Source organism: Bradyrhizobium sp. UNPF46, from assembly GCF_006658625.1.
Lineage (GTDB): Bacteria > Pseudomonadota > Alphaproteobacteria > Rhizobiales > Xanthobacteraceae > Bradyrhizobium > Bradyrhizobium nitroreducens.
Window position 1 is genome coordinate 56,553 of record NZ_LFJB01000021.1, and the last position, 56,817, is coordinate 113,369.

The 56,817-nt window shown below is 64.3% G+C and carries 52 protein-coding genes and 1 tRNA gene (2 of these 53 running past the window's edge); 18 read left to right on the forward strand and 35 right to left on the reverse strand.

The annotated features are described in order from the left end of the window. From UNPF46_RS09875 to UNPF46_RS09895, 5 genes are all read right to left on the reverse strand, one after another. Positions 1–38: the beginning of a hypothetical protein gene (locus tag UNPF46_RS09875; protein ID WP_246668624.1), read on the reverse strand. Its footprint begins 328 nt before the window's first position; the window shows 38 of its 366 coding nt (coding positions 1–38); its start codon is at positions 36–38; its stop codon lies beyond the left edge, outside the window. Between the two features lie 78 nt (positions 39–116). Continuing rightward, the gene (locus UNPF46_RS09880) at positions 117–1,526 is read right to left on the reverse strand and encodes a type II and III secretion system protein family protein (protein ID WP_246668625.1); all 1,410 of its coding nucleotides are present in this window, start codon (positions 1,524–1,526) and stop codon (positions 117–119) included. A 373-nt stretch (positions 1,527–1,899) separates the two neighbouring features. Continuing rightward, complete coding sequence (locus UNPF46_RS09885) at positions 1,900–3,597, reverse strand: GMC family oxidoreductase (protein WP_100180558.1); 1,698 nt, start codon at positions 3,595–3,597, stop codon at positions 1,900–1,902. Between the two features lie 260 nt (positions 3,598–3,857). After that, on the reverse strand, positions 3,858–5,417 hold the full coding sequence (locus UNPF46_RS09890; protein ID WP_142249890.1) for an acyl-CoA carboxylase subunit beta: 1,560 nt from the start codon (positions 5,415–5,417) through the stop codon (positions 3,858–3,860). Beyond that, on the reverse strand, positions 5,347–6,321 hold the full coding sequence (locus UNPF46_RS09895; RefSeq protein WP_100180556.1) for an IclR family transcriptional regulator: 975 nt from the start codon (positions 6,319–6,321) through the stop codon (positions 5,347–5,349). Before UNPF46_RS09895 ends, UNPF46_RS09890 begins: the two co-directional genes overlap by 71 nt. A gap of 94 nt (positions 6,322–6,415) precedes the next feature. Here UNPF46_RS09895 and UNPF46_RS09900 point away from each other — a divergent pair, with 94 nt between their 5' ends. The 4 genes from UNPF46_RS09900 to glsA all read left to right on the forward strand — a co-directional run bounded on the left by UNPF46_RS09900 (position 6,416) and on the right by glsA (position 11,950). Further along, positions 6,416–6,637 (forward strand): biotin/lipoyl-containing protein, encoded by a 222-nt coding sequence (locus UNPF46_RS09900; protein ID WP_142249891.1) that lies wholly within the window; start codon positions 6,416–6,418, stop codon positions 6,635–6,637. Positions 6,638–6,803: 166 nt separating this feature from the next. Beyond that, positions 6,804–7,970 carry a TAXI family TRAP transporter solute-binding subunit gene (locus UNPF46_RS09905; protein ID WP_142249892.1) on the forward strand — a complete coding sequence of 389 codons (1,167 nt, stop codon included), beginning with the start codon at positions 6,804–6,806 and terminating at the stop codon, positions 7,968–7,970. A 38-nt stretch (positions 7,971–8,008) separates the two neighbouring features. Beyond that, positions 8,009–10,081, forward strand: a complete 2,073-nt coding sequence (locus UNPF46_RS09910) for a TRAP transporter permease (protein WP_181769874.1) — start codon at positions 8,009–8,011, stop codon at positions 10,079–10,081. A 21-nt stretch (positions 10,082–10,102) separates the two neighbouring features. Further along, complete coding sequence (gene glsA, locus UNPF46_RS09915) at positions 10,103–11,950, forward strand: glutaminase A (protein WP_142249894.1); 1,848 nt, start codon at positions 10,103–10,105, stop codon at positions 11,948–11,950. Between the two features lie 7 nt (positions 11,951–11,957). Here glsA and UNPF46_RS09920 read toward each other — a convergent pair whose 3' ends face one another. From UNPF46_RS09920 to UNPF46_RS09985, 14 genes are all read right to left on the reverse strand, one after another. Next, positions 11,958–12,260 (reverse strand): nucleoside triphosphate pyrophosphohydrolase family protein, encoded by a 303-nt coding sequence (locus tag UNPF46_RS09920; RefSeq protein WP_174719240.1) that lies wholly within the window; start codon positions 12,258–12,260, stop codon positions 11,958–11,960. Between the two features lie 28 nt (positions 12,261–12,288). Beyond that, positions 12,289–12,816, reverse strand: a complete 528-nt coding sequence (locus tag UNPF46_RS09925; RefSeq protein WP_100180550.1) for a carboxymuconolactone decarboxylase family protein — start codon at positions 12,814–12,816, stop codon at positions 12,289–12,291. A gap of 475 nt (positions 12,817–13,291) precedes the next feature. Beyond that, positions 13,292–13,651, reverse strand: coding sequence for a Zn-ribbon domain-containing OB-fold protein (locus tag UNPF46_RS09930; RefSeq protein WP_100180549.1), 360 nt, complete (start codon positions 13,649–13,651; stop codon positions 13,292–13,294). Beyond that, entirely contained in the window at positions 13,648–14,784 is a 1,137-nt protein-coding gene (locus UNPF46_RS09935) for a thiolase family protein (protein ID WP_142249895.1), read from the reverse strand. Before UNPF46_RS09935 ends, UNPF46_RS09930 begins: the two co-directional genes overlap by 4 nt. A gap of 146 nt (positions 14,785–14,930) precedes the next feature. Further along, positions 14,931–16,130 (reverse strand): CaiB/BaiF CoA transferase family protein, encoded by a 1,200-nt coding sequence (locus UNPF46_RS09940; RefSeq protein WP_100180547.1) that lies wholly within the window; start codon positions 16,128–16,130, stop codon positions 14,931–14,933. Between the two features lie 127 nt (positions 16,131–16,257). Beyond that, a complete protein-coding gene (locus UNPF46_RS09945; protein ID WP_094974637.1) occupies positions 16,258–16,464 on the reverse strand; it encodes a hypothetical protein in 207 nt (68 codons plus the stop codon). Positions 16,465–16,586: 122 nt separating this feature from the next. Further along, positions 16,587–17,756: an acetyl-CoA acetyltransferase gene (locus tag UNPF46_RS09950; RefSeq protein ID WP_100181539.1), complete on the reverse strand. Its 1,170-nt coding sequence runs from the start codon at positions 17,754–17,756 to the stop codon at positions 16,587–16,589. A gap of 60 nt (positions 17,757–17,816) precedes the next feature. Continuing rightward, a complete protein-coding gene (eda, locus tag UNPF46_RS09955; protein ID WP_100180546.1) occupies positions 17,817–18,467 on the reverse strand; it encodes a bifunctional 4-hydroxy-2-oxoglutarate aldolase/2-dehydro-3-deoxy-phosphogluconate aldolase in 651 nt (216 codons plus the stop codon). 24 nt (positions 18,468–18,491) lie between these two features. Then, positions 18,492–19,460 (reverse strand): sugar kinase, encoded by a 969-nt coding sequence (locus UNPF46_RS09960; RefSeq protein ID WP_142249896.1) that lies wholly within the window; start codon positions 19,458–19,460, stop codon positions 18,492–18,494. A 24-nt stretch (positions 19,461–19,484) separates the two neighbouring features. After that, on the reverse strand, positions 19,485–20,471 hold the full coding sequence (denD, locus tag UNPF46_RS09965; RefSeq protein WP_142249897.1) for a D-erythronate dehydrogenase: 987 nt from the start codon (positions 20,469–20,471) through the stop codon (positions 19,485–19,487). A 68-nt stretch (positions 20,472–20,539) separates the two neighbouring features. Further along, the gene (locus UNPF46_RS09970; protein ID WP_100180543.1) at positions 20,540–21,463 is read right to left on the reverse strand and encodes a carbohydrate ABC transporter permease; all 924 of its coding nucleotides are present in this window, start codon (positions 21,461–21,463) and stop codon (positions 20,540–20,542) included. Continuing rightward, on the reverse strand, positions 21,456–22,409 hold the full coding sequence (locus UNPF46_RS09975) for a carbohydrate ABC transporter permease (RefSeq protein WP_100180542.1): 954 nt from the start codon (positions 22,407–22,409) through the stop codon (positions 21,456–21,458). Before UNPF46_RS09975 ends, UNPF46_RS09970 begins: the two co-directional genes overlap by 8 nt. A gap of 64 nt (positions 22,410–22,473) precedes the next feature. After that, positions 22,474–23,793: an ABC transporter substrate-binding protein gene (locus UNPF46_RS09980; RefSeq protein ID WP_142249898.1), complete on the reverse strand. Its 1,320-nt coding sequence runs from the start codon at positions 23,791–23,793 to the stop codon at positions 22,474–22,476. A gap of 47 nt (positions 23,794–23,840) precedes the next feature. Next, entirely contained in the window at positions 23,841–24,908 is a 1,068-nt protein-coding gene (locus tag UNPF46_RS09985) for an ABC transporter ATP-binding protein (protein ID WP_100180540.1), read from the reverse strand. A 202-nt stretch (positions 24,909–25,110) separates the two neighbouring features. Between UNPF46_RS09985 and gntR the strand changes: the two genes are divergently transcribed. The 5 genes from gntR (at position 25,111) to UNPF46_RS10010 (ending at position 30,208) form a co-directional block, all read left to right on the forward strand. Next, entirely contained in the window at positions 25,111–26,211 is a 1,101-nt protein-coding gene (gene gntR, locus UNPF46_RS09990) for an HTH-type transcriptional regulator GntR (RefSeq protein WP_142249899.1), read from the forward strand. A gap of 136 nt (positions 26,212–26,347) precedes the next feature. After that, complete coding sequence (locus tag UNPF46_RS09995) at positions 26,348–28,177, forward strand: IlvD/Edd family dehydratase (RefSeq protein WP_100180538.1); 1,830 nt, start codon at positions 26,348–26,350, stop codon at positions 28,175–28,177. 135 nt (positions 28,178–28,312) lie between these two features. Continuing rightward, positions 28,313–29,044 carry an SDR family oxidoreductase gene (locus tag UNPF46_RS10000; protein ID WP_181769875.1) on the forward strand — a complete coding sequence of 244 codons (732 nt, stop codon included), beginning with the start codon at positions 28,313–28,315 and terminating at the stop codon, positions 29,042–29,044. Positions 29,045–29,061: 17 nt separating this feature from the next. After that, positions 29,062–29,808: an SDR family NAD(P)-dependent oxidoreductase gene (locus UNPF46_RS10005; RefSeq protein ID WP_142249901.1), complete on the forward strand. Its 747-nt coding sequence runs from the start codon at positions 29,062–29,064 to the stop codon at positions 29,806–29,808. A gap of 7 nt (positions 29,809–29,815) precedes the next feature. Further along, a complete protein-coding gene (locus UNPF46_RS10010) occupies positions 29,816–30,208 on the forward strand; it encodes a GFA family protein (protein ID WP_142249902.1) in 393 nt (130 codons plus the stop codon). A gap of 2 nt (positions 30,209–30,210) precedes the next feature. Here UNPF46_RS10010 and UNPF46_RS10015 read toward each other — a convergent pair whose 3' ends face one another. Continuing rightward, complete coding sequence (locus tag UNPF46_RS10015; protein WP_142249903.1) at positions 30,211–31,119, reverse strand: DMT family transporter; 909 nt, start codon at positions 31,117–31,119, stop codon at positions 30,211–30,213. A gap of 89 nt (positions 31,120–31,208) precedes the next feature. On the opposite strand from UNPF46_RS10015, the gene UNPF46_RS10020 reads away from it, so the two are divergent. The 3 genes from UNPF46_RS10020 to UNPF46_RS10030 all read left to right on the forward strand — a co-directional run bounded on the left by UNPF46_RS10020 (position 31,209) and on the right by UNPF46_RS10030 (position 33,318). Then, positions 31,209–32,081 (forward strand): LysR family transcriptional regulator, encoded by an 873-nt coding sequence (locus UNPF46_RS10020; protein WP_142249904.1) that lies wholly within the window; start codon positions 31,209–31,211, stop codon positions 32,079–32,081. Between the two features lie 70 nt (positions 32,082–32,151). Continuing rightward, positions 32,152–32,832: a site-2 protease family protein gene (locus UNPF46_RS10025; RefSeq protein WP_100180532.1), complete on the forward strand. Its 681-nt coding sequence runs from the start codon at positions 32,152–32,154 to the stop codon at positions 32,830–32,832. A 63-nt stretch (positions 32,833–32,895) separates the two neighbouring features. Further along, complete coding sequence (locus UNPF46_RS10030; RefSeq protein WP_142249987.1) at positions 32,896–33,318, forward strand: hypothetical protein; 423 nt, start codon at positions 32,896–32,898, stop codon at positions 33,316–33,318. Here UNPF46_RS10030 and UNPF46_RS10035 read toward each other — a convergent pair. The 6 genes from UNPF46_RS10035 to UNPF46_RS10060 form a co-directional block, all read right to left on the reverse strand. Then, positions 33,306–34,121 (reverse strand): energy transducer TonB family protein, encoded by an 816-nt coding sequence (locus tag UNPF46_RS10035; RefSeq protein WP_100180531.1) that lies wholly within the window; start codon positions 34,119–34,121, stop codon positions 33,306–33,308. The genes UNPF46_RS10030 and UNPF46_RS10035 overlap by 13 nt on opposite strands. 11 nt (positions 34,122–34,132) lie before the next feature. Then, the gene (gene exbD, locus UNPF46_RS10040) at positions 34,133–34,588 is read right to left on the reverse strand and encodes a TonB system transport protein ExbD (protein WP_100180530.1); all 456 of its coding nucleotides are present in this window, start codon (positions 34,586–34,588) and stop codon (positions 34,133–34,135) included. A 3-nt stretch (positions 34,589–34,591) separates the two neighbouring features. Next, positions 34,592–35,539, reverse strand: coding sequence for a tonB-system energizer ExbB (gene exbB / locus UNPF46_RS10045; protein ID WP_142249905.1), 948 nt, complete (start codon positions 35,537–35,539; stop codon positions 34,592–34,594). Further along, entirely contained in the window at positions 35,536–36,225 is a 690-nt protein-coding gene (locus UNPF46_RS10050; RefSeq protein WP_142249906.1) for a Fe2+-dependent dioxygenase, read from the reverse strand. Before UNPF46_RS10050 ends, exbB begins: the two co-directional genes overlap by 4 nt. A 2-nt stretch (positions 36,226–36,227) precedes the next feature. Then, complete coding sequence (locus tag UNPF46_RS10055; protein WP_502705485.1) at positions 36,228–38,630, reverse strand: TonB-dependent receptor; 2,403 nt, start codon at positions 38,628–38,630, stop codon at positions 36,228–36,230. A 223-nt stretch (positions 38,631–38,853) separates the two neighbouring features. Beyond that, on the reverse strand, positions 38,854–39,093 hold the full coding sequence (locus UNPF46_RS10060; protein WP_027571757.1) for a hypothetical protein: 240 nt from the start codon (positions 39,091–39,093) through the stop codon (positions 38,854–38,856). Between the two features lie 376 nt (positions 39,094–39,469). Here UNPF46_RS10060 and UNPF46_RS10065 point away from each other — a divergent pair, with 376 nt between their 5' ends. The 3 genes from UNPF46_RS10065 to UNPF46_RS10075 all read left to right on the forward strand — a co-directional run bounded on the left by UNPF46_RS10065 (position 39,470) and on the right by UNPF46_RS10075 (position 44,415). Further along, positions 39,470–40,639, forward strand: a complete 1,170-nt coding sequence (locus tag UNPF46_RS10065; protein WP_142249908.1) for an efflux RND transporter periplasmic adaptor subunit — start codon at positions 39,470–39,472, stop codon at positions 40,637–40,639. After that, on the forward strand, positions 40,636–43,782 hold the full coding sequence (locus UNPF46_RS10070) for a multidrug efflux RND transporter permease subunit (protein ID WP_100180525.1): 3,147 nt from the start codon (positions 40,636–40,638) through the stop codon (positions 43,780–43,782). The genes UNPF46_RS10065 and UNPF46_RS10070 overlap by 4 nt, the downstream gene beginning before the upstream one ends. 63 nt (positions 43,783–43,845) lie before the next feature. Beyond that, positions 43,846–44,415: an invasion associated locus B family protein gene (locus tag UNPF46_RS10075; protein WP_174719238.1), complete on the forward strand. Its 570-nt coding sequence runs from the start codon at positions 43,846–43,848 to the stop codon at positions 44,413–44,415. Positions 44,416–44,426: 11 nt separating this feature from the next. Here UNPF46_RS10075 and UNPF46_RS10080 read toward each other — a convergent pair whose 3' ends face one another. After that, complete coding sequence (locus UNPF46_RS10080) at positions 44,427–46,715, reverse strand: arylsulfatase (protein ID WP_142249909.1); 2,289 nt, start codon at positions 46,713–46,715, stop codon at positions 44,427–44,429. 116 nt (positions 46,716–46,831) lie between these two features. Here UNPF46_RS10080 and UNPF46_RS10085 point away from each other — a divergent pair, with 116 nt between their 5' ends. After that, the gene (locus UNPF46_RS10085) at positions 46,832–47,488 is read left to right on the forward strand and encodes a TetR/AcrR family transcriptional regulator (protein WP_174719237.1); all 657 of its coding nucleotides are present in this window, start codon (positions 46,832–46,834) and stop codon (positions 47,486–47,488) included. Here UNPF46_RS10085 and UNPF46_RS10090 read toward each other — a convergent pair. Further along, on the reverse strand, positions 47,483–47,965 hold the full coding sequence (locus UNPF46_RS10090; protein ID WP_142249910.1) for an SEL1-like repeat protein: 483 nt from the start codon (positions 47,963–47,965) through the stop codon (positions 47,483–47,485). The genes UNPF46_RS10085 and UNPF46_RS10090 overlap by 6 nt on opposite strands. A 168-nt stretch (positions 47,966–48,133) precedes the next feature. Beyond that, the gene (locus UNPF46_RS10095; protein ID WP_174719236.1) at positions 48,134–48,496 is read right to left on the reverse strand and encodes a DUF1428 domain-containing protein; all 363 of its coding nucleotides are present in this window, start codon (positions 48,494–48,496) and stop codon (positions 48,134–48,136) included. Between the two features lie 514 nt (positions 48,497–49,010). Here UNPF46_RS10095 and UNPF46_RS10100 point away from each other — a divergent pair. Next, the gene (locus tag UNPF46_RS10100) at positions 49,011–49,331 is read left to right on the forward strand and encodes a hypothetical protein (protein ID WP_142249911.1); all 321 of its coding nucleotides are present in this window, start codon (positions 49,011–49,013) and stop codon (positions 49,329–49,331) included. A 2-nt stretch (positions 49,332–49,333) separates the two neighbouring features. Then, on the forward strand, positions 49,334–51,076 hold the full coding sequence (locus UNPF46_RS10105; RefSeq protein WP_142249912.1) for a caspase family protein: 1,743 nt from the start codon (positions 49,334–49,336) through the stop codon (positions 51,074–51,076). Between the two features lie 624 nt (positions 51,077–51,700). On the opposite strand, the gene UNPF46_RS10110 is transcribed toward UNPF46_RS10105, so the two are convergent. The 6 genes from UNPF46_RS10110 to UNPF46_RS10135 all read right to left on the reverse strand — a co-directional run. After that, a tRNA-Gln gene (locus UNPF46_RS10110) sits at positions 51,701–51,774 on the reverse strand. Positions 51,775–51,990: 216 nt separating this feature from the next. Beyond that, positions 51,991–52,962, reverse strand: a complete 972-nt coding sequence (locus UNPF46_RS10115; protein ID WP_142249913.1) for a Bug family tripartite tricarboxylate transporter substrate binding protein — start codon at positions 52,960–52,962, stop codon at positions 51,991–51,993. Positions 52,963–53,019: 57 nt separating this feature from the next. Next, positions 53,020–54,150, reverse strand: a complete 1,131-nt coding sequence (locus UNPF46_RS10120; protein ID WP_246668626.1) for an iron-containing alcohol dehydrogenase — start codon at positions 54,148–54,150, stop codon at positions 53,020–53,022. A 10-nt stretch (positions 54,151–54,160) separates the two neighbouring features. Continuing rightward, entirely contained in the window at positions 54,161–55,198 is a 1,038-nt protein-coding gene (gene pdxA, locus UNPF46_RS10125; protein WP_142249915.1) for a 4-hydroxythreonine-4-phosphate dehydrogenase PdxA, read from the reverse strand. Next, on the reverse strand, positions 55,195–56,301 hold the full coding sequence (locus UNPF46_RS10130) for a four-carbon acid sugar kinase family protein (RefSeq protein WP_142249988.1): 1,107 nt from the start codon (positions 56,299–56,301) through the stop codon (positions 55,195–55,197). The genes pdxA and UNPF46_RS10130 overlap by 4 nt, the downstream gene beginning before the upstream one ends. A 2-nt stretch (positions 56,302–56,303) precedes the next feature. Then, positions 56,304–56,817 carry the 3' end of an FAD-binding oxidoreductase gene (locus tag UNPF46_RS10135; RefSeq protein WP_142249916.1) on the reverse strand. Its footprint extends 926 nt past the window's final position, so the window shows 514 of its 1,440 coding nt (coding positions 927–1,440); its start codon lies beyond the right edge, outside the window; the stop codon is at positions 56,304–56,306.

Below are 56,817 nucleotides of genomic sequence, written 5' to 3' on the forward strand. Positions count from 1 at the left end.
CAGCGGACCTTTTCACGCGGGCCGTCCGACGGCTTCATCGGCCCCGATGGCCGCAGGAGGTTGACGAAGATGTTTACAGATGTTGCGGGATTGCCTGAACGTTGCCGGCCAGCACGTCAGTCGGTGATGAAGCCGATATCGCCGCGGCGGCCTCCCATCGGCCTGGTTCCGCCGTAGATTCGGTTGATGTTGCCGATGAGAGCGGATTGCGGGTCGCTCGAGGCGACGAAGCCGTCGTCCGGCCGCGACAACTCTCTCGGGCTCACGGCGCGGACCAGGTACGGCGTCACGAGAACGACGAGCTCGGTCTGATTGTTGACGAAATCCTGGCTGCGGAAGAGCGCGCCCAGCAGCGGCACCTGCATGAGCCCGGGCAAGCCGTTCACCGCCCGCTTGGTCTGGTCCTGAATCAGGCCCGCGATGGCCATGGAGCCGCCGGAGGGAATTTCGAGCGTGCTCTCGGCCCGGCGCGTCTTGATCGACGGCACGGTCAGCGAGTTGGTCGTGCTGTCGCTCACGGCCTGGGACAGAGTGATCGAATTCTCGTTCGAGAGGTCCGACACCTCGGTCATCAAATGCAGGCTGATGCGGCCCTCCGTGAGCACGACCGGCGTGAAGCTGAGCGACATCCCGAACTTCTTGAAGCTGATCTGCGTGGTGCACACATGGGTGGTCGGATCGCAGGAATAACCCGCGGGAACCGGAAATTCGCCGCCGGAAATGAAGGTCGCCGCCTCTCCCGAGATCGCCGTCAGCGTCGGCTCCGCCAGGGTGCGCACCACCCCCGCATTCTCCATCGCCCTCAGCGTCGCGGTCGTTCCACCCGCCGAAAAGGAGACATTGTTGCCGTCGACGAGATTCTTGCCATAAGCCGTGAACGGATTCGCATTGGTCAAGCTGACCACCGAGGTGCCAGAGCTGAGACTCGTGCTGAGATCGACGCCCAGCTGCTTGATGATCTGGCGGGAGACCTCAGCGACGGTCACCTTCAGCATCACCTGGTCACGGCCGCGAACCGTGATCGAGTTGACGACCTTGTCGGCGCCGCCCGTGAGGCGCGCGGCGATGTCGCTGGCCTGCTGGGCCTCCAGGGGCGTCGCGGCGGTACCGGTCAGGATGACGCCGTCGCCGACGCCGTCGATCTGGACGTTGGCGGCGGGAAGCGCCTGTTTCAACGCGGCGCGAACACCGTTCAGGTCACGCTTGACGGCGATGTCATAGGCCCTGATCGACTGGCCGGTATCGTCGAAGAACACCACGCTGGTCTGCCCGACCGCCGCGCCGATGACGTAGGCGCGCTGCGCCGATCGCAGCACGACGTTGGCGATCTTGGGGTCCGCGACCAGCACGTCCTTCACATCGCGCGGAAGGTCGAGCACGAAGGATTTGCCGACGCCGAGCGACACGAACTGCCCATCGGACTGGCCGGCCGCATCCTGCTGTCTCGAGATACGGCGGTCGGCGGCCTCCACGCCCGAAGGCAATGGACAAGACACCGCAGCCAGAAGGATGAGCAACGGCGGCATGCGCCTGAATGCTCGCGACAATGATCCGGCTCTGCCATGCATGACGATCGTCCTCAACGTCCAGCCCCACGGAAGACGCGGGCCCCCGCGGACTGCGGGATCCAGGTCGCATCAACGCGGGTTTAACGTCGCAGGTCGGCCGTTCGGTCGCCACTACAACAAGTGAAACAAAACAGAGAAGAGCGATACACGCGGGAAAAGAATGCCCGGCGCGCACTCGGCCCGCAAATCGCGCCAAGGTGCTCCGGCTGCGACGGAGCGGGGGCACCCTCACTGTTTCTCAGCCGCGCGGATTGACCACGGCATAGCCGCGCAGAGAGCACGCGTGAATGCGCGTCGCGCTGCCGCCCGAATTGGCATCATACGCCATCCCCTACTGCATGATCGCAGCCGCGATCTTCTCGGCCGACATCAGCACCGGGAAATTGGTGTTGGCGCACGGCACCACCGGGAAAATCGAGGCGTCGACGACGCGCAGGCCCTGGATACCCCTGACGCGGCCCTGATTGTCGACCACCGCCATCGGATCGTCGGCCCGGCCCATGCGGCATGAGCAGGAGGCGTGCCAGACGCCGATGGTCGCCTTGCGCACGAAAGCTTCCAGCGCCTCGTCGTCGTTCATCACCTGATCGAAGGTGAAGCCCTCCACCACGAAATTGTCGATCATGTAGTGGCGCAGCGCCGCCGGTCCGTCCATCAGCGTCGCCGCGATCCTGGTCAGGATCTTGTTCCTGGTGTTGACGACGCCGATCTTGCGGACCTTGTCGGTGTAGGCGGCCGGGAACGGCTTGTCCGTCACCTGCTTCACGATGTCGCTCATCTGAATGGCCGCCATCTTGCGGAAGCCGCTCATCAGGCGATCGAGATCGCGCCGGTCTGACAGGAGATTGAACTCGACGATGGGCTCCGCGGACGGATCGCGCGAGGCCAGCTTGACCTGTCCGGTCTCCGAATAGGTCTTGTTGACGAAAGTCAGGAGCGAACCGATCTGCTCGCCGACCGCATGCCAGGCCGATTTCGAGAGCAGGACGACGAACATGTCGCCCTTCGGCACGCCCGCAAGTCCCGACGAATAACGCAGGCCCAGCTGCATGTGGCGCCTGGTGTGCTCGTTCATGCGCGCGCCGCGGCGGACGAAGGACGACAGCGAGATCGAGGGATGATCCATCAGACGCTGGCCCACGCCCGGTAATCCCATCAGCACGGGAATTCCCAGGTCCTTGAGGTGGCCAACCGGGCCGATGCCGGCACGCAAGAGATGCGCCGGTGAGTGGATCGCGCCGCTGGAGAGGATGATCTCGCGGCCGCGGAATTCCTGCTCGCGCCCGTCGACGATCGCCTTCACACCGACGCACTGCGTGCCTTCGAACAGCAGCTCGCGCACCTGCGTGTTGGTGGAGATGGTGAGATTGGCGCGCTTGCGGGTGTCGCGATCGAGATAGCCCATCGCGGCGGAGACACGCTGCTCGGCCTGGTTGGAATGCGTCACCGGGAAGAAGCCGTCGACGAACTCGCCGTTCTGGTCGGGCAGGAATTGATGGCCGGCCTGCTGGAAGGCCTCGGCGAACGCCTGCGAGTGCTTGGTCCAGTGCTCGCGCGGGATGCGGCGGACCGGGATCTTGCCGTCCTTGCCGTGGTAGGGGCCGTCGAAATCGAGGTCGCGCTCGACCTTCTTGAAAAAGGGCAGCACGTCATTCCACGTCCATCCCTCGGCGCCGCGCGCGTCCCATTCGTCGTAATCGGTCGGCGCGCCGCGATTGGCCATCTGGCCGTTGATCGAAGATCCCCCGCCGAGCACGCGCGCCTGCTCGTATTTGCGCAACGGCGGACGGGATTCGTTCGGATTGTTGTGGCTGACGACCTGCGTCGTGACCTTGAGCTCGGTCCAGTGGAAGCGCGGATCGAAATAGGCAGTGCCCGGATAGCTGTCCCTGATCTCGGCCGGCTCGTTGCCGGGAGGCGTGTCCTGACCGGCTTCGCACAGCAGGACCTTGTTGGCGCTCTTGGCGGAGAGCCGGTGGGCCAGCACGGACCCCGCCGAGCCGCCGCCCACGATAATGAAGTCATGCACGATTGGCGTTTCCTGCTTTTTTGTTGGCGGAGTTTAGCGCGTTATTGTTTTGCCGTGGAAGGGCTTTGGACGCCGCACCTCGTGTCCCGGACGCGCTGCAACGCGTAGCGTTGCGGCGCTGAGCCGGGACCCAGCAGACTCCGGACTCGCTGTGGCATGGGCCCCGGCTCTGCAGGGCACCACCGCCGGACCATGCTTCGCATCGCCGGCAGCGCTGCGCTGCGTCCGGGGCACGAGCATCACGGCTTGGCACAGGGATGCTAGGGCCTGATCGAAAAATTCCCCGGCGGCCCCGCCTTGCGCAGCGGCTCCGCCAGACGCGCGAACTCGCACAGCAACGAGCGCGTCTTGCGGGGATCGATGATCTCCTCGACCCAGAACTTTTCGGCCGAGCGGAACGGCGAGCGCAGCTTGTTGAGGCGCTCCTGGATCTCCTCCAGCTTGGCTGCCTTGTCCTCGGCCGCGTCGATGTCGGCGCGGTAGGCGGCCTCGATTCCGCCTTCGAGCGGCAGCGAGCCCCAATAGGCCGACGGCCAGGCGTAGCGGATCGAGAAGCGGTCGGCCGGCTGATGCACGACACCGGCGACACCGAACGCGTTGCGCAGGATCACCGTGCACCAGGGCACGGTGGTCTGGTTGACCGCGGCCATGACGCGGACGCCGTGGCGGATGGTCGCCGCCTTCTCGGCATCGAGGCCGATCATGAAGCCGGGGCAGTCCATGAGATAGACGATCGGCAGGTGGAAGGTCTCGGCGAAGTCGACCCAGCGCACCACCTTCTGGCAGGCATCCGCGGTCCACGAGCCGCCATAGTGGAAGCTGTCGCTGGCGAGCACCATCACCGCCCTGCCCTCGAGCCGCGCGAGGCCGACGATGACCGGCTTGCCGAAATTCTTGCCGACCTCGAAGAACGAACCCTTGTCGACGACCGATTCGACGATCGGGCGCACCTTGTAGACCTGCTTGCGGTTGCGCGGCACCGCGCTCATCAGCGCCTCGTCGCCGCGTTCGGGATTGTCGGTGCAGGGCAAGGTCGGCGGCAGCTCGTAAACCGACGACGGCAGGTAGGACAGGAACCGCCGCGCGCAGGCAAAGGCCTCTTCCTCGGTGTCGACGGCATGATCGACCGCGCCGGCGCGGGTCTGGATGTCGGCGCCGCCGAGCTCCTCCTTGGAGAGGTCCTGCCCGAGCGCCTTCACCACCGGCGGCCCTGCAACGAACATCGCGGACTTCCGGGTCATGATCGAATAGTGGCTGGCAGCAAGGCGCGCGGCACCGAGGCCCGCGACCGAACCGAGGCCGAGCGCGACCACAGGCACCCGCGACAAATTCTCGGTCGTGAAGCGATACCAGCGCGTACCGCCAATGCCGCCGGGCAGATTGGCCGCGCCCTTGGTCTCGATCGTCTTCACCGAGCCGCCGCCGCCGGAGCCTTCGATGATGCGGACGATGGGCAGGCGGAAGTCGTGCGCCATCTCCTCCGCCATCAGGGGCTTTGCCGAGATCGACGCATCCGCCGAGCCGCCGCGCACCGTGAAATCGTCGCCGACGACCACGACGGTGCGGCCGTCGACGCGGGCGCGGCCGAACACGCAGTTCGCCGGCGTCAATTTCTTCAGATCGCCGCTGGGATCGTACTCACCGATGCCGGAGACGGCACCGATCTCGTGAAAGCTGCCCTTGTCGATCAGCTTGTCGATACGCTCCCGAACAGTCAGCCGGCCCTGGTCATGCTGTCGCTTGACCTTGTCAACGCCGCCCATCTCCCGCGCGAAGGCTTCGCGCCGGGCGAGCTCGTCGAGTTCCGGCTTCCAGTTCATTCACTCCCTCCGAATTGATCGGCTTGTTATTGTTATGCACGGCCATTGCGACCGGTTTACGCGAGATGCGATTGGCGAAGGCATCGCTTTCCGCACCCTCCATCAGGCTGCCGAGCGAGCGGCCGAGCGCGAGCATCGGCGGAGCAACTTCGTCATGCAGACGCTGCTCGTCATACATCGCCGACAGAAGGCCGATCGTGATGACGACGAAGGTCTGGTACTGCGGTGACCAGATCGGCACCGCGAGCCCGTTGATGTGCGGGCTCCACAGGCCACAGGCCGTGACATAGCCGCGCTCGCGCAGCGACTGCCGGTTGGCTTCGATGCGGGGCCGCAGGATCTTCGCAGCCTCGGGCGCTTCCCGCTCCATGTCGTTGATGAAGGCATCGCCGATTTCGGGCGCCAGCGCCGCCGTGTAGGCCGCGCCCGCCGCAGTCGAGGCCATCGAAATGCGGCTGCCGGTGCCCTCGTGCAGGCCGAGCGCGGAAGCCGAGCGCGCGAACTGGAGATAGACGAGATGGAAGCGATCGGGAACGACGAAGCCGACCGTGCCCGGAAGTTGCTCGGCGACTTCCTGCAGCCGCTGGCGGATCATGCTGCGCAGCTGCGCGCCCTTCATCATCGAAGCGCTCATCGCCACCGCGCTCGGACCGATGCGATACTTCTGGTCGCGCGGCAGATAGACCAGTTGGCCCATGCGCGTCAGCGTGTGCGTGAGCCGCGACACCGTCGAACGCGGCAGGCCGCAGCGATTGGAAATCTCGAGATTGCCGAGCCTGCTGTCGTGGCCCTCGAAGCATCGCAACACGTCGAACGCGCGCGACACCACCTGAATGACATCTCCCTCACCGGCATCGCCAGCGAGCACGCCCTGCCTACTCAACCGCTCGGATCGTCGTCCCATGTTCCCTACCGTCTGTTCCGCTGTGCGGAATTAAATTCCACTTGCAGACGACGCTACCTCAGGCATTTTGCGACGACAACAAAAAGGCGATGGCATGCCAGAAATTAAGATCGTCACGGAGGTCGCCGGACGCATCTGCGCAACTCCCGTGCAAGTTGGAGGAACCGTCGACGATGGCGACGACGTTGTGGTGGTCGAAGCCATGAAGATGGAGATACCGGTGCCATCGCCAGCGGGCGGCACGATCACATCACTTCTGGTGAAGCTCGACGACGTCGTTGCGGAGGGACAGGCGATCGCGATTGTCGCGAACTGACTGCATCCTCCGTCATTTCCGCGACAATCTGTCAGCCTCATTCCTGCATGCGCGGTACGGCGTTGCCATCGCTTGATGGCGATGACATGATCTCTTGCAAACAAAACGTTGTTTCAAACAAAGAAAGAAAACCCTCGCAGCAAAGCGAGGATCATTGGAGGGAAACATGCTTCGTGGGCTGTTCATGCTCGCGCCTGCCTTGGTTGCGGGCATTTCTTTTGCGTCTACACGCTATGCATCCGCCGAAGACATCAAGCTACCGGCGACGTTGACCTTCACCGCCTATGACACCGGCACCGCCGGCTTCAACATCGCCGTCGGCGTCGGCAAGATGATGAAGGACAAGTTTGGCACCGACGTGCGCGTGCTCCCCGCAGGCAACGACGTCGCCCGCCTCGCGCCGTTGCGTTCCAAACGCGCGGCATCCTCGGCGATGGGATCGGGCACCTACTTCGCGCAGGAAGGCGTGTTCGAATTCGGGGCCAGGGAGTGGGGCCCGCAGCCGCTCCAGATCATGCTCTCGACCGTCGACTGCAACTGCGGCTCGCTTGGCGTTGCCGCCGACACCGGCGTGAAGGAGCTGAAGGATCTCAAGGGCAAGCGTGTCGGCTTCGTGGTCGGCTCGCCCGCGCTGAACCAGAACTCGCTCGCAGTGCTCGCCTTCGCCGGGCTGACGCAGAAGGACGTCAAGGCCGTCGAATTCGCGAGCTACGGCGCGATGTGGAAGGGCCTGATCAACAACGACGTCGATGCCGCCTTCGGCACCACGATCACCGGCCCCGCCAAGGAAGCCGAGACCTCGCCGCGCGGCCTGATCTGGCCGCCACTGCCGGCCAAGGACAAAGAGGGCTGGGCGCGGATGCAGAAGGTCGGCTCGTTCTTCTTCCCGCAGGTCGCCACCTGCGGCGCCGGCATCTCGCCGGAAAAGCCGGTCGAGCTCGGCAACTACCCCTACCCGATCTTCGTTACGTACGCCTCGCAACCGGCCGACCAGGTCTATGCGATGACCAAGGCGATGATCGTCAACTACGACGCCTATAAGGACTCCGCGCCCGGCGCGGGCGGGCTTGCAGCCGACCGCCAGACCAAGAACTGGGTGGTGCCCGTGCATCCCGGAGCGGTGAAAGCACTGAAGGAAGCCGGGCAATGGAGCGATGCGCAGGAGGCGCACAACACCAAGCTGATCAAGCGGCAAGAGGTGCTCGGCACCGCATGGACGGAGTACGGCAAGTCCAATCCGCCGTCGGACGACAAGGCGTTCCTCGACGGCTGGATGAAGGCGCGCGCAGCGGCGCTCGCGAAGGCCGACATGCCGAACGGGTTTGAGGAATAGTCCAAAGCGTTGAATAGCCCACGCGCGGGGTCCATCTGATGTCTGCTTCCACTGCCACCACCCCGCAAGACGAGCCCATGCGGGTCGTGTTCGACGACCCGCATGGCGCCGCCGGCAACATGCAGGAGGCCGAGGTCACGCGCGTGCGCGCGCTTCGCGGCGCCTGGCGCTGGCTGCTGGTGGCCGCGACCGCTGCGACCATCCTGCTCTGCATCAACCAGCAATTCTCGCTACGATTCTTCATCGGCTATACCCAGCTCAACACGGAGTATTTCTATCTCCTGATCGCGCTGATGCTGCCGTTCACCTTCCTGATCTTCCCCGGCACCGAGAGCGCGCCACTCGACCGGATTCCCTGGTACGACCTCGTCCTGTTCGTCGTGACCTTCGCCGCGGCGCTGCTGTTGATGTCGAACGTACGGAAGGCTGCCGAGGCCGGCTGGGAATTCGGTGGCGCGCCGAACAACGTGATCGCGGCGGGCCTCGTCATGTGGGTAATGCTGATGGAGGCGCTGCGCCGCACCGGCGGCTGGAGCCTGCTGCTCAGCGTGCTCCCCTTCACCGTCTATCCGCTGTTCGCGGAGGCCGGCTGGCTCGGGCCGTTCCGCGGCACGCAATCGACGCTGGAACAGGCGACCGCCTATCACGTGCTGTCGGGCGAAAGCCTGCTCGGCATACCGATCCAGGCCTTTGCCGACACCGTGATCGGGTTCCTGGTGTTCGGCACCGCGCTGATGATGACCGGTGCCGGCAAGTTCTTCATCAACCTCGCCTTCGCGCTGTGCGGCACCTTCCGCGGCGGCGCGGCGAAGGTCTGCATCTTCGCCAGCGGCCTGCTCGGCATGATGTCGGGCTCGATCATCTCCAACGTGCTGACGGCCGGCACCATGACCATCCCCGTCATGAAGAAGAGCGGTTTTCGCGCCTCCTATGCCGGCGCGATCGAGGCCTGCGCCTCGACCGGCGCCGTGCTGGCACCCCCGGTGATGGGGGCCACGGCCTTCGTGATCGCGCAGTTCCTCAACGTCAGCTACGCCGACGTCGCGCTCGCCGCGATCATTCCGGCTGCGCTCTATTATGTCGGCCTGTTCATGCAAGTGGACTCCTACGCCGCGCGTCACGGGCTGAAGGGCATTCCGCGCGCCGAGCTGCCGCGCGTCATGGATACGATCAAGGACGGCTGGTATTACGTCTTCGTCATCGCGCTGCTGATCGTGATGCTGCTCTACTTCAAGCGCGAGAGCCACGCGCCGTTCTACGCCACCGCACTGCTCCTGGTGCTCAACCAGCTCTTCTCCAAGGACACGCGCTGGACGTTGGCAACGATCGGCAAGTTCCTGGAAGTGAACGGCCGCACCTTCGTCGAGCTGGTCGGCATCCTCGCCGGCTGCGGCCTGCTGATCGGCGCGTTCTCGATGACCGGCGTGGTGTCGAGCCTCGCCAACGACCTGCTGCACATCGCCGGCGACAATCCGTTCCTGCTGCTCGGCATGTGCGCCCTAACCAGCCTGATCCTCGGCCTCGGGCTGACGACGACGGCCTGCTACATCTTCCTCGCCATCCTGGTCGCGCCCGCGCTGGAAAAGCTCGGGCTGAACAGGATGGCGGTGCACATGTTCATCTTCTATTGGGGCATGCTGTCGTCGATCACGCCGCCGGTGGCGATCGCCTCCTTCGCCGCCGCAGGCATCGCCGGCTCGCCGGCGATGAAGACCGGCTGGGAATCGATGTGGGTCGGCAGCATCATCTACTTCATCCCGTTCTTCTTCGTGCTCAATCCGGCGCTGGTGCTGCAAGGGCCGAGCCCCTATTTCGCCGGCCTCGGCCTGATGGGGCTGGCCGCGTTCGGCACGCTGTTCATCTGCGGCGGCATTCAGGGCTACCAGCCCTTCGTCGGCGACCTGCGCGGCACAGGCAGCCTGGAATGGCCGATCCGCGTGCTGCTGGTGATCGGCGGCTTCGTGGTGGCGACGCCCGGCGGCGGAATCATGCCGCTGTCGCAGATGCAGGTGACGCTGCTCGGCCTTGGGATCCTCCTGCCGACGATCTTGATCGCGCTTCTGCTGATCCGACGCCAGCCTGTGATGCCGGATGGGTTGCGCGTCCCCTGATTGCGTTGCACAAGTGAGGCGATGACACCGCTCTCGCCTCTCGCCGCCGCCTGGACCCGTTCGAAACCGCCCTTGCTGCGGTTTCTGGACAATTGCCTGAACGAGTTCTCGGCCGAGACGTCGGGCCACGTCGCAGACTACATCCCGGAGCTGAGCAAGGCCGATCCTGCCTATTTTGGCATCAGCCTCGCGACACTGGACGGCCACGTCTACGAGGTCGGCGATTCCAGGGTACCCTTCACCATCCAGTCGATGTCGAAGCCGTTCGTGTTTGCGCTGGCGCTGGACCTCCTCGGCGCAGGCAAAGTCGAGAGCGCGATCGGCGTCGAACCATCAGGCGATCCCTTCAATTCCATCCGGCTCAACGCCGAGAACCATCCGTTCAACCCGATGGTCAATGCCGGCGCGATCGCCTGCACCGGGCTGATCTACGACAGCAAGGGTGCGGAAGCCTTCGAGCAGATCCGCCTCGCGCTCAGCCGCTTTGCCGGACGCGACCTTGCCGTGGACGAGGCCGTCTATGCGTCCGAAAGCCAGACCGGCGACCGCAACCGCGCCATCGGCTATCTGCTCAAGACCAACGCGGTGATCTCGGACAACGTCGCGGCCGTGCTCGACGTCTATTTCCGGCAATGCGCCGTGCTGGTCACCGCGCGCGACATCGCAGTGATGGCGGCGACGCTCGCCAATCGCGGCGTCAATCCGGTCACCGGCGAGCAGGTGCTGACGCCTTACGCGATCTCGCGCACCCTCTCGGTGATGACCTCGTCGGGCATGTACGACTATGCCGGCGAATGGATCTACCGGATCGGCATTCCCGCCAAGAGCGGTGTCGGCGGCGGCATTCTGGCCGCACTCCCTGCCCGGCTTGGGCTCGGCAGCTATTCGCCGAGGCTCGACAAGCACGGTAACAGCGTGCGCGGCATCAAGGTCTGCGAGGCGCTGTCCTCGCATTACGACCTGCACATGCTCAACCGCAGCGACGATGCCCGCAACGCCGTCATCGCCGATTACGACATCGGCAGGAGCCCGTCGCGCCGCGTGCGCCGGCCGCAGGAACGGGAGATTTTGGCCGTGCACGAGCAGGAGGTGCGGGTCATCGAGCTGGTCGGAACGTTGTCGCTGTCGGCAGTGGACTACGTCTCACGGCGGCTGGCCGGACGGCCGCGGCCGCAAATCGTCGTGTTCGACCTGCACCGCGTCACCTCCACCACCCGCGCAGGCGCCCGGCTGATCGCCGAAGCGTTCGAGGAGCTCGCGGCGCTGAATGTCACCGTCGTGATTTCAGGCGTCAGGCGCGCCTCCAAGGAATGGGACTCCTTGCGGGAATGGACCGCCGAGCTGAAGAACGTCCGCGACTTCTATCTGCTCGACACCGCGATCGAATGGGCCGAAGACCAGATCGTCTACCGCTATGGCGGCTCGATCGACTTTCACGAGACCACCGAGCTTGCCGAGCAACCGCTGCTCGAGGGCATGAGCGAGGAAGAGCTGACCGACCTCGCCTCGATCTGCACGATCAGGACCTTTCGGTCCGGCGAGAAGATCCTCACCAGCGGCGATCCCGCCGACGCCCTGTTCTTCCTGCGCAGCGGCGCGGTGCACGTCACCTTGCCCGACGGCGTGCGCCTGGCAACGCTCACCGCCGGCATGGCCTTTGGCGAAATGGCGCTGCTGGAGCCGACGCGCTCGGCCGACGTGTTCGCAGACATGGCGGCGACCGCGTTCGAGGTTCCGCTGAAGGATTTCGAGCGCTTCCGCAAGCAGCATCCGCGCGCCAGCGAGCGCGTCATGCGCAACCTGGCGCAGCTCCTCGCCGACCGCCTGATCGTCGCCAACGCGAAGGTGGATATCCTGACGTCGACGTAAACTCAGCCTACCGGCTCGCCGCCTCGCTGATGCGTCGCCTGATCTTGGCGGCACTGGCGTCGAGCAGCGCCGATGGTTGCTGGCCGGTGGCGGCGCACAGGCAGGCCCAGTAGTAGACGACATCGCCGAGCTCTTCGACGAGACCCGCCTTGTCGAGCCAATCGTCGCGCAAGAGCTTCTTGATGTGCTCGGCGACTTCGCCAGCTTCGCCGGCGAGTCCGAGGCCGAGATAGGACAGCCGCTCGTTGGTCGGATGCTCATCGACCTTGGCAATGGTTGCGGCCCAGGCCGCGTATTCATCGATCGTCATGAGCATCCCTCGCAAGCCAAGCCTTGGATCAGCCCACCACTTCCGTGACGGGCTGGAGGTCGATCTCGAACGTCTCCAGGAACTTCGAGGTCATGATGTAGAAGCCGACCGAGAGCTGGAGCTCGACCAGCGCGGCCGGTGTCAGCTTCGACGCGATCGCCTTGAAGGTCGCATCCGTCGGCTTATTCAGCTTCACGATCTCGTCGGTGAACGCGAGCGCTGCGCGCTGCACCTCGTTGAAGCACGTCGCGGCCTGCCAGTTCTCGAGCGCCTCGTTCTGCGCGTCGGTGACGCCGACATTCTTGCCGATGCGCTTGTGCGCGACGATCTCGTACGGCGCCTCGCACAAGATTCCGGTGCGCGTGATCGCAAGCTCGCGCACGATCGGATCGAGCTCGCCCTTGTGGCGGATCGCACCGCCCAAGCGGCAGTACTGCTCGAAATAGCTCGGCGAGTGCGCCATCATGCGGAAGATGTTGGCGTTGCGGTTCTTGTCGAGAATTTCGCGGGTGCGGTCGGATGCCTTGGACGGGTCGCTGTAATCGATGCGGGCCATGATTTTCCTGAAGTTTTTCCTGAGCCTTTGATGCTCATTGTCGTTGCCGGGATAGGTTCCCAAAAACTCTATTCGCGCACGAACGCAGGAGCAACATCAAGGAGTCAAATTGCCGCCGCATTGCTGATCGACCTTGGGACAGTCGATATTCGCTGCGTGGGGACAAATCGCGGCGGATACTCGCAAGGGGTGTTCCGAGTAAAAACAATTGGCCGTCGAGTGCGCTAGCCGCGCATTGACGAGTCACGCCCAAGTCTAGGGAGAAAACGGCATGAAGGAAGCCACCAAGGGGGCGGCCTCGGGAGCGCTCGCGCATATGCTGGCGGTGACGGCGATGCTCGTCATCGCCAGCATCTTGTTCTACGGGCGTTGAGTTTCAGAGTTTTCGTCATTCCGGGGTGGCCCTCGCACAGGCCAGGCCCAGAATACCCGTTCCAGGCTCGGTCCTACGACCGCCCCCGAATGACGAATCCCGTTACGTTTCCCTCGTGAAGAACGGCACAAGCTTTCCCGCAAACGGCTTGAAGCTCACGACAACCGAATCGCCGATGACGAGATCGTTCCCGCCGTGGGCCATCATGCGAAACCCTTCCGCGCAATCGACCAGCAGGATGTTGTAGGGCACGTGCGCCCGTGTCTCGGGCGTGGCGGCGCGGCAGACCAGCGAGGTGGCGTAGACCTTGCCCTTGCCGCTCGCGCGCTGCTCGCGCGGGTCCGATTCGCCGCAGGCCGAGCAGAAGGCGCGGTGGAAATACTGCACGTGTCCGCACGCGGTGCAGGTCTGGTAGGTGATGGCCTCGTTGCCCTTGGTCCAGTCGGCCAGACGCTCGCTCATCGCACCCGCTCCAGGAACATGCTCACGTGGGACGACAGCACGCCGCCGTCGCCATGCAGCAGCGCGATGGAGGCATCGCGGACCTGTCTGTTCGCCGCCCGCCCCGTCATCTGCAAATGCGCCTCGACCAGATGCGCCATCGCGCCGCCGACGCCGCAATGGCCGTAGCTGAGCAGCCCGCCATGGGTGTTCAGCGGCATGGCGCCGTCGCGGCTGAAATGGCCTGATCGCACCCGCGCGGCCGCCTCGCCGCGACCGGCGAGTCCGAGGTCTTCCAGCAGCATCGCGAGCGTGATGGTGAAGCTGTCGTAGATCGCGGCGTAGCGCACGTCGGAGATCGCAAGGCCGGTCGCCTCCTTGGCGCGCGCGATCGAGATCTCCGCACCGAGCTCGCTCAAGCTTGGTGCGGCCGTGACATGCTGATGGGTGTGCGCCTGTGCGCAGCCGCGAATGCGCACGCCGGTCTCACCGGTCCGCTCGCGGCTGATGACGAAGGCGGCGCCGCCATCGGAGACCGGGCAGCAATCGAGCAGCTTGAGCGGCATTGCGACCGGCTTCGAGGCCATGACGTCGGCGACCGTGATGGGATCGTGGAATTGCGCGCCGGGATGGGTGCAGGCATGGGCGCGCATCAGCACGGCGAACTCGGCAAGATCTTCTTCGGTCACGCCGTATTCGTGCATGTAGCGCGTGGCGACGAGACCGTAATAGGCGGGAATGGTCGGGCCCAGCGGCACCTCGTAATCGGGATGGCCGACCTGCGCCAGCGCCTGGATCGAGGCATCGCGGCTCTGCCCGGTGAGGCGGTTCTCGCCGGCGACGACGAGGACGTTGCGGCAGACGCCCGCGTCAACGAGGTGATGGGCGAGCATGGTCATCGCGAGCCCCGTGGCGCCGCCGACCTGCACGGCGTGGGCGTAGGCAGGCCGGATGCCAAAGTGCTCGGCGAAGACGGTGGCGAGCATGATGTGCGGCGAGACCGTGGAGTAGCCGCAGAGGATGCCGTCGATGTCCGACCGCTTGAGCCCGGCGTCGTCGAGCGCGGCTTGCGCGGCCTTGCTCATCAGGTCGAGCGACGATGAACCTTCGTGCTTGCCGAACGACGTGAGGCCGACGCCGGTGATGAAGCTCATGTTCTCTCCTCCCCGTCATTCCGGGGCGGCCCAAAGGGCCGAGCCCGGAAGCCATCGAGCGGCATCTGCGGAGGAGGAATGGATTCCGGGCTCGCGCCCAAGCGGGCGCGCCCCGGAATGACGGATGAGAGAGCTATTGTCATCCCCTACTCCGGCACTGATCGCGTGACGCCGTCGCGGACCATGGCGGCGATCTCGTCTGTGGAGTATCCGATCTCGCGCAGAATCTCGGCGCCGTGCTCGTTGAGACGCGGGGCCAGCCGCACCGGCTCGGCCTCCGTCTCCGACCACGTCGCCGTCACCTTCATGCTGCGGATCGGGCCTTCGGTCGGATGGTTGACGACCGGGAAGAAGTTCGTCGCTTCCAGATGGTCGTCGTGGAGCACACCCTGCAAATCATGCATCGGCATCACGGGCACGTCGGCCTTCGTCAGCAGATCGATCCACTCCGCCGTGGTGCGCGTCTCGAAGATGCGCGCGAGTTCGGCATAGACGACGTCGATATTGGCGGCGCGGCCGGCGAAGGTGGCGAACTTCGGATCCGCGCGCAGATCGTCGCGGCTAGTCGCCTTGAAGAAATTCTCCCACTGCTTGTCGTTGTAGACGATGACGCTGAGATAGCCGTCCGAGGTCTTGTAGGGCCTGCGGTCGCGCGAGAGGTGGCGGGCATAGCCGCCCTTGTCGAGCGGCGGCTCGTAGGTGAGCCCACCCATGTGGTCGCCCATGACGAAGCCGGCCATGGTCTCGAACATCGGGATGTCGACCCGCTGGCCGCGCCCGGTGCGGTCGCGATGTACGAGGCTGGCGCAGATCGCCCCAACCGCGGTGAGGCCGACGATGCGGTCGACCAGCGCATTCGGCACGTAGCGCGGCACGCCGTCGCCAGTCTGCGCCATGAGCGCCGGCAGCGCGGTGGCGCCCTGGATCAGATCGTCGTAGGCGGGCTTTGCGGCATAGGGCCCGTCCTGGCCGAAGCCGAACACGCCGGCATAGACGAGGCGCGGATTGATCTTGGAGACGACGTCATAGCCGAGTTGCAGCCGCGCCATCGCCTGCGGACGGACGTTGTAGACCAGCACGTCCGCATCCATCAGAAGCCGCAGCACGGCTTCGCGCCCCGAGGGCTTCTTCAGGTCGAGGCAGATCGAGCGCTTGCTGCGGTTGGTGTTGAGGAACACCGGGCCCATGCCGGCATGGCGCATCGGGCCGATCAGGCGGGTGACGTCTCCGTCGAGCGATTCCACCTTGATGACATCTGCACCGTAATCGCCGAGCATCTGGGTCGCGTAGGGCCCCATCAGCACGGTGGTCATGTCGATGACCTTGATGCCCTTCAGCGGCCCCATCGTTCGCTCCCGATTGCGCAGGCGCCAAGGCGCGGCCCCGCGATTTCGGTCCAGCTAAGGGCAGTGACGCCGCGTGCGCAAGGGCGGCCGGGGTATGGCCGCATGCGCCGCGCGGCGATATCGGCCGCTATTTCTTCTGGCGGGATTCGCGGATCTTGAGGAGCCGGTCGAGCTCTTCGTTCTGCTGGCTGATCCGGTCGGCGATACGCGACTCACTCTGCTCGCCCGAAGCAGCCGCGGCCTGCTCGATGAGCTGGCGGATATTGTCCTCGAGGATCGCAATACGATCGTTGAGTGCGTCCATCGACAGCGAGTCTTCGTAGTCAGTGCTCATGATGCTTTTCCGCCAATCAATCAGGAGCGTTAAGGTGGGCCAAGCAAGGCAGGCCCACCATGATCTAACGCAAGGAAGATGGTGGGCACGGCACCTTCGCGCCTTTGCCCACTCTACAAGGCCTACTTCAACGGCTCCAGCACCGAGACGTAGTTCGCAACCGCAGCACCGCCCATGTTGAAGATGCCGCCGAGCTTGGCATTCTTGAGCTGCATGCCCTCGGGCGCCTGGCCGGCGAGCTGCATCGCGGTCATCACATGCATGGAAACGCCGGTGGCGCCGATCGGATGGCCCTTGGCCTTGAGGCCGCCGGACGGATTGACCGGCAGCTTGCCGTCCTTGAGCGTCCAGCCTTCCTTGATGGCGCGGGCGCCCTGCCCCCTCGGGGTCAGGCCCATCGCTTCGTACTCGATCAGCTCGGCCACCGTGAAGCAGTCATGGGTCTCGACGAAGGACAGATCGGACAGCGTCACACCCGCCTGCTCCAGCGCGCGCTGCCAGGCGACGGTGCAGCCCTCGAACTGGAGGATGTCGCGCTTGGACATCGGCAGGAAGTCCTGGGCATGCGCTGTGGCGCGGAAGCCGATCGACTTGCTCATGGTCTTGGCGGTTTCGGCATCGGCCAAAATCAGCGCCGCGGCGCCGTCGGAGACCAGCGAGCAGTCGGTGCGCTTCAGGGGGCCGGCGACGTAAGGGTTCTTCTCGCTCTCGGCGCGGCAGAAGTCGAAGCCGAAATCCTTGCGCATCTGGGCGAAGGGGTTGGCGACGCCGTTCTTGTGGTTCTTGGCCGCGATCAGCGCCAGCGCATCGGACTGGTCGCCGTACTTCTGGAAGTAGGAGCTGGCGATCTTGCCGAACACACCGGCGAAGCCGCCGACAGTGTCGCCGTCCTCGGGCAGGTAGGAGGCCTTGAGCAGGTTCTTGCCGATCTCGGGCCCCGGGGTGCGGGTCATCTGCTCGACGCCGACCACCAGCACGATCTTGGCCGCGCCCGCGGCGATCGCGCGCAAGCCCTGATGCACGGCGGCAGAGCCGGTGGCACAGGCGTTCTCGACCCGGGTCGCGGGCTTGAAGCGCAGCTTCGGATCGGCCTGGAGCACCAGGGAGGCGGTAAAATCCTGCGGCGAGAAGCCGGCGTTGAAATGGCCGAGCACGATCTCGTCGACATCGCCGGCCGAAATGCCGGCATCCGCCAGCGCCTCATTGGCGACGCGCACGACGAGACTTTCGACGGTTTCGGTGTCAAACTTGCCGAACGGCGTATGCGCCCATCCGACGATGCTGGCGGTCATGGTCATGTCTCCCTGGGGGTCTTTTCCTGAGCTAAGTCTTAGCCCAGGGATGGCAAGACTTCACGCGGCTTTCAGGGCCTGAAGCGTGCGCTGGCAGATGGCAGTTATGCCGGCCCAGTTCCCGGCCTTGATCTCTGCCGCCGGGCACAGCCAGGAACCGCCGACCGCGACCACATTGGGTTCGGCGAGCCAGGTTGCCGCATTGGCCTCACTGATGCCGCCGGTCGGGCAAAACCGCACGTTCGGGAACGGCCCGCCGAGGGCGCGCAGGCCCTTGAGGCCGCCGGCCTGCTCGGCCGGGAAGAATTTTGCGACGTCGAAGCCGTAGGACAGCGCCATCATCAGCTCGGACGCCGTGGCGATGCCTGGTGCGAACGGCAGGGAGCTGTCGGTGGCGGCCTTGAGGAGATCGGGGGTCAGGCCCGGGCTGATGCCGAACGCGACCCCGAGCTTCTCGACGCGGACGAAGTCGGCGGGATTGAGAATCGTGCCGATGCCGACGACCGCCTCCGGCACCTCGGCCATCATCGCCCTCGCCGCCTCGATCGCGACAGGGGTGCGCATGGTCACCTCCAGCGTGCGGATACCGCCGGCAACCAGCGCTTTCGCCAGCGGCACGGCATCCTGGATCCGCTCGATGGTGAGGACGGGAATGACGGTCGCGGCCTTGAACAGCGCGACGAGGTGGTTCTGTTGGGCGGTCGTGGTCATGGGTCTCGATTCATTTGGTCGCGTCTACTTGGTCCCCTGGCGAGAGGCCGCCGGCCGATGCCGTTTCTTCGGCGGCATGGCATAGCCCGGAATGATGGCCCCAGCATAGCAGATCACGACGGAGGCGAGCCGGTGCCCGGCCTGGGCCGCCTCGACCGGATCGGAACCGGCAAGCCGGGCGGCGATGTAGGCTGCGGCAAAGCTGTCGCCGGCCGCCGTGGTGTCGACGACGGGGTTCGTCATGGGTTCGGCGCGGACCTCGCTCGTTCCGCCGGGGAAGCGCAGCAGGCTCACGGGCTCGGCAAGGCGGAACACCAGTTCCGGGGTCGGGATGCGCGCCATCAGCTGATCGTGGCTCTCGCCGGGATAGAGCGCGAGCAGATCCTCAGTCGAGGTCAGCACGATGTCGGCGGTCGCAAAGGCCGCGGCAAAGACCTCGCGGGCGACGTCGCGGTTCGGCCAGCCGCGCGCGCGAAAATTGGTGTCGAACACGAAGCGGGTGCCGAGCAGGCGCGCCCGCTTGATCGCCGCGAACAGGCGATCGCGCCCCGCAGCATCGTAGATCGAGAGCGTGATCGCGGAGAGATACACGACGTCGTAGCTCATCAGCGAGTTGAGCAGCTCGTCGGTCTCCGGCAGGCTCATCAGCTGCCGCGCCGCCGCGCTGTCGCGCCAGTGGAAGAACTGGCGCTCGCCCTTCGCATCCGTCTGGATCATGTAGAGGCCGGGCAGCTTGCCGGCGAGCCTTGCGACGCGGCGTGTGCCGACGTTCTCCGCGGTCCAGGCCGCGATCATCTCGTCGCTCAGGCCGTCGTCGCCGAGCGCGGTGAGATAGTCGACCTTGACCTCGAGCCGCGCCAGATACACGGCGGTGTTGAGGGTGTCGCCGCCGAAGCCGCGCGAGTAAAGCCCGCCGCCCTGCCCGGCAGACGCGCCACTTTGCGCCTGCCGGAGCTCGACCATGCATTCGCCGATGCAAGCAACGCTCGCCATCACCAGGGCCCGCTCTGCCGGAGATCAGGCGACGAAATTGCCGCCGAGCTCGTCTTCGATGTGAATGCGGATGATGTCGTCGAAGTTCTTCTCGGCGGTGGTGAAGCCGAGCTCGAGCGACCGCTTGGCGTTGAAATTGCGCGGCCAGCCGCCGACGATGCCGACGATGAATGGATCGGGCTCCCGCTTGATGCGCGCGGCGACCTTCTCGCCCGCAACCCGCTTCAACGCGGCGATCTGCTCGCCGACCGTCGCCGACAGGCCCGGCATGGTCAGGTTGCGGCGCGGGCCGACCTTTTCGAGATCCATGGTGCCGGCATGGAGCAGGAAGCCGACGGCCGAGCGCGGCGTGGCGTGCCAGTGACGAACGTCCTCGGACACCGGCAGGATCGCCTCCTTGCCGGCCAGTGGCTCGCGCAGGATGTTGGAGAAGAAGCCCGATGCCGCCTTGTTGGGCAGGCCGGGCCGGATGCAGATGGTCGGCAGGCGGATGCCGATGCCGTCGAGAAAGCCGCGGCGGGAATAGTCGGCCAGCAGCAATTCGCCGATCGCCTTCTGCGTGCCGTAGCTGAGCAGCGGCGTATGGAAGAACTCGTCGCCGATCGCATCCGGGAACGGCGCGCCGAACACCGCGATCGAGGAGGTGAACACCACACGGGGCTTGTAGCCGCCGCCGGCCAGCCTGACAGCGTCGAGCAGCATCCGCGTGCCGTCGAGATTGATGCGGTAGCCCTTGTCGAAATCGAGCTCGGCTTCGCCCGAGACGATCGCTGCGAGATGGAAGATCACATCGGGCCGGCCCGCAATCAGCTTCTCGGCCGCGCCAGGGACTGCGAAATCGCCCGACACGGTCTCGACCGGGAAGCCGGCCTTCTCCGGCTTCTTCGGCTCGACCACGTCGTGCATGGTCAGTTTCGTGATGTCGCTCTTGCCGAGCCGGCCGTCGCGCAGCAGCCGTTCACAGAGTTTGCGGCCGACCATGCCGGCGGCGCCCAGAACCAGAATGTGCAAGAGCTCAACTCCTCAGTTATTGGCCGGAGCGCGCCACCTCCGGCGCGTTCCCATGGCAAGCCCCGCGATCATTCCTTCACGGCGCCGGTCATCGCGGACACATAATGCTCCACGAAGAAGGCGTAAAGGATGACGAGCGGCAGCGAGCCGGCCAGGGCTCCCGCCATCAGCGACCCCCAGCGATAGATGTCGCCATCGACGAACTCGTTGACGATCGCGACCGGCACCGTCTTGTTGCTGGTCGACTGCAGGAACGTCAACGCGTAGATGAACTCGTTCCAGCACAGCGTGAAGCAGAAGATGAAGGCCGAGATCAGCCCGGGGATCGCGAGCGGCAGCACGATCTTGATCAGGATCTGCCAGCGGCTCGCCCCGTCGATCAGCGCGCATTCCTCGAGCTCGAACGGGATGGTCTTGAAATAGCCCATCAACAGCCAGGTCGAGAACGGGATCAGGATGGTCGGATAGGTCAGGATCAAGGCCAGCGGCGAGTCGAACAGGCCATACTGGAACACGACGGTGGCGAGCGGAATGAACAGGATCGACGGCGGCACCAGATAGGCGAGGAAGATCAGCCCGCCGACGAGATTGGCGCCCTTGTAGCGCAAGCGCACGATGGCGTAGGCAGCCAACACCGACGCGACGATCGAGAGGATCGTGGCGCAGATCGCCACATACATCGTGTTCCAGAGCCAGTGCGGGTAGTAGCTCTCGAACAGCAGCTTGTGGAAATGCTTGAAGGTCGGATTCCAGGTCCAGAACGGGTTGAACCTGTCGAGATCGAGCAACTGGTCGTCCGGCTTCACCGAGGTCAGCGCCATCCAGTAGAACGGGAACAGCAGGACCACGACGATGATCGTGAGCGGCAGATACAGCGTCACGAGCCGGCGCGGCACCGACTGCAGATAGCTCATGCCCTCGCTGTTATCGACGCGCGCGGGCGTCGCCAGCACGGACTTGAGATCGACTTTCGAGGCAGGAAGATCAGTCATTGTTCTCTCCCTGTTGCCATTTGCGACGCTGCAGGCCGAACCAGGACACCATGATCGCGGCGAGCAGGAACGGGATCATGGCGCTGGATATAGCCGCGCCCTCCCCGAGCTGCCCGGCGATGATCGCGCGCTGGTAGGACAGCGTCGCCATCAGATGGGTGGCGTTGACCGGGCCGCCACGCGTCATCGCCCAGATCAGCTGGAAGTCGGTGAAGGTGAACAGCACCGAGAAGGTCATCACGACGGCGATGATCGGCGTCAGCAGCGGATAGGTGATGAAGCGGAAATTCTGCCAGCGCGTGGCGCCGTCGAGCGTTGCCGCTTCATAGAGCGAGGGCGACACCGTCTGCAGGCCTGCCAGCAGCGTGATCGCCACGAACGGCACGCCGCGCCAGATATTGGCGAAGATCACGCAAATGCGCGCCCAGGTCGTGTCGCCGAGGAAGTTGATGTTCTGATTGATCAGGCCGAGATGCTTCAGCGACCAGGAGATGATGGAGAATTGCGAATCGAAGATCCACCAGAACGCCAGCGCCGAGAGCACCGTCGGCACGATGAAGGGGATCAGGACCATCGCCCGCAGCATCGCCTTGAACGGCATGTTCTCGTTCAGCAGCAGCGCGAGATAGAGTCCGATCGCGAATTTGAGGGCGCTGGCGACGAAGGTGTAGAGCAGCGTGTTGAACACCGACAGCCAGAAGATGGAATCGTCCCACAGCCACTCATAGTTCTCGACGCCGACGAAGTGCCCGACCCTGCCGATGCGAGTGTCCGTGAAGGACAGCCAGATGCCGAGCCCGAGCGGATAGGCCAGGAAGAAGATCAGGAAGGCCATGGCCGGCACCATGAACCAGAAGCCGAGCCAGTTGCGATTGTGTTTGAGCCGGGTCCAGGCGTTGTCCTCGCTCATCTGAGGCTTGGCCCGGGGAATTGCGACATCAGCCATGCCCGATATCCCTGATCGAAATGTTGGAGAGCGGGCGGCGCGACGGCCGCCCGCTCCGTGACGCTCAGCGATAGATGCGCTTCAGCTGGCGCTCGGCTTCCGCCATCGCGCCCTTCGCATCCTTGGTGCCGGTGCAGTAGTTGGCGAACATGTCGACGACGATGAAGTCGGCGATGGCAGTTGCCGCCTTTTCGCCGACGGTGCCGATACCGGCCGCCGGCAGCGTGCGCTTCGAGGCCTGAGAGAAGACCTCGTTCTTGGGATCAGCCTTCCAGATCGGCGCCGATTCATAGGCGTTCAAGGTTTGCGTCAGATAGCCCTGCGCGCCGTCCAGCCACTTCTCGTAGTTCTCCTTCTCCAGCATGAAGGCGATGAAGGCCTTTGCCGCATTCGGATATTTGGTGAAGTTGAAGGCGAGGATGGGCAGCGCAAGCTGCAGTTCGGTCGGCTTGCCGACCGGTCCGACCGGCCAGAGCGCGTGATAGGTGTCCTCGGCGAGCTCCTTCTTGCTCGCATCGGTCTTGGCGGCAACGTAGATCGAGATGCCGTTCGCCGTGCAGTAAAGCTCGCCGGCGAGGAACGCCTTGTTGTTGGAGGAATCATTCCAGGACGCGGTGCCCGGGATGAAGCTGTCGTACAGCGCCTTGCAATATTCCAGCGCCTTCGCCGTCTCCGGCGAGTTGATGATGATCTTGTCGTTCTGGTCGACCGTGTAAGCGCCGTGGCCCCACAGCACCCAGTGCAGCCACGAATTGCCGTCGCCCGAGGCATGACCGAGCGCGAAGCCGGCCGGCGTGTTGTTCGCCTTCAGGGCCTTGCACATCTCGAGGAAGCCGGGGAAATCCTTCGGGAATTCCTTGAACCCGGCCTTGTCGAGCGCCGACTTGCGGTACGTCATGTAACCGCCGTTGGTGGCGACGGGAATTCCGAGCCAATCGTTGCCCTGCTTGCAGGTCTTGGCGGCCGCGTCGGTCCAGCCGCCGTACTTCTTGCCGAGATAATCGGCGACGTCGTTCATCTTCAGCACTTTGGTCGGGAACAGCTGCGGCAGCGTGTGCAGGCCCCAGGCAAGGTCGAGCCCCGAGCCGGTATTGGCCGCAACCGAGGCCTTCGGCTGCACGTCCTCGAAGGATTCGCTGAACACGTTCATCTCGGTGCCGGTCGCAGCCTTGAACGCCGCCACCATCGCGTTGAACGCATCGTCTTCCGCCGGCACGAAGCGCTTCCAGCGCATCACGGTCAGCTTGGCGCCTGCCTCCGCCTTCCAGGGCGAGCTCTGTGCCCAGGCTTTGGCGAAATCGAACAGTGCCGGCCCGGTGAGCATGCCGGTCGCAGCCAATGCCGTTCCGCCTTGAAGCAGAGTCCGGCGGGTAAAGTCTTGCATGGTGTCCTCCCTGTGATGCTTTTTTATTATCTTAACTCAAAGCTACGCTACGCGTTCAGGCGTTTTCCCGTCGCGTCATCGAACAGATGCACCAGTGACGGCTCGGGCTTCAGCCGGATCTTATCGCCCGGGTTGAACTGGTGACGCTCGCGGAAGACCGCGACGACCTGCTCGCCGCCGATCTTGGCGAACACTTGCGTCTCGGAGCCGGTCGGCTCCACCACCACGATCTCGGCTTCGGCGCCGTCGTCGGCGATGGTGAAATGCTCGGGCCGCACGCCGTAGACCGCGGGACGGCCATCGGAGGCCGCAGGCGCGGTCTTGAGCGGCAGCTTGACGCCGTTCGGCCCCTCGAAGGTCGCAACGCCGTTGACCCGCACATGCCCCTTCAGGAAGTTCATCGCGGGCGAGCCGATGAAGCCGGCGACAAACTGGTTGTCGGGCTTGTCATAGAGCTCGAGCGGCGTGCCCATCTGCTCGACGATGCCGTCATGCATGACGACGATCTTGTCGGCCATGGTCATGGCTTCGATCTGGTCGTGGGTGACGTAGACGGTCGTCGTCTTCAGCCGCTGGTGCAGCTCCTTGATCTCGGTGCGCATGGCGACGCGCAGCTTGGCATCAAGGTTCGACAACGGCTCGTCGAACAGGAAGACCTGGGGATCACGCACGATGGCGCGGCCCATCGCGACGCGCTGGCGCTGACCGCCGGAGAGCTGGCGCGGATAGCGATCGAGCAGCGGCCCGAGCGCGAGGATCTCGGCGGCGCGCTTGACGCGCTTGTTGATTTCGTCGGCGCCCGCATTCCGCAGCTTCAGCGAGAAGCCCATGTTGTCGGCGACCGTCATGTGCGGATAGAGCGCGTAGTTCTGAAATACCATCGCAATGTCCCGCTCCTTGGGCTGGACATTGTTGACGACGCGGTCGCCGATCGAGATCGTGCCGGAGGTGATGTTCTCGAGACCAGCCAGCATGCGCAGAAGCGTCGACTTGCCGCAGCCGGAGGGGCCGACCAGGACGACGAACTGTCCATCCTCGATCGGTACGGTCACGCCGTGCAGGACTTCAAAATTGCCGAACGATTTCCGCACGTCGCGGATTTGCACAGACGACATCTAGCTCCCTCCTCGAAAGTCCACGACGCCTTTCGCGCCGCGACCGTCTTGTTTTTTCAGACTTCGCCGAACGAAGCCCGATCTTAGCGGGCGCCATTGTCGGCAGTTTGTGCGGTTTTGGCAATTTGTCTTTGGTTAGTCGTTGCTGGTAGCGCTGTCAACGTTCCTTTGTTTGCGGGACTGACTGTGTTAAGAGCAACAAATGGGTCGAAAACGCACCAAGTCAGGCAAAATCCGGTTGGCGGAAGTCGCCGAGCTTGCCGGCGTCAGCCCGATCACGGCGTCCCGCTTCTTCCGCAATCCCGAGGCGCTGTCAGTCGCCAAGCGGACGCGGGTCGAGAGTGCGGCGAAAGAGCTCGGCTATGTGCCGAATCTTGCGGCACGCGCGCTGGCTTCGCAACGCACCGAGGTCATCGGTGTCTTGATCCCCTCGCTCACCAACAACGTGTTCTCGGACGTGCTGCGCGGCATCTACGACGCGTCCGAAGGCGGCCGCTACTCGATCCAGTTGTCCAACACGCGCTACAGCATTCTCCAGGAAGAAAAGCTGCTGCGACTGTTTCTCGCACAGAAGCCTGCGGGGCTGATCGTCACCGGCATCGACCAGACCACGGAATCGCGCGCGATGCTGGAGGCCGCCGACTGCCCGATCGTGCAGATCATGGAGATCGGTCCCGATCCGGTCGACATGATGATCGGGTTTTCGCACTATGATGCGGCGCGCGCAGCGGTTGCGCACCTGTTCGAACAGGGGCGCCGCAGAATCGGATTCGTCGGCGCGCGCATGGATCCCAGGGTACAGCGGCGGCTGGACGGCTATGTCTCCGCCATGAAGGACGCCGGACTGTTCGAGCAGCGCCTCGTCGTCACGACGGCGACGCCGACCTCGGTGACGCTCGGCGGCGCCCTGTTCACCGATCTCCTGGCGCGAGAGCCCGACCTCGATGCGGTGTTCTGCGCCAATGACGACCTCGCACTCGGCGTCCTGTTCGAATGCCGGCGCCGCGAGATCGCGGTCCCTGACCAGATCGCGATCGTCGGCTTCAACGACCTCGAATTCATGGCGTCCGCCGTCCCCACCCTCACCAGCGTGCGCACCAACCGCTACGAGATGGGCCGGACGGCCGCCACCATGCTGATCGAGGCGATCGACGGACGGCGTCCCGAGCAGGCGGTGCTCGATCTCGGCTTCAAGGTGATCGAGCGGCAAAGCTCGACCTCGCGCCATTCGGACAGCAGGCCGTCCGTTTCGGGCGCGGGTGTGGCGAACAAAATGGTAGCGTTACCAAGTAGCCACGACTAGTATCGGATTTGTGAGGAAACGACCCGCCAGCGGGCCAGCGATCCATCATTCGCGCCGTTCGGCATCGCACAAGCCGACGCCCCAGGACTGATGTAAGTGGACGGACGCCGGTGCGTTTGCATTGCAGGAGAAACCAATGACAAAAAAGCCAACCAATGGGCATGCCCCCGCCGGCAACGGCTCCCGCCGCCACCTTCGCTCGCAGGAATGGTTTAACAATCCGCATAATCCGGGCATGACCGCGCTCTACATGGAGCGCTACCTGAATTACGGCCTCACCCGCGCCGAGCTGCAGTCGGGCAAGCCGATCATCGGCATTGCCCAGACCGGCAACGACCTTTCCCCCTGCAACCGCCACCATCTCGAGCTGGCCCACCGCGTCCGCGAAGGCATCCGCGAGGCCGGCGGCATCGCCATGGAATTCCCGACCCATCCGATCCAGGAGACCGGCAAGCGCCCGACCGCGGCGCTCGACCGCAACCTCGCCTATCTCGGCCTCGTCGAAATCCTCTACGGCTATCCGCTCGACGGCGTCGTGCTCACCACCGGCTGCGACAAGACCACGCCGGCCTGCATGATGGCGGCGGCGACCGTCAACCTGCCCGCGATCGTGCTGTCGGGCGGCCCGATGCTGAACGGCTGGCACAATGGCGAGCGCACCGGCTCCGGCACCATCGTCTGGAAGTCGCGCGAGCGGCTTGCCGCGGGCGAGATCGACTATGAAGAATTCATGGAGATCGTGGCCTCCTCGGCGCCCTCGGTCGGCCATTGCAACACCATGGGCACGGCATCGACGATGAACGGGCTTGCCGAAGCGCTCGGCTTCTCGCTGCCGGGCTGCGCGGCGATCCCCGCGCCCTATCGCGAGCGCGGCCAGATTGCTTATGAAACTGGAAAGCGCATCGTCGAGATGGTGTGGGAAGACCTCAAGCCCTCGGACATCCTGACCCGCAAGGCGTTCGAGAACTGCATCGTGATCAATTCGGCGATCGGCGGCTCGACCAACGCACCGATCCACATCAACGCCCTCGCCCGCCACATCGGCGTCGAGCTGTCGATCGAGGACTGGCAGAAGGTCGGCCATGACGTGCCGCTGCTGGTCAACATGCAGCCGGCCGGCTTCTATCTCGGCGAGGAATTCCACCGCGCCGGCGGCGTGCCCGCCGTGGTGCGCGAATTGATGAAGCACAAGCGCATCCATGAAGACGCCGTCACCGTCAACGGCCGCGGCATCGGCGAGAACTGCAAGGACGCGCCGGTCCCCGACAACGACGTGATCTGGGCCTACGACAAGCCGCTGGTGAAGGATGCCGGCTTCCTGGTGCTGAAGGGCAATCTGTTCGATTCCGCGATCATGAAGACGAGCGTGATCTCCAAGGAATTCCGCGACCGCTATCTCAGCAACCCGAAGGACCTCAACGCCTTCGAGGGCCGCGCCATCGTGTTCGAGGGCCCGGAGGACTATCACGAGCGGATCGACGATGCCTCGCTCGACATCGACGAGCGCTGCGTGCTGTTCATCCGCGGCACCGGCCCGATCGGCTACCCCGGCGGCGCCGAGGTCGTGAACATGCAGCCGCCCGCGGCGCTGATCAAACGCGGCATCCTGTCCCTGCCCTGCATCGGCGACGGCCGCCAGTCCGGCACCTCGGGGTCGCCCTCGATCCTCAACGCCTCGCCGGAGGCTGCCGCCAATGGCGGTCTCGCGATCCTCAAGACCGGCGACAAGGTCCGCATCGACCTCAACAAGGGCAGCGCCAACATCCTGATCTCGGACGAGGAGCTGAAGAAGCGCCACGCCGAGCTGAAGGCCAGCGGCGGATTCAAGCATCCGCCGAACCAGACGCCTTGGCAGGAGATCTACCGCAACACCGTCGGCCAGCAGTCGACTGGTGCCTGCATGGAGCTCGCCACGCGCTACCAGAACGTCGCCGGCACGTTCGGCGTGGCGCGGGACAATCACTGAACCGAGCACACGTAGCCCGGATGGAGCGTAGCGCAATCCGGGGTCCCTATCCGCAAACGCCAGATCCCGGATTACGCTTGCGCTCCATCCGGGCTACTGCGCTACGGCTATAAGCACATCGAGGAGAACAAGAAAATGGCCAACCGCCTCAGGGGCAAACGCGCCGTCGTCACGGCTGCAGCCGCCGGCATCGGGCGCGCATGCGCTCTCGCGTTCGCGCGTGAAGGCGCAACCGTCATCGCCACCGACATCAACGAAGCCGGCATCGCGGGCCTCACCAAGGAAGGCATCGCTGAGGTCGCAAAGCTCGACGTCCGCAACACCGCCGACGTCAACGCCTTTGCCAAGCGCGTCGGCAAGATCGACATCCTGCTCAACGCGGCCGGCTTCGTGCACCACGGCACCATCCTGGAGTGCTCGGAAGAGGACTTCGATTTCTCGTTCGACCTCAACGTCAAGTCGATGCACCGGACCATCAAGGCCTTCCTGCCCGACATGATCGCGGGCGGCGGCGGCAGCATTGTCAACATCTCGTCCTGCGCGGCCTTGAGGCCGCCGGCGAACCGCTACGTCTACAGCTCGTCGAAGGCGGCGGTGTCGCTGCTGTCGCGCGCGGTCGCGCTCGATTTCATCACCAAGGGCATCCGCTGCAACTCGATCTGCCCCGGCACCGTCGAGACGCCCTCGATGCTCGACCGCGCCGCCGCGCAAGGACCCCAGGGCAAGGAGATGTTCATCTCCCGCCAGAAGATGGGCCGGCTCGGCACCGCCGAGGAGATCGCCTCCATGGCGGTCTATCTCGGCAGCGACGAGAGCGCCTTCACCACCGGCGTCGACCTCGTCGTCGACGGCGGCTACATGCTCTGACGCCTGGGGCATCCGGCATGAACAAGATCGATCTCAACGGCCGCGTCGCCATCGTCACCGGCGGCGCGCAGGGCTTTGGCCGCGCCATCACCGAGCGCCTCACCGCCTCCGGCGCCAGGGTCGCGATCTGGGATTTCGACGCGGCACTCGCCGAGAAGACGGCGAAGGAGGTCGGCGGCGAGACCAAGGTCTTCAAGGTCGACGTCACCGACACCGCCGCCGTCGAAGAGACCCGCGATGCGACGCTCAAAGCCTTCGGCAGGATCGACATCCTGGTCAACAATGCCGGCATTGCCGGCGTCAACAAGCCGGTCTGGGAGACCGACCTCGAGGAATGGCGGAAAGTTCTGCGCATCAACCTCGACGGCCCCTTCATCGTGAGCAAGGCGATCGTGCCCACCATGCTCAAGCAGAAATACGGGCGGATCGTGAACATCGCCTCCATCGCCGGCAAGGAAGGCAATCCGAACGCAGCACATTATTCGGCCTCCAAGGCCGGCCTGATCGCGCTGACGAAGTCGCTCGGCAAGGAGCTCGCGGCGCACGACATCCTCGTCAACGCCGTGACGCCGGCGGCCGCCAAGACTGCGATCTTCGACCAGATGACGCAACAGCACATCGACTTCATGTTGTCGAAGATCCCGAAGGGTCGCTTCGTCCTCGTCGAGGAGCTCGCCGCGATGGTGGCTTGGCTCGCGTCCGAGGACTGCGCCTTCTCGACCGGCGCGGTGTTCGACATCTCGGGCGGACGCGCAACCTATTGAGGACAGCATGATCCGGGAAGGTGGATGCCTGTGCGGCGCGGTGCGCTTCAAGGCGGAGGGCGAGCCGCTCAACGTCCGCGTCTGCCATTGCCGCCTCTGCCAGAAGGCGATGGGCTCGCCCTTCTTCGCCCGCGCGCAATTCGACCAGCGCGCGCTGAGCGTCGAAGGCGACACCGCCCGCTACGCCTCGTCCGAAAACATCGACCGTGTGTTCTGCAAGCGCTGCGGCACGCGGCTGTTCGCCTGGCGGCGCAACGGCACGCTGGCGGGCGTATCCCTTTCCGTTTTCGATGATCGCAACGCCTTCGCGCCGACCGAGCACATCTGGGTCTCGGAGAAGCCCGCCTGGCTCAAGCTCGATGATGGTCTGACGCAATATCCGGGAACGATCCCGGCGTGACGTCAGGCCTGATCTGACGCAGGCGCACCTGTCGGCTGAGTACGCCCGCTCGTCGTCGCGATCCAGATTCCAGCAAATACCGCGACGATGCCGGCCGCCAGATTCCAGCGCAGCGGCTCGTTCAAAAGCCAGGCGCCGACCAGCGATGCCGTGATCGGGTTGACCGTCACCGAGATCGCGACTCGCGTGGGCGTCGTGCGCTCCAGCGCGAAGGCCCAGAGATAGAACGTCAGCGCCGCGCCAAAGGCGCCGAGATAGGCAGCCGCCAGCCATTGCGGCGTGCCGAAGCCTGCGACCGGCGCAAAGCTGCCGCGGACATACGAGAGCAGGATCAGGCAGACCGCGCCCGCCGCCATGCTCATCGTGGTGAAGGCGATCGGGCCGGAGCGCCGGATCAACGGCTTTGACCAGATGCCGTAGAGCGCCATGCACAGAGCCGCCGCCGTCATCAGGAGATCGCCGCGCCAGGCGCCTGAGGGCGCCGAGGTCAGGTCGGAGAGCAGCGCGATGGCGACGCCCAAGGTCGCGATCACCACACCGGCCGATTTGCGCCAGGTCAGCGCCTCGGCGCCGAGCGCGGCCCCGATCACCAGGGACAACAGCGGCAGTGTCGACAGCGCGAGCGCACCGCGCGCGGCGGTCGTGAAGATCAGCGATGCGTTGAACAGGATCGGGAACAGCGCGAAGAACAGGATGCCGAGCCCGATCGCGGCGGCCCAGTCCCCTCGCCCCGGCCAGCGATCGCCGCGCAGCAGCGTCAGCGGCAGCAGCAGAAGAAAGCCGATGCCGAACCGGAACGAGCCGATCGCCAGCGGATCGAGACTGCTCACGAGATAGCGCGTGGCGCCGATCGAAGTGCCGCCCAGCGCGCTCGACAGCACCGCGGCCAGAACGCCAAGAACCTCGCCCACGCTTCCTCCCGTTGATGCTTTGCAGGCAGCATAGGAGGCGCGCCGAAACAGGGAATGGAATTTCCGTCATGCCAGGATAAGCTTTCGTCATGAGCTCACCTGTTCTCGATCCTGATCTGCTGAAGGCGTTTGCCGCCGTCGCCGAACATCGATCCTTCACGCGCGCCGCCGCGACGCTCAACCGGACCCAATCGGCGGTCAGCGTCCAGATCAGGCGCCTGGAAGAACGGCTTGGCGCAAAACTGTTTCAACGCACCCGGGCCGGCGTCGCGCTCACAGCGGCAGGCGACGAACTCCTCGTCTATGCAAGGCGGCTGCTCGATCTCAATGCCGAGGCCGTCGATGCGCTCCGCGTGCGCAGGCACGACACGGTCGTCCGCCTCGGCGTGATGGAGGACTACGGGACGATCGTCATTCCGCCCTTGCTGGCGTCCTTTGCCCGACGCCATCCGGAAATCCGCGTCGAGATCGAGACCGGGCTGACCGCGACGATGCCGGCCCGACTCGGCGAAGCCTATGACCTCGTCATCGCCATGCACCCGGAAGGACGCGGCGATGGCGAGTTGCTGCGGCGCGAGCAGGCGGTCTGGGCCGCGGCTGCGTCGTATCCGGTCGAAGCCCAGGATACGCTGCCTGTCGCGCTCTACCCGCCGGGCTGCCTGTTTCGGCAATGGGCCGCGGACGCCCTCGATGCCACCGGCCGGCCCTGGCGGCTGGCCTTTGTCAGCCGCACGCTGGCCGCGGTCGAGGCCGTCGCGTCGCTGGGCCTTGCGATCACGGTCGTGAAAGCCGGCACCCTGCCCGCCAGCCTGCATATCCTGCCGGAGCGCGTCGGCCTGCCGCCGCTGCCGGCGGCGGACATCCGTCTTCACCGCGCCCGCAACCTGTCGCGTGTGGGTGGCCTGTTGGCCGACCATTTACAGCTTGGGATTTTGGAGCCGGTGTCCCATATCCTGATCTGACGCGTTGCCCCACCACCGGATTGGCCGGGTTGGCTGCAAGGCCACGAGGCACGAACCGGGACAATGAGCCGTGAACGTTTCCCTTTATGACATCTCCGTCTGGATCCTCCCGGTCCTGATCGCCATCACCTTCCACGAAGCCGCGCATGCCTTCGCCGCTCACCGCCTCGGCGACGACACGGCCTCGCAGCTCGGCCGCGTCAGCTTCAATCCGATCAAGCATATCGACCCGTTCGGCACCGTGATCCTGCCGGCGATGCTGCTGTTCGCGCATTCGCCGTTCCTGTTCGGCTATGCCAAGCCTGTCCCGGTGAATTTCCGCAAGCTCAATCACCCCCGGATCGACATGGTCTGGGTGGCCCTGGCCGGGCCGGTGACCAACATCCTGCTGGCACTGATTGCCGGCCTTGCCATCCGGGCCCTGCCCCGGGATCTGGACGACTGGTCGCGTTGGGTCCTTCAGAACCTCTGGAATGCGATCCGGCTCAACGCCGCGCTTGCGGTGTTCAACATGATGCCGATCCCGCCGCTCGACGGCGGGCGCGTCGCGGTGGGGCTGCTGCCCCGCACCCTCGCCGTGCCGCTGTCCCGGCTCGAGCCATTCGGGATGCTGATCCTGATCGGCCTGTTGATCCTGCTACCGCTGGCGGGTTCGCAGTTCGGTCTAAATCTTGATGTTATTTCAGCAATACTGCGAACGTTGACCGGTCATGTGATTCAGGCTGTTCTCTTCCTGACCGGCAATGCGTAGTTGAACAGCGACACCCGAACACAAGCCGAAGGGCCCGAGGCCGACTTGGTCAAAGCTGCCGATATGCTGATCGCGCGACGCGCGGACACCCGCGCCCGCGCCGATTTCGCCACCTGGAAGATGATGGCCAAGCTCAACGGCGCGTCCGCGCTGCCGGCGGAAGCCCAGGAATTCCTGGTGAGCTACCAGAACCTGCTGGCGCGGACGAGCGAGGGCGAGGCCACCGAGGCCACCATCGGCGCGATCTACAAGGCCTATTATGCCGAGATGGGCGGCGCGGGAACCCCGCCCGACGTGCGCCCGCGCCCGGCCGAGCCGGCAGCGGACAATGTTACCGCTTTCCGCCCCCCGGCGCCGAAGCCGAAGGCGACCAGCTTTTTCGGGGGTGGCACGGCCGCCGGTGCCCAGAAACGGCCGCTGCCGGTGGCGCTGATCTTCGCCTGCCTGGTCGTGGTCTATGTCGGCATCCGGCTCTATTGGCGCTGAGCCGTCTTCTTCTTTTTCTTCGCGTCTGGGGGCGTGAAGATGATGTCGACGGTGCGCTCGAACCGGTCCTCGGTCAGCCCGGCAGGCGGCTGCGGAATGGGGTCCGACTTGCGGACAATCGTGACCGCGGCCGCATCGTAAGCGGCGTCCCCGGACGACTCCACGACGTCGACGGAAAGCACGTTTCCTCTGCGGTTGATCGCAAAGCTCACCTTGACCTTCTGGTTACTGGGCTCCTTGCCCTCCGGATTGACCTTGTGAGCCGCGAGATGCGCACTGATCTTCCGATTCCAGTCGGCCGTGATCTTGAGGATGTCCTTGCCGAGCCCAAGCACCGGCGCCAGGGCTTTCTCGGCCTCGCGCGCGTCTTCATCGAGCGTCTGCCGCGCCGTCGCAACCGACTTCGGTGATGCTTCGGCCGCGGGGGTTTCGACCGCCGCGATCTTCGGATCCTCCTCCTGCGGCTTCTTCGAGATGTTTTCTGTCACGACCCGATCGGGATCGTCGACCTGCTGCGACTGATCCTTCGGCAGCTCCGTTTCCTTGGTCTCGGCCTTCTGTTCGGGAAGCGCCTGCTGCTCCTGCATCGCTTCGCTGTCGGGCCCGGGCGGAAGATCGGTTTCGGGCGCCTTTGGCGATGCCATCTCGACGGCGAACTCGGCGCCGGCCGCACCCAGACCGTCGTCTCCGTCGTCGGCCTGCAGATGCGCCAGCGCGAGCGCAGCACCACCCAGATGGAGCACCAGCGCCGCGACCGCCGCCAAGATCCAGAGCTTTCGGGATGGTCTGAGTTCGTCCGACATGGCCTGTCTTCTTAAGGCTGGGCGGCGCCTGCCGCAGGCGCTCCCGGAGCGCCTTCCAGCGCCACCAGCTTCACCCGCGTATAGCCGCCCGAGCGCAGGAGCTCCATGACGCCCATCAACTCCCCATATGGTACCGACTTGTCGGCACGCAGGAAGACGTACTTGTCCTTGCTCATGTCGGACAGTCCGTCGAGTGTCCCGATCAACTCGGTCCGGTGGACCGGATTTTCTCCGATGGCCAGCGTCAGATCGGGCTTGATGCTGAGATAGGTCGGCTTGTCCGGCTTCTTCTGCGGCGTCGCGCTCGACGTCGGCAGGTCGATCGGCAGATCGACCGTCGAGAGCGGCGCGGCGACCATGAAGATGATCAGCAGGACCAGAATGACGTCGATGAACGGCGTGACGTTGATGTCATGCGTTTCCGAGAAGTCGTCATCGTCATCATTGTCTGCGAGCGAGACGGCCATGGTTCACTCCGCTGCGCGCGAATGCACGCTGCCGTGGCTGCGGTCGAGATCGCGCGAGAGCAGCCGCGCCGCGGCGCCCGAGGCGCGGCTGACGAGCTCGAGATAGCCCTTCGTCACGCGCGAGAAGTGGTTGTAGATGATGACGGCGGGGATCGCCGCAACCAGGCCGATCGCGGTGGCGAGCAGCGCCTCGGCGATGCCGGGCGCGACCACGGCAAGGTTCGTGGTCTGCGACTTCGAAATGCCGATGAAGCTGTTCATGATGCCCCAGACCGTGCCGAACAGGCCGACGAAGGGCGACGTGGAGCCGATGGTCGCGAGCACGCCCATGCCGATCCGGATCCGCCGCGCCTCGGCGCGCACGATCTCGGAAAAGCTGGAGGCCGCACGCTCCTTGATGCCGGCGTCGCTGGACAGGCCGGCCGACATCCGCGCCTCGCGCAGGGCTGCCGCCAGGAACGACGGCAGGATGCCTTCCTTGGCGCCCAGCGCCATCTGAGCTTCGGCGAGCGATCGCGTCTCAGCAATCTTCTTCAGGGCCGAACGAAGCTTGGTGGACGCGACCGACAGCTCGATCGACTTGGCGATGAAGACGGTCCAGGTCATCAGCGATGCGAAGGCGAGCCCGATCATCACCGCCTTCACGATGACGTCCGCCGACATGAACATCACCCAGGGCGACAACTCCTTCATGGCCGGCGCGATCGCGGCGGACGCATCGGGCTTGGCCGTGGTCGAAACGCTGGCCGCGGGGGACGCTGCCGGAGCGGCCGTCGCGGAAGGCGCCGGGACAGCAGGCGTGGTGACTGCCGGTGCGACCGGGGCCGGCTGAGGAGCCGATTGCGCCGGTGCCGAAGGGGTTTGTGTCTGGGCAGAAACGGGGGATGCGAGCCAGGCGGCCGCCAGCATCGCGGCGGCGGCAAGGCTTGCTCTAGAGGTCATGGTCTTCATACTTCGGCCCAGTAGCGAATGAGGTTGTGATAGATACCCGTCAATTTGACCGTTTCGGGATCGTCACGCCCGAGCCGTTCCACCAGCGCCTGTATCGCGGTGTCGAGGTCGAAGATCATGCTCCGGGCTTGATCGTCCCGTATCATGCTCTGAAGCCAGAAGAAAGACGCAACCCGCGCTCCCCTCGTCACCGGCGTGACGAGATGGAGGCTGGTCGATGGATAGAGCACGCAGTCGCCCGCTGGCAACTTGACTTCGTGGGAGCCGTAGGTGTCCTCGATCACAAGTTCGCCACCATCGTACTCCTCCGGCTCGGCGAGGAACAGCGTCACCGACAGGTCCGTACGGATGCGAAGGCCGGTCAGACGGTCGCCGCGGATCGCATTGTCGACATGCAGGCCGAAATGGTGGCCGCTGCTCGCCGCATAGCGGTTGAACAGCGGCGGGAAGATCTGGAGCGGAACCGCCGCCGCGATGAAGCGCGGGTTCGACGTCAGCGCCGAGATGATCCGGTTGCCGAGCTTTCGCGCGACGTCGCTGTCGGGTGGGAGCTGTTCATTGCGCTTGACCATCGCCGACTGCGCGCCGGCAGTCGACCGACCGTCTTCCCATTCGCTAGCATCCATGATGCGGCGGAAATCCGCCACATCATCCTTGCTCAGAATGCCAGGCAGGCACGTCAACATGATCAGAACTTCGCGCTCGTCACGATGTAGAACGCCCGTCCGGGCGCGACAGCCACGAACGGCGCAGCACTGCGATAGAGCGTGTCATAGTAGAGCTTGTTGGTGAGGTTCTGCGCGTAGAGCTTCATCGTCCAGTTCTTGTCGATCTTCTTCTCGACGAACGCGTCGAAGCGCCAGTAGCTCGGGATCAGCGTGCCGGTGTTGGCACCGAAGGTGCCGCCGTAGACCTTGGAACGGAACACCGCCTGCCCGCCGAGCTCCCAGTCGCCGTCGAACTTGTACTTGCTCAAGAGGCTGAACGACTGGTGCGCGACGTTGGCAAGCGGCAGGCCGACATTGCCCGCAATGTTGCTCTTGGTCACCTTCGACTCCATCAGCACGATGCCGCCGAAGATGCTCCAGCGATCGGTCAGCTTGCCGCTGGCCTCGATGTCGATACCCTGGATCCGGTACGCTGCACCCGACGTCAGCGTGGTGCCGACGGTTTCGCGCGCATTGTCCTTGGTGGTCTGGAACAGCGCGCCGCTCACCAGAAGATGACGGTCGAACAGCTCCCATTTGGTGCCGACTTCCGCTGCCTTGTTCTGCTCGGGCCCAAGGATCGTGGTATTTGTCGGCGCGTTCGAGCCATAGTCCGCACCAGTCGCATCGAGTTCGGAGCCGAACGGGTTGGTCGAGGTCGCATAGGCCGCATAGAGGCTCCCGATCGGAACCGGCTTGTAGACGATGCCGCCGTTGTAGTTGACAAAGCCCGAGTCCACCCGGCTTACCGCCGCCGCGGTCGACGATCTCAAATTATACTTGTCGTAGCGAACGCCGCCGTTGACGATGATCGTGTCTTCCCAGTTCGCCGTATCCATCGCATAGACGGCACCGCTATCGACATTGTAGTGGGTCGGATCGCCGCCGAGCACAGGATTGAATGGGCCGGAGCTGTAGGTGTAGCCCGGCCAGGACATATTCTGCAGCGGCAAGGCCCCGCTGCTGGTGAACCCGGAGCCGAACGCCTCCGACGAAAGCCCGGTGTAGCGCGCGATGCCGACACGCTCGTTCGAAACTTCGAGTCCGGTCACCGCTGTGTGTTTCACCGATCCGGTGTCGAACTTGAAGGTGGCGTCCTCTTGGTTCGCGATGACGTCGACCCACTGGTTGCGGCTCTGCGCGCTGGCCGTGATCGTCCAGTTCGCCGGATTGGAGTCGGTTGTCGTGGGCGACTGCGGCAGCGTGCCGATATAGGCTAGCGTCGACTGCTCCATACGGGTCCGGCTGGTCAATGTGATGTTGTTGGTGGGCTTGTACTCGACCGTCAACGTGCCGAAATCCTGCCGCGCGGTCTGGAAGTCGCGATTGAGGAAGCCGTACCAGGTCCCGCGCGGAATGCCCGCCTCGGTGGCCGGCACGTTGCCCTGCTTGTAGTACGGCACGCCGAAATCCGGATAGCCGCTGAGGTCGGTGTGGACGTAGTTGGTCGTGATCTTGAGGTCGTTGGTCGGGGCGTATTTGGTCGAGATGAAGGCGCCCCAGCGATTGTCGGTCACGTAGTTGCGGCCGGCGACATTGGCGTCCTGGAACATACCGCCGGTGCGCACCGAGAACGTCGGATCGACGACCTGGTTGACGTCGAGCGTGACGCGCTTGGTCATGTCGGTGCCGAAGGTGGTCTCGGCATTGTAGAAGTTGCGGTCAGCCGCCTGCTTGGTGACGATGTTGATGGCGCCGCCGGCGGTGCCGCGGCCGGCATAGGACGAGGCCGGGCCGCGCAGGATCTCGAGCTGCTCGGTGAAGAAGTTCTCGCGGATGGAAACGGCGGGATCACGAATGCCATCGATGAAGACATCGTTGCGCGCATCGAAGCCGCGGATGAAGAAGCGGTCGCCGAACGCATTGCCGCCCTCGCCCGATCCGAGCGTCACGCCGGCGGTCGAGCGCCCAATCTCCTTCAGCGTCGTCGCGTTCTTGTCATCCAGGATTTCCTTGCTGAGCACGGTGATGGTCTTGGGCGTGTTCAGAAGCGGCTCGGGGAACTTGCCGGAAGCCTGCACGCGATCGACCTTGTAGGGCGCTGCCGGATCCGCATAGGGGTTCGCGTCGGCCGGGCCGGATGGCGTCGTCGGAGCAGCTTGCTGGGCCTGCTCGCGTCGCGCGGCGCGACGAATCGCGTTGCGGGCGCGGACTTGCTCCGGCGACGGCTTCGATGCCGTCGGACGCGGGCGCTCGACTGGCGCGTCAACCGTCACGGGCGGCAGGTTCGACTGCTGCGCCTGCGCGCCGCTCGACACCGACGCCACCGCGATCAAGCTCGCAACCGCAGACGCCTTCTTGCCGGAAACGCCCGCGAGTTTTTCATCCACCAGATCGAATGCTGCGACCGAACGCAACGACTTCGGTGCGACCACCTGCCCCATTACCAAACGCCCCATCTTTCTGTTCGCTCATTCGCTTCGGCGAACGATGAGATGTTGGTATCGGCGGCAAAATAACGGGTCAATGCGAGCGGCTCGCAAGAACCCTTGAATCGATCCAGATCAAAACAATTCTAAACTGCAGTTTGAAACCGTTCTAAACCTAGCTTGGACTCGTTCTAAAGAGCACGCCGCACGCAATGCAATCGCAACCGTCTTCGCAGCATCAATCGCTGCTCGGCGGCTTCATCAGCGAAAACAATTCATCGACGGTTTTCTGCGCGACTGCGCGCACGCGATCGGTTGAGTCCATGCCGGCGATGTTGACGCCGTTTACCACGGCTTTGATCTCGTCTCGGAAGTCCGTGAGGAAGCGCAAGGGATCGCGCTGCTCGTTGGCCACGCGCGCGATCAATCCCGTGATCAGAATCTGACACGCGATCAGCTTGCCGTTCAATTCGTCCATCCTGCGCTCCATGTGTGGCGGCGCCGATATGGACGATGCGGAAATCCCTGACAACCGAAACAGCCTCCGCGCGATTTAGAACCGTTCTTCGCACCGGCACCGGACGGCGGTTCGGCGCGGCACCGGGCGGGCCGAGCTCACCGTCTGCGAGTGCCGCACAAGACTTGCGCGCCGGTCGCATGGTCGGGAAAATGCAGCACTGCACACCGCCGCGCCACGGCACTGCCCAGGCGGTGCAAAGCTTTCCAATTGTTTAGGATTCTCGACGGATAGTGCTGTTTACACTGGAACTTGGCGTGTATTATACAAACGCGCTGGAACCCTGCGATTGCCCTGTAATTCGTAAGCGAGGGCACACGAGCCGACACGAGACAACATGAAAAAGTCCCGGCCGATCCTCTGGCTTCTGACCGTCGCGGCCGTGGCCACGGCGGGTTACTATGGGTGGCAGACGTTCGGGCACGGGGCCGGCAAGGCCCAGACCGCCCAGAAAGGCCCGACCCGCCCGGCCGCCGTCCCGGTGAGCGTTTCGCAGGTCCAGAAGGTCGACTTTCCGGTCTACCTGACCGGTCTCGGCACTGTTCAGGGTTTCAACACCGTACAAGTCCGGACGCGCGTAGACGGCCAGATCGACAAGCTCGCCTTCAAGGAAGGGCAGATCGTCCAGCAGGGCGAGCTTCTGGTCTCGATTGATCCCCGTCCCTATCAGGCCGCGCTCGACCAGGCCAAGGCCAAGAAGGCGCAGGACGAGGCGAGTTTGGCCAACGCCAATCTCGAACTCCAGCGTGCCATGAAGCTCGGCGAATTCGCGACCGCGCAGCGGGTCGATACCCAGCGCTCGACCGTCGCCCAGCTGACCGCCCAGATCGCCGCCGACGAGGCCGCGATCGCCAACGCCCAGACCCAGCTCGACTACACGCAGATCAAGGCGCCGATCACCGGCGTTGCGGGACTTCGGCAGGTCGACATCGGCAACATCGTCAACGCATCGACACAGACCGGCATCGTGACGATCTCGCAGGTCGAGCCGATCGCCGTGATCTTCACGGCGCCGGAAGACCAGCTTCCCTATATCAGCGAGGGCCAGAAGAGCGGCGCGCTCAAGGTGATCGCTTTCACCACCGACGGCAAGAAGACGCTGGCCGAGGGCAAGCTCGCGGTCATCAACAACCAAGTCGACACGAGCAGCGGGACGATCCGGCTGAAAGCGGTGTTCGACAACAAGGACCACGCGCTGTGGCCGGGTCAATCGGTCTCGACACGGCTTCTGGTGCGGACGCTGAAGGACGCGACCGTGGTTCCCGATGACGCGGTCCAGCATTCCACCAACGGCCTCTACGCCTATACTGTCAATCAGGACAACAAGGCCGAGGTGCACAAGGTCAAGGTCAGCTACGCCATCGATGGACGTTCGGTCATCGACGAAGGGCTGAGCCCCGGTCAGCAGGTGATCACAGGCGGCCAGTTCAAGGTGCAGCCCGGAAGCCTCGTCTCGACGGCGGTGGCAAGCTCCAACCCGACCCAGAACAAGGTACGACAGGAATGACCGAGGGCGGGATTTCGGCACCTTTCATCCGTTATCCCATCGGCACCTCGCTGCTGATGGCCGGCATCCTGTTTGTCGGCCTCGTCGCCTATCCCCTGCTCCCCGTGGCACCGCTGCCGCAGGTCGACTTCCCGACCATCCAGATCACCGCCAATCTGCCGGGCGGCAGCCCCGAGACGATGGCCTCGTCCGTGGCCCAGCCGCTGGAGCGCCAGTTCGCCCAAATCCCCGGCATCGCCCAGATGACCTCGACGAGTTATCTCGGCACCGCCTCGATCACCATCCAGTTCGACCTCAACCGCAGCATCGACGGCGCCGCCAACGACGTGCAGGGCGCCATCAACGCCGCCAGCGGCCAGTTGCCGAAGAACCTGCCTTCGCCGCCGACCTACCGCAAGGTCAACCCGGCCGACGCGCCGATCCTGTTGCTGTCGGCGACATCCGAGACACTGCCTTTGACCAGCGTCAGCGACGCGGTCGACGCCCAGCTCGCCCAGCAGATCAGCCAGCTGTCGGGCGTGGCGCAGGTCTTCATCGGCGGCCAGCAGAAGCCCTCCATTCGCGTCCAGGTCGATCCGGCGAAGCTTGTCGCCAAGGGCCTGTCGATGGAGGACGTCCGCAGCCAGATCGCAATCACCACGGTCGACAGCCCCAAGGGCAATATCGACGGCGAGAAGCGCGCTTACACGATCTACGCCAACGACCAGCTCACGCACGCGAAAGACTGGAACGACGTCATCATCGCCTATCGCAACGGCGCTCCGTTGCGAATCCGCGACATCGGACAGGCGGTCAGCGCCGCCGAAGATGCCAAGCAGGCCGCCTGGGCCAACGGCAAGCGCGGCGTGTTCCTGGTGATCTTCAAGCAGCCGGGCGCCAACGTCATCGAGACCGTCGACAGGATCAAGGCGACCCTGCCTCGCCTCGTGGCGGCGATCCCGCCCGCGATCAAGATCGAGCTCATCAGCGACCGCACCACGACCATCCGCGCCGCCGTCGAGGACGTCCAGTTCACGCTGCTTCTGACCATCGCCCTCGTGGTCATGGTCATCTTCATCTTCCTGCGCAGCTTCTGGGCCACCGTCATTCCCACCGTCACGGTTCCGCTGGCGCTGTTGGGCGCCTGCGCCCTGATGTGGGTCGCCGGCTATTCGCTCGACAATCTGTCGCTGATGGCGCTCACCATCGCAGTCGGATTCGTCGTCGACGACGCCATCGTGATGCTCGAAAACATCACGCGCTACATCGAGGAGGGCGAATCGCCGATGGCGGCGGCCTTCCGCGGTTCCAAGGAAATCGGCTTCACCATCGTGTCGATCAGCATCTCGCTGGTCGCGGTGCTGATCCCGCTCCTGTTGATGGGCGGCATCATCGGGCGCTTGTTCCGCGAATTCGCCGTCGTGCTGGCGATGACCATCTTCGTGTCGATGTTCGTGTCGCTGACCCTGACGCCGATGATGGCCTCGCGCTTCCTGCGGGCCCATGGCGAGGTCAACCACGGCAAGTTCTACCAGTGGAGCGAGCGCGCCTTCGATTCGATGCTGCGCGGCTATGAATACGTTCTGGATCACGCCCTCGCCTGGCGGCGCACCACGCTCACGATCTTCTTCGCCACGCTCGCATTGTCGGTCTATCTGTTCGTCCTGATCCCGAAGGGCTTCTTCCCGCAGCAGGACGTCGGCCTGATCACGGCGACTTCGGAAGCCTCGCAGGACATTTCGTTCAAGGAGATGACCCGACGCCAGGAACAGCTCGGCAAGATCATCCTCGCAGATCCCGACGTTGCCAGCGTCGCCATGTCGATCGGCGGCAGCGGCCGCGCCGGCAACAACGGCAACATCTTCATCACGCTGAAGCCGCGCGACAAGCGCGAGGCCTCCGCGCAGCAGATCATCGCGCGACTGCGTCCCCAGTTCGACAAGGTCGAGGGCGCCCGCCTCTACATGCAGGCGGCGCAGGACGTGCGGCTCGGCGGCCGGCCGACGCGCACGCAGTTCGAATTCACGCTGCAGGACGCCAATCTGGAGGAGCTCAACGAATGGGCCCCCAAGATCCTGGCCAAGATGCAGACGCTGCCCGAGCTGCGCGACGTCGCGACCGACCAGCAGACCCAGGGCACCACCGTCCAGCTCAAGATCAACCGCGATACCGCCTCGCGCTACGGCATCCAGCCGCAGCTGATCGACGACACGCTGTATGACGCCTTCGGACAGCGGCAGGTCACGCAGTATTTCACCCAGCTCAACACCTACAAGGTGATCCTGGAGATCCTGCCGGAAATGCAGGGCAATCTCGACAGCCTCAACAAGCTTTATCTGAAATCGCCGCTGACGGGCGATCAGGTCCCGCTGTCGACGTTCGCGACCTGGACCACCGATCCGGTCCGCCCGCTCTCGATCAGCCATCAGGGTCAGTTCCCGGCGATCACGATCAGCTTCAACCTCGGCCAGGGCGTCGCGCTCGGCCAGGCGACCGAGGCCGTGCAGAAGGCGATGGCCGATCTCGGCGCGCCGCCGACGCTGAACTCGAGCTTCCAGGGCACTGCGCAGGCGTTCCAGCAGTCGCTCGGCACCGTGCCGCTCTTGATCCTCGCCGCGCTCGTCGTGGTCTATCTGATCCTCGGCATCCTCTACGAGAGCTACATCCATCCGATCACGATTCTGTCGACGCTGCCCTCGGCCGGCGTCGGCGCGCTTCTGATCCTGATGGCGGCCGGCTTCGACTTCAGCCTGATTGCGTTGATCGGCATCATCCTGTTGATCGGCATCGTGAAGAAGAACGGCATCATGATGGTCGACTTCGCGATCGCCGCCGAACGCGACGAGCACAAGACGCCGGCGGAATCGATCCGCCAGGCTGCGCTGCTGCGCTTCCGGCCGATCATGATGACGACGATGGCCGCGCTGCTCGGCGGCGTGCCCTTGATGCTCGGCCATGGCACCGGCGCCGAGATCCGCCAGCCGCTCGGCTACGCCATGGTCGGCGGCCTGATCGTCAGCCAGGCGCTGACCCTGTTCACGACGCCCGTGGTCTATCTCTATCTCGACGAGCTCAACAACTGGTTCTCCACCTGGGGCCGATCGGGTGACGGCGAAGGCGGCGAGGCAGTCGAGCACGGTGGCGTCAAGCAAGCCGCCGAGTGAGCTTGCACCGCGCCTCCCGCAACGCTACAGCGAGACCCCGGTTCACGCCAACGCGGTTTCGCCATGCTCATGCAATCCAGACTTGTCGCCCTCGCCGCTGCCGTCCTGCTCCCCCTGGGCGCCGCGCATGCCCAGCAGGGCGCCAAGAAGAACGCCGCCCCTGCCCCGGCGGCACAACCCGCACCGGCCCCGACGCAGCCACAGGCTGACGGCTCGCAGGCGCACCAGCCCGGCTGGGTCGTGCGCTGCACCAGCGTGAGCCGCGATGCTCCGCTCGAATGCGCGATGGAGCAAAATGCGGTGCTGACCAAGACCGGTCAGACCGTCGTCCTGATCAACATCCGCATTGCGCCCGACACCCGCACGCCGATCGCGCTCCTGCAATTGCCGCTCGGCCTCAACCTTCCCGTCGGCGCCAAGCTTCAGGTCGACGAGGGCAAGACGGTCGACCTCCAGATCCAGACCTGCGAGAACCGCGGCTGCTACGCCTCGACACCGATCGCGGCGGACCTGCTCGGTGCCTTGCGGTCGGGCAAGCAGCTGAAGGTCTCCTTCCAGAACATGGCCAAGGAGACGATCGCGATCCCGATGCCCCTCGGCGATTTCGCGGCTGCCTACGACAAGATCAAGTAGCCGGCCTCGCGTTACTGCCGCGCCATCTGCGCGTTGCCGACGGCTTCGCCGTCGAGCTTCTGGTCACCATGCATGGTGACCGTGACGCGCAGGAGCCGGCCCTCGAACTCGAACGGCGCCTCGTAATGTGACACCGGACTGCCGCGGTCACGGCCGATGTCGAGGCCGGACCACGAGATCAGCGTGTGGAATCCGAGCTGGGTCTGCAGCGAACCCGCCGGCTCGCCGTCGATCAGCAGCGTGTATTCGCTGACGCCGGTGCGCGCGCCCTTGGCCGGCGGCTCCTTGCGCACGAGACGTTCGACATGCACGCCGAGCCGCCGCGCGCCTGACGGCACCTTGCGATCCGAGCGTACGACCTGGTGGCTGCCGCCGATGTTGAGGTCGTGCACGAGATGACCGTCCTTGACATAGAGGCTGTAACCCGACGTCGCATCGCCGTGCGAGATCAGAACGCCGTCTGCGCCCTCTTCGGCCATCTCGACATGCGCCTCGATGGTGTAGCTGCGGCTGCGCACGTCGGGCGCGACGTCGGTCGGGACGTGGCCCATGCCGGCGTGGAAGACGAAGCGATGTCGCGCACCGTGGAAGCGTGCGGCGTTCTCGGCAAAGCGCGGCCCGAAGCGGTCGTCGAGCGGCAGCACGTTGTGCTTCTCGGCCTCCTCCCACCAGGTCGCGATCATCCGTCCGAGGCGCTCCGGCTCGGCTGCCGCCAAGTCGCAGGTCTCGGAGAAATCGGCGTCGAGATGGAACAGCTCCCATTTGTCGTTCTCGAACGGCGTGCCCGACGGATGAAAGGCGACCGCCTTCCACCCGGCGTGCCAGAGACCGCGATGGCCGAACATCTCGAAATATTGCGGCGAGCCTTTTGACGGCGCCGATGCATCCGTGATCGAACGCGCAAAGCTCTCGCCTTCGAGCGGCATCTGCGCACAGCCTGCAATCGTGCCGGGAGGCTCGATGCCGATCAGTTCGAGCAGCGTCGGCGTGAGATCGCAGGCATGCACGAACTGGTGCCGCAGCTCGCCATTGGCCGCGATGCGTCTCGGCCAGTTGATGACGAAGGGATCGCGGATGCCGCCGCCATGGGTGTTCTGCTTGTAGCGACGCAGCGGCGTGTTGGACGCCATCGCCCAGCCATGCGGAAAATTGCTGTGAGTGTCGGGGCCGCCGATGTCGTCGATGCGGGCGAGCTTCTCCGCGATCGGCTCCGGCTTGAAGTTGAACGGCCCCATGGCGTTGACGAAACCGAGCGGCCCGCCCTCCTGGCTCGCGCCGTTGTCGGACATCACGATGATGACGGTGTTGTCGCGGATGCCGGCCGTCTCCAGGAATGCGACGAGACGCGCCAGATGGCGGTCGGAATGGTCGAGCATGCCGGCGAAGGCTGCCTGCAGGCGCGTGAAGACGCGACGCTCGTCGGCCGAATGCTCCTCCCAGGCTTTTACGCCGTCATTGCGTGCGGGCATCCGCGTATCCTGCGGCACCAGCCCCATCGCCTTCTGGCGCGACAGACGCTGCTCCCGCTCGACGTCCCAGCCATGCGCGAAGGCGGCGTCATAGCTCCTGATGATCTCGGCCGGCGCCTGATGCGGCGCGTGGCAGGCACCGAGCGCGACCCAGGTCAGCCAGGGCACATCAGGCCGATCCGCGAGGTGATCGCCGATGAAGCGGATCGACTGGTCGATCAGATCTTCGGTGAGATGATAGCCGTCGGCATAGGTCCCCGGGGGATCGATATGCGTGTTGTCCGAGACGAGCTCCGGCGCGTACTGGTCGGTCTCGGCGTCGAGGAAGCCATAGAAGCGATCGAAGCCGCGCCCGAGCGGCCAGCCGTCGAACGGCCCGGTAGCGCCGCTCTCGGTCAGCGGCGTGACGTGCCATTTGCCGACCATGTAGTTGCGATAGCCGTGCACCCGCAGCATCTCGGCCAGCGTCCCCGCCTCGCGCGCGATCTTGCCGCGATAGCCGGGATAGCCGGAATCGAAATTGGCGAGGCACCCGACCCCGACCGAATGGTGGTTACGCCCCGTGAGCAGCGCGGCGCGCGTCGTCGAGCACATCGCGGTGGTGTGGAAACCGGAATAGCGCAGGCCCTCGGCGGCGAGCCTGTCGATGGTCGGCGTCCTGATCGCCGAGCCGTAACAACCGAAATCGGAGAAGCCGACATCGTCGAACAGCACGATGAGGACGTTCGGCGCGCCCGCGGGCGGCTTCGGCGCCTCCGGCCACCACGGTTTTGACTGCGCAACCGTCTTGCCGATGCTGCCGCCGAACGGCGTGGCGCTGCCTGCACTCATCTGATCCTCCCTGCCGGACCCAATGTTCGTCTCGGCGCCCGCGTTGACCCGTGGCGCATCCGGCTCTAAATTATAATCAGAATTATGATTATGATTTTTGGCGGATGCAAGCACGGATGCGCCCACGTTCAGACCAGCCGGAGCTTCGCGATTTCGACCTGCCGGGCGTCGCCCCGTCCCGTCAGAAGCGCAGTCGGGAAACGACGCTGGCGTTGCTGCGCGCCGGCGCCGCGATGCTGCGAACGCGCAGCCTGGTGGAGCTTTCGATCGAGGCGCTCTGCACCGAAGTCGGGGCCACCGTCGGCGCCTTCTACAGCCGCTTCGAGAGCAAGGAGACCTATTTCAACGCGCTGATGGCGCTGGCCGCGCGTGACGGCGAGCAGCGGCTGGACGAGATCAGGCGACCGTCGCCGGATGCAAGCCTCGACCAGCTCTGCCCCATCATCGTCGGCGGCATCATCGCCTGGATGCGCAGCCACGAGGGCGTGCTGCGCGCCGCGCTCCAGCACGACGACACCCGCCCGGACAAATGGACGCCGTTCAAGGCACTTGCGCAGGCGACCACCGCGCGCGCCACCCCGCTCCTGCTGCCGGCCATGGGCAAGGGCCGCAAGGCCGCCAAGAGCCGCGCCATCGCCTTCGGCTTCCAGATCGTGCTGGGCACGCTGGTGAACGCGATCCTCAACGATCCCGGTCCGCTACAGCTGTCGTCGAAAGAGATGGAGACGCGCCTTGCGAGCTGCCTGTTGCTGCTGCTCCAGGCCGAACTATGACAGACCTTCCTCGCGAAGGATCTGCTTCGCTTTTGTGTCTCCGAGCGCAGCGGCTTTTCTGACCCAGAAGATGGCGCGTTCAGTATCTTTCGAGGCGCCGTTGAGGCCGTGAGAATGATTCACGATCATCTCTCGGATGGTCGCCAAATGGCCGGCTTCGGCGACCCGCTGTTTCAGATCGAAGGCCCTGAAGTACCGCTCCTTTGCCGTCCCGGCCCCGAGCCCTCTTCGGAGAGCTCCCGCAAGATGAAGCAGCGATTCCAAATCGTGGTCGGCGATCGATGCCTCGGCTCGGTCCATCAAGGCCACACTCGCCGCCTGATCTCCCTTGTCATCCAGATATTCGGCTATCTCGATCATGGCCATGACAGAGCCTTTCGCGATGAACTGCTCCAGATAGGCAACGGCTTCGCCGTCGTCATCCTGTCTCAAAAGTCTGGCGACCCCGACATCGAAGCCGAGCGCATCTGAGAACACGACTCTCGTCTCCCGCGCGTGAAGTTGTACGAGCGTAGCACCACGATCCGATATCTGTCATGGCCGCTTCGAGCGGGAAGCCGGTCGGCCGGCATCGAGAGATGTACCCGGATCTCACGCGCGTTCCATCCGGGTGCGGGCCACCTCGCTTGTTGCCGTCAGTCTCCGTCAGCCGACGACGTCGCTCGCCCGCAGCAGCGTCGTGAAGCCGCCATAGATCATGCGCTTGCCGTCGAACGGCACGCCCTCCATCTTCAGCCGCGGGTCTGCCATCACCTTCTTGTTGACGGCATCGCGGGTCGCCCGGTCGGGGTAGACGATCCAGGAGAACACCACGACCTCGTCCTCCCCAGCCATCACCGCGCGCGGAAACGAGGTCAGCTCGCCATAGGGAACATCGTCGGCGATGCACTCGACATAATCGAGCGCGCCGTGCTCCATCCAGAGCGCGCAGGCGGTCGTCGCCAGCGTCTTGTAGGCCTCGACCTTGTCCTTCGGCACGGCCAGAACGAAACCATCGACATAGGGCATCACGGATCTCCTCAGGTTGTGTGACCCAAGGACGATGAGGAGCGCGGCGATCCGACGGCGGGATGCGATTTCAGGATGAGGCAAACCGTCGCGAACGGCGGCGCGGCCAAACGGCCGAATGTCCCTGTCGGGCAGCTTATGGGGGAGAGCTGGGCGCCGGCAGAAGTGCCCGGAACTGGCTGGGGAACCCGGACACTTTTAGAACTCTTTGCTTGGCCCCGGCGGCAGAAATCCGTTCGATATTCGAACAGCTTAGAAGCGAGCGCCTTCCGATGCTTGCCGCAGGTCTCGCCTGCGTCCCAGGATGGAGAAATATCCGAGTTGAGTTATAGACGCCTTGGCTCGCGTTGCGGGAGGCCCAGGTCAGCCGAAGCAATTGCGCATTTTTCTTTGCTCATTTCACGCAGCCAAGAACTAAGCGCTTGATACAACCAAACATATTTCTCAAGAAAAGTAGGTGACAACCTGGCGTTGATAATGTGAGATGAGGTTGCCGGAGCCGAGGAGACCACCGATGTCCGTGACCTTATCTCTGCCAAATATCTCGGATGCTGAGGCGAACACCGAAATCGGAGAGCTCAGCGACACGCTGCGCTCCGAAGGTGTTAAGGACCCAACTCGTCAAAAGACGCGCGATGACACGCTTGACGCAGGGACCCTGCTCTACATCGCAATACCGCTGCTACTTCCGATTGCGCGCGGCATCGGTAAGTTTTTGGCGACGCGGTTTGGAAGCTCGGTCCATGTGAAGGGCACAAAAGGCGAGATCACCATCCATCAGGTCGATTCAGGCGACTATGATAAGATCGCCGCCAAAATCGGCTCGATCCTGTAGCGATGACCACAGAAAGTAAACCGGTTCAGTATCGGGCGATCCTCCTTGGTTCGCCCGACTTTTCAGAATGCCGTCTTCCATCACCGTCCTCCCTTCGTGCTTCCGCGCGCGGCATTCGCAATTACTTACAGACCGTCCTCCAGCTGGAAGAAGACTACGAACTACTCTCGTTGTTCGGCTCGGAAGAAAGCCCTGGCGCTCAACTCAACGCAATCTCAGATTTTTTAAAACAAGTCAGCGAGGAGCTAGCCGAAGACGAGAATCTGGTCTTGCTCGTCTATTATGTCGGCCATGGCTACATCGCAAAAACCAACAACGCTTATTGTCTAGCGATCAAAAGCACGAGCCCAGAGTTCTCGCTTTCAGACGGGATAATAACCAAGGAGTTGCTCAATCGGCTTAGAACTGGTGCGCCTAAGAAGAAGCGTGTCATGTTCATTGACGCTTGCTTCGCCGCTAAGGCGGCTGCGGATGCGATCACACTGAGTGACCAGGAATCGATGGCGCTTTCAGAGATAAATGAATCTCCTGACCCATGGACCGCCATCTATTGCGCCGTTAAAGGCGACACGCTGGCTTTGGCCCCCAAAGGCAGCAAGTATACATTGTTCTCGCACGGCGTGATTCACGCGCTGAACAGCGGCGATGGGACATCACGATCCATCAGCATTGAGTCCTTGGATATCCTTGCTTGGAGTGAGATTAAACGTAAGTTCGCCGATTTGGCGACGATCCCACGCCCTCACTTGCACTTTCCCGACCAACCGCTCGTTGGCAAAACGGAGCCGATCTTCCCGATCGCATCTTATGCGGTTGACGAAGATCTTCTTCGCGCCGTGAAGCTCACATTGGAAAATGAGCTCGCCGATTTTGTCGACACAGTGCGTGAGTCGATTCGCCCCGAAATCGAGGAGGCAATCCTCTCATCGATGAACCAGAAGATTGCAACCCTGCGATCGGAAAAAGAGCGTGAACTCCTAACCATCTCACAAAACAATTCCGCAAACCTAGAAGCTTTTCGTGGCGAACTGACCGCCTCTATGGCTGACAGCGTCCGAATCGCCGTAGCACGGCAATTCGCGGAGGCACTCAAATCCGAAACTCGCTTATTCGGCGAAGGTGTGAGTTCGACTCTAAGCACAATGATTGCTACTAAGCCTGACTCCTCGACAAAGCGCCCCGTGGAACCGTCGCGGCCGAGGACCAAGCTTAGCAACAATGATACTGACCGCGGCAGCCGATTGGGAGGTTTCTTCTTTAGCAGGCTCTATGACGGAGACAGCCGCATTGACGTTGAAAACCTCGTATGGAAGCAAAATATTGGCTTCATGGCTCTGCTGCTTGTTTCGATTGCCCTAGCGGCCTATGCGATCCTACCTCTGAGTTTCTTGAATGGATGGTCCGTTATATTGTCTCTTTGGTTTGATAATTTATCCAACGCCCATCTCTCCTCGGAGCGGTTGTTCTTGGCCAAGTTCATGCTTGGCACCGTGATCGTCGCGTTTGTCGAATGTGTCTTCTGGGTGGTTATTGGCGTACTGGGCCACAGAAGGACGACGACAAATCGTCGTTACGACGCCTACTTTTTCTTTCGATTTGCGGTCAACCCGAGCGCCGCTATCGTCATGCTGTTCGCATCGACGCTGATTTTGGTCGTAATGACACCCGTCGCATCGTTGACGATTTCACGTTTCTCAAGTTACACCGCAGGAATTCCTTTGAACGTGCGGCCAACGGCCCAATGAAATCATCCGTGGGCTAACGGCTTAGGCTGCACTCATCAGGCGCACGCGCCGCGTATTGACCGCCGACAGCTCGCCTGTAACAAACGAGGCAGCGCCAAATCACCGGCGGCCGCCATTCCAAAGACACTGTACCTTCCTGGCGGCTGTGGGATTCTTGCACACGAATCTAACAATTTGCCTGGCGCGGCCAGCAGAAATTCGGATGATGTTCGAACAGCTAAGATCCGGTCAATTGGCGGCGTGAGCCATTGAAAAGAGTGAAATGAGCGCTTCCCCTTCCGTTGGGCCACGTACGTCTCAAGAAGCGGAGCCTTGTCCCGAGGCTGAAGAGAGAAACAGCATCAATGCGAACGCGAGATCGCTTGGCATCGCGCAGCGGACTAATCGTACCTAGACGAGGGAGCGCGGCTGCTCGATTTAACCCGAAATGCTCAGCGGTTATTCTCAGAACAAGCACGAAAGACAAACGTAAGATGTTGAATTTCGTAGCTCTCGAATTAGGTTTTGCTGGATGGCGAGCTGAATGCCACACTCTGGCAACCATTTGATCTACTCTCTCAAACGACGTCCGAGATTGTCAGCGCCGGAGGAAATTCGGGGCTAAATTCGCCCGGACATCCGAGCTGGCTGGGGAACCTGGATTCGAACCAAGACAAACAGAGTCAGAGTCTGTTGTGCTACCGTTACACCATTCCCCAACGGAATAGTCGAACAAATTCAATGACTTGATTATTTGTTCGACTGTCGCCGGAAGCGCGTTTGGCGCAAATCACGGCTCAGGCGTGGCAGGGTTCTACCCGCTCGCCCCCGGGCTGGCAAGCGCTGCGGTGGATGGGGCGTCTCTCCTCAACAGGAGGAGCGGGACCCGACCATTCACACGCTTCACCAGCCAAACTTCGCCGTGGCTTTGCCGCCTAGTCCAGCTTGATGTTCGCGGCCTCGATCACCTTCTTCCAGCGCGCCGTCTCGGCGGCGATATAGGCCGCGAACGGCTCGGAATCCACGGCGACGGCGGCGGCACCGAGCTCGGCCAGCTTCTGCACCGTCTCCGGCTGCTGCATGAAGGCGCGGATCTCGGCCGACAGCTTTTCGACGATCGGCTTCGGCGTGCCAGACGGCACGAAGAAGCCGTGCCAGGCCACCGCCTCGAACCCGGGCAGGAATTCGGCAACGGCCGGCGCCTGCGGATCGAAGTCGGCGCGCTTCGGCGTTGCGGTCGCCAGCAGCGCCAATTGGCCGGTCTTCACCTGCGGCAGCAGCAGCGGCACGTTGTCGAAGGCCAGATCGATCTGGCCGCTGAGCAGGTCCGTCAGCATCTGGCTGGAGCCCTTGTAGGGAACGTGCACCATCTTGGTGCCGGTCATCTGCTGAAACAGCTCGCCGGCAAGATGCTGGGATGTGCCGACGCCGGCCGAGCCGAACGAGACCTTGTCCGGATTCGCCCTCAGATAGGCGATCAGCTCCGGCACGGTGCGCGCCTTGATCTTGTTGGGATTGACGACGAGCACGTTGGGCACGACGCTGATCTGGGCGACCGGCACCAGATCCTTGTCCGGCTGGTAGCTGAGCTTCGGCCCGTAGAGCGACGGGTTGATCGCAAGAGCGGACGTGCTCGCAAGGCCGAGCGTGATGCCATCCGGCGCCGATTTCGCCAGCCGCGTCACGCCGAGGATCGAGCCGGCACCGGCGACATTCTCGACCACGAACGGCTTGCCGAACTTCGTCTGCAGATGGTTCGAGACCATGCGCGCGAAGATGTCAGCCGTGCCGCCGGCGGCGAAGGGAACGATCACCGTCACCTGCTTGGACGGATAAGCATCCTGCGCCTTCACCGGTGACGTCGCCAGCAGCACTGCCGACACAAGACCAAGCCACATCGATCTCATCGAAGTTTCCTCCACCTTTACCGTGTTGTTGATTGGGGGCCGCGCGCGACGGAAGCGTCAGAACGCGGCGTCGTACATGTTCAGGATCGCATCCCGGCTCAGATCGCGCGGATTGTTGTCGAGCAGGCGGCGAATGGCGTGCGCCTCATCCGCCATCACGCCGAGGTCGTTCCTGGGCACGCCGAGCGCGGACAGCCGCATCTCGATGCCGAGGTTCTTGCAGAACCCGTAAGTGGCGTCGAATGCGAGCTTCGGATCGGTGCGCTCCGGCAAGCCCAGCGCACCCAGCACCGCGATCGTCTTCGCCTCCTCGGCCGGCATGTTGAAGGCCAGCGTGTGCGGGAAAATCACCGCGCAGGCCAGTCCATGCGCCACGTGGTGACGCGTGCCGAGCGGATAGGCCACGGCGTGGCCGGCGGTCGTGTTCACCGGTCCCAGGCAATAGCCGCCATAGAGCGAGGCCAGCGAAAGGCCCGCGCGCGCCTCGCGGTCGTCGCCGTCGGCCACCGCGCGCGCGAGATAGCGTCCGACCAGCCGTGCGCCCTCGAGCGCATAGAGGTCGATGGTCGGATGCGCCTTGCGGCTGGTATAGGCCTCAACGCAATGCGCCAGCGCATCGACGCCGGTCGCCGCGGTGACTTCCCTCGGCACGGTCATCGTCAGATCCGGATCGACGATGGCGATGTCGGCCAGCATGAAGCGGCTCTGCACCGCCTGCTTGTTCTGGCTGACGGGATCGGTAACGAGCGCGCGGGTGCCGGCTTCGCTGCCGGTGCCCGACGTCGTCGGGATCTGCATCAGCGCCACGCTGCGGCAGGCCACCTTCTCGGGCCCGACGATGTCGGCAAAGGGCACGTCGGACGTGCACATCACCGCGACGAGCTTGGCGAGATCCATTGCGCTGCCGCCGCCAAACCCGACAACGAGATCGGGCTTAACGTCCTTCGCCATCGCCACCGCCTTCTCCAGATTGGGCAGGTCCGGCTCGGGCTTGACATCGCCGAACACTTTTACAGCCCCCGGCAGCGCCAGCGTGTCGACGCGAGCAGCATTGAAGGGATCGGAGATCACCAGCGGCCGCCTGGCGCCGATCCGCTCGGCAAAGCGCGCCGCGGCGGTGATGGTGCCGTTGCCGAACTCCAGGATGGTGGGACGTTGGATTTCGATGGGCGTGAAGGCGTTGGTCATAGGCTCAGTCTCATGACTTCGATGCGGAGACGCCGGCGGCCAGCCGCTCGGCATAGTCGATGGCCTCGATCAGGCTGTGCTCGTTGGCGATGCCCTTGCCGGCAATGTCGAAGGCCGTGCCGTGATCGACGGAGGTGCGGATGATCGGCAGGCCCAGCGTAATGTTGACGCCGGACAGCTCCTGCCAGCGGCCGGTCGCGGGATCGACCTGGAAGCCGAGCAGCTTGACGGGAATGTGCCCCTGGTCGTGATACATCGCGACCGCGGCATCGTACTGGCCGGCGCGCAGCTTGACAAAGATGGTGTCGCCGGGCACCGGGCCGACGACGTCGAGGCCATCGGCGACCGCCTTCGCAATCGTCGGCGCTGACACGTCGATATCCTGCCGGCCGAACAGACCGCCCTCGCCGGCATGCGGATTGAGCGCGGCAATCGCGATCTTCGGCTTGGCGATGCCGAGCCGCAGCAAGGCATCGTTGGTGAGGTCGATCACCATGCGCAGACGCTCCGGCGTCAGACGCTTCGGCACGTCCTCCAGGGCGACATGGGTCGAGACATGGCTGACACGCATGTTGCCATGGGCAAGAAGCATCACCGAGCCACGCACCCCGGTGAGATGCGCCAGCATCTCGGTATGGCCAGGGAAATGATAGCCCGCCTTGTTGAGTGCTTCCTTGTTGAGCGGCGCCGTGACGATCGCCGCGGTCCGGCCGGCCTGCGTCAGGCGTACGCCCTGCTCGATCGCCTTGTAGGCAAAGCGGCCGCCATCGGCGCTGAGCACGCCGGGCTTGATCGGATCCCCCTCGGTGTCGGCCTGGAGGTAACAGAGATTGGGCCATTCGCGATCGTCGGCCATGACCTGGGGGATGGCGACGTCGGTGCCGAGCGCGGCCTTCGCGCCTTCCAGCGCTGCGCCGCTGCCGATCACGAGCAGGCGCAGATCGCCCTTCGCGATCCGCTCCTTCAGCCCGACGCAGGCCTTGACGATGATCTCCGGCCCGATCCCGGCCGGATCGCCCATGGTGATGGCAAGATGACGAGAGGTCATATCGGACTCTCCATTCTGAGCAGATGATTGTTCCGGAGCAGGTCACGCCACAGCCCGCTGGAACCGAATGCGCCTGATTTCGAGATGACGTCAACGCCGGCCCAGCGCCCGCCTTGCAGGATCGAACGCGGCAATCCCGGGACGATACGCCCCGTCACCTGGAGGGCATGGGCATCAAGACCAACACACGCCGCCTTCAAGGTCTCGCCGCCGGCCACGATCAACGTGCCGGGTCGATCGAGCGTCGCGATCAACGCGGTCAGTTCGTACGCGATCCGCCGCGCCGCCTCAGTGCGCGTCAGGCCTTCGGCGAGCGAGAACTTGACCATCGCCACGCGATCGTCGACCAGCTTGCGCCGAACGCGGTCCGCGCCCTCGCCCTCCGCAAGTGTCATCGCAGCCTCGCCGCACGTCGCCAGTTGCGCCGCCGTGGCGGGCTGATCGGAGCCGAACAGCCCCAGCACGGGCAGCTTCAATTGGTCCGGCGCATCGGCACGGTGACTGCGCGCCAGCGCACCGGCCAGTCCGCCGCTTCCGCACCACAGCACGGGACCCGGCATGCGCCGTCCCATCTCGACGACGCGGTCGAGGTCGATGTCACTCTCGGCGTCGAAGACCTGAACACCGCCCCGCGATGGCGTATCGGAGCCGCCCTGCCGCGCCTCGAGGCCCTCGCGTTGCAACTGGGTCAGGAGATCGTCGCCGACCCGATGCCACTCGCCCTGCACCGTGCGTGCGAATTGCTGCCCGCCTGCGGTGCGGCGTCCCTGATAATCGAATGCGGGCGCGACCACGCAGGATGCAAAGTGACCGCCTTTCAGGCAGGCGCCGAGCTCTGCCGCCCACGCCCCCCGCAACAGGCTATCGACCTTCTTGTAGGCGATTGTCGCGCCCAGAAGATGGGACGCCAAGCGTCCGACGATCCTGACGCTCTCGTCCTTCGCGCGCTCACGGGTGCCGCTATCGATTGCCAGGCTCCCGGAATCCAGCGGCGCAGACCCTTGCGACCAGATGACATCGAAAGGTCCGCACAGGCCGACGAACTCCGCCGCAGTGTCGAGCGCACCGGTGAGGTCGTCAGCAAGCAGCCGGACGATCGTCATCGTCATGCAGCTCCCGCGCCGAAAATCTTGCCGGGGTTCATCAGCCCGTGCGGGTCGAGCAATCGCTTGATATCGCGCATCAGGTCGATGTCGAGCGGATCGGCGACGCGGGCGAGCCTGCCGCGATTGGTGATGCCGATGCCGTGCTCGGCACTGATCGCCCCGCCCTGCGCCGCGGTCTCGTCATCGACGATCTCATTGATTTGCGCCACCAGCCTCGCCGTCACTTCCGGATCCTGGCAATGTACCCGATCGATCAGGGCCACGACGTGGATGTTGCCGTCGCCAATATGACCGTGCATCACGACGTTGGCATGAGGGACAGCCGCCTTGATGCGGGCTTCGACATTGTTGACGAAAGCCGCCTGACGCTCCAGCGGCACCACGCTGTCATGCGACACCACATAGCCGCTGCGCTTGTTGCCTTCGGACACGCTGTGCCTGACGGCCCAGATCGCCTTCGCCTGCGCCAGGTTGGAGGCCAATATGGCGTCCTCGGCCAGCCCTGCTTCCATC

Excerpts from the sequence above, each read along its gene's own strand:
- UNPF46_RS09880 (WP_246668625.1), bottom strand. The coding sequence starts at position 1,526 with ATGCCGCCGTTGCTCATCCTTCTGGCTGCGGTGTCTTGTCCATTGCCT.
- UNPF46_RS09890 (WP_142249890.1), bottom strand. The coding sequence starts at position 5,417 with ATGAACTGGAAGCCGGAACTCGACGAGCTCGCCCGGCGCGAAGCCTTC.
- UNPF46_RS09895 (WP_100180556.1), bottom strand. The coding sequence starts at position 6,321 with ATGGGACGACGATCCGAGCGGTTGAGTAGGCAGGGCGTGCTCGCTGGC.
- UNPF46_RS09900 (WP_142249891.1), top strand. The coding sequence starts at position 6,416 with ATGCCAGAAATTAAGATCGTCACGGAGGTCGCCGGACGCATCTGCGCA.
- UNPF46_RS09905 (WP_142249892.1), top strand. The coding sequence starts at position 6,804 with ATGCTTCGTGGGCTGTTCATGCTCGCGCCTGCCTTGGTTGCGGGCATT.
- UNPF46_RS09910 (WP_181769874.1), top strand. The coding sequence starts at position 8,009 with ATGTCTGCTTCCACTGCCACCACCCCGCAAGACGAGCCCATGCGGGTC.
- glsA (WP_142249894.1), top strand. The coding sequence starts at position 10,103 with ATGACACCGCTCTCGCCTCTCGCCGCCGCCTGGACCCGTTCGAAACCG.
- UNPF46_RS09920 (WP_174719240.1), bottom strand. The coding sequence starts at position 12,260 with ATGACGATCGATGAATACGCGGCCTGGGCCGCAACCATTGCCAAGGTC.
- UNPF46_RS09925 (WP_100180550.1), bottom strand. The coding sequence starts at position 12,816 with ATGGCCCGCATCGATTACAGCGACCCGTCCAAGGCATCCGACCGCACC.
- UNPF46_RS09930 (WP_100180549.1), bottom strand. The coding sequence starts at position 13,651 with ATGAGCGAGCGTCTGGCCGACTGGACCAAGGGCAACGAGGCCATCACC.
- UNPF46_RS09935 (WP_142249895.1), bottom strand. The coding sequence starts at position 14,784 with ATGAGCTTCATCACCGGCGTCGGCCTCACGTCGTTCGGCAAGCACGAA.
- UNPF46_RS09940 (WP_100180547.1), bottom strand. The coding sequence starts at position 16,130 with ATGGGGCCGCTGAAGGGCATCAAGGTCATCGACATGACCACCGTGCTG.
- UNPF46_RS09945 (WP_094974637.1), bottom strand. The coding sequence starts at position 16,464 with ATGAGCACTGACTACGAAGACTCGCTGTCGATGGACGCACTCAACGAT.
- UNPF46_RS09950 (WP_100181539.1), bottom strand. The coding sequence starts at position 17,756 with ATGACCGCCAGCATCGTCGGATGGGCGCATACGCCGTTCGGCAAGTTT.
- eda (WP_100180546.1), bottom strand. The coding sequence starts at position 18,467 with ATGACCACGACCGCCCAACAGAACCACCTCGTCGCGCTGTTCAAGGCC.
- UNPF46_RS09960 (WP_142249896.1), bottom strand. The coding sequence starts at position 19,460 with ATGGCGAGCGTTGCTTGCATCGGCGAATGCATGGTCGAGCTCCGGCAG.
- UNPF46_RS09970 (WP_100180543.1), bottom strand. The coding sequence starts at position 21,463 with ATGACTGATCTTCCTGCCTCGAAAGTCGATCTCAAGTCCGTGCTGGCG.
- UNPF46_RS09975 (WP_100180542.1), bottom strand. The coding sequence starts at position 22,409 with ATGGCTGATGTCGCAATTCCCCGGGCCAAGCCTCAGATGAGCGAGGAC.
- UNPF46_RS09980 (WP_142249898.1), bottom strand. The coding sequence starts at position 23,793 with ATGCAAGACTTTACCCGCCGGACTCTGCTTCAAGGCGGAACGGCATTG.
- UNPF46_RS09985 (WP_100180540.1), bottom strand. The coding sequence starts at position 24,908 with ATGTCGTCTGTGCAAATCCGCGACGTGCGGAAATCGTTCGGCAATTTT.
- gntR (WP_142249899.1), top strand. The coding sequence starts at position 25,111 with ATGGGTCGAAAACGCACCAAGTCAGGCAAAATCCGGTTGGCGGAAGTC.
- UNPF46_RS09995 (WP_100180538.1), top strand. The coding sequence starts at position 26,348 with ATGACAAAAAAGCCAACCAATGGGCATGCCCCCGCCGGCAACGGCTCC.
- UNPF46_RS10000 (WP_181769875.1), top strand. The coding sequence starts at position 28,313 with ATGGCCAACCGCCTCAGGGGCAAACGCGCCGTCGTCACGGCTGCAGCC.
- UNPF46_RS10005 (WP_142249901.1), top strand. The coding sequence starts at position 29,062 with ATGAACAAGATCGATCTCAACGGCCGCGTCGCCATCGTCACCGGCGGC.
- UNPF46_RS10010 (WP_142249902.1), top strand. The coding sequence starts at position 29,816 with ATGATCCGGGAAGGTGGATGCCTGTGCGGCGCGGTGCGCTTCAAGGCG.
- UNPF46_RS10020 (WP_142249904.1), top strand. The coding sequence starts at position 31,209 with ATGAGCTCACCTGTTCTCGATCCTGATCTGCTGAAGGCGTTTGCCGCC.
- UNPF46_RS10030 (WP_142249987.1), top strand. The coding sequence starts at position 32,896 with ATGCTGATCGCGCGACGCGCGGACACCCGCGCCCGCGCCGATTTCGCC.
- UNPF46_RS10035 (WP_100180531.1), bottom strand. The coding sequence starts at position 34,121 with ATGTCGGACGAACTCAGACCATCCCGAAAGCTCTGGATCTTGGCGGCG.
- exbD (WP_100180530.1), bottom strand. The coding sequence starts at position 34,588 with ATGGCCGTCTCGCTCGCAGACAATGATGACGATGACGACTTCTCGGAA.
- exbB (WP_142249905.1), bottom strand. The coding sequence starts at position 35,539 with ATGAAGACCATGACCTCTAGAGCAAGCCTTGCCGCCGCCGCGATGCTG.
- UNPF46_RS10050 (WP_142249906.1), bottom strand. The coding sequence starts at position 36,225 with ATGTTGACGTGCCTGCCTGGCATTCTGAGCAAGGATGATGTGGCGGAT.
- UNPF46_RS10055 (WP_502705485.1), bottom strand. The coding sequence starts at position 38,630 with ATGGGGCAGGTGGTCGCACCGAAGTCGTTGCGTTCGGTCGCAGCATTC.
- UNPF46_RS10060 (WP_027571757.1), bottom strand. The coding sequence starts at position 39,093 with ATGGACGAATTGAACGGCAAGCTGATCGCGTGTCAGATTCTGATCACG.
- UNPF46_RS10065 (WP_142249908.1), top strand. The coding sequence starts at position 39,470 with ATGAAAAAGTCCCGGCCGATCCTCTGGCTTCTGACCGTCGCGGCCGTG.
- UNPF46_RS10070 (WP_100180525.1), top strand. The coding sequence starts at position 40,636 with ATGACCGAGGGCGGGATTTCGGCACCTTTCATCCGTTATCCCATCGGC.
- UNPF46_RS10075 (WP_174719238.1), top strand. The coding sequence starts at position 43,846 with ATGCTCATGCAATCCAGACTTGTCGCCCTCGCCGCTGCCGTCCTGCTC.
- UNPF46_RS10080 (WP_142249909.1), bottom strand. The coding sequence starts at position 46,715 with ATGAGTGCAGGCAGCGCCACGCCGTTCGGCGGCAGCATCGGCAAGACG.
- UNPF46_RS10085 (WP_174719237.1), top strand. The coding sequence starts at position 46,832 with ATGCGCCCACGTTCAGACCAGCCGGAGCTTCGCGATTTCGACCTGCCG.
- UNPF46_RS10095 (WP_174719236.1), bottom strand. The coding sequence starts at position 48,496 with ATGCCCTATGTCGATGGTTTCGTTCTGGCCGTGCCGAAGGACAAGGTC.
- UNPF46_RS10100 (WP_142249911.1), top strand. The coding sequence starts at position 49,011 with ATGTCCGTGACCTTATCTCTGCCAAATATCTCGGATGCTGAGGCGAAC.
- UNPF46_RS10105 (WP_142249912.1), top strand. The coding sequence starts at position 49,334 with ATGACCACAGAAAGTAAACCGGTTCAGTATCGGGCGATCCTCCTTGGT.
- UNPF46_RS10115 (WP_142249913.1), bottom strand. The coding sequence starts at position 52,962 with ATGAGATCGATGTGGCTTGGTCTTGTGTCGGCAGTGCTGCTGGCGACG.
- UNPF46_RS10120 (WP_246668626.1), bottom strand. The coding sequence starts at position 54,150 with ATGACCAACGCCTTCACGCCCATCGAAATCCAACGTCCCACCATCCTG.
- pdxA (WP_142249915.1), bottom strand. The coding sequence starts at position 55,198 with ATGACCTCTCGTCATCTTGCCATCACCATGGGCGATCCGGCCGGGATC.
- UNPF46_RS10130 (WP_142249988.1), bottom strand. The coding sequence starts at position 56,301 with ATGACGATCGTCCGGCTGCTTGCTGACGACCTCACCGGTGCGCTCGAC.